This is a genomic window from Sporolactobacillus sp. KGMB 08714 (assembly GCF_036598985.1).
In the GTDB taxonomy this organism is placed as follows: domain Bacteria; phylum Bacillota; class Bacilli; order Bacillales; family Sporolactobacillaceae; genus Sporolactobacillus.
Genome location: NZ_JAUUBW010000027.1, coordinates 1 through 54,041, shown reverse-complemented (window position 1 = coordinate 54,041; position 54,041 = coordinate 1). Strand labels below are relative to the sequence as shown.

General features: G+C 50.2%; 53 protein-coding genes. All 53 read right to left on the bottom strand.

Annotation, left to right across the window (positions count from 1 at the left end; genetic code table 11):
• Positions 1–604: 604 nt before the first annotated feature.
• The 53 genes from lysS to Q6A92_RS12670 all read right to left on the bottom strand — a co-directional run bounded on the left by lysS (position 605) and on the right by Q6A92_RS12670 (position 53,461).
• Positions 605–2,101, bottom strand: a complete 1,497-nt coding sequence (gene lysS, locus Q6A92_RS12930; RefSeq protein ID WP_332238364.1) for a lysine--tRNA ligase — start codon at positions 2,099–2,101, stop codon at positions 605–607.
• A 143-nt stretch (positions 2,102–2,244) separates the two neighbouring features.
• Positions 2,245–3,243 (bottom strand): tRNA dihydrouridine synthase DusB, encoded by a 999-nt coding sequence (dusB, locus tag Q6A92_RS12925; protein ID WP_332238363.1) that lies wholly within the window; start codon positions 3,241–3,243, stop codon positions 2,245–2,247.
• Positions 3,244–3,271: 28 nt separating this feature from the next.
• Entirely contained in the window at positions 3,272–3,475 is a 204-nt protein-coding gene (locus tag Q6A92_RS12920) for a helix-turn-helix domain-containing protein (protein WP_274402038.1), read from the bottom strand.
• On the bottom strand, positions 3,427–4,308 hold the full coding sequence (gene folK / locus Q6A92_RS12915) for a 2-amino-4-hydroxy-6-hydroxymethyldihydropteridine diphosphokinase (RefSeq protein ID WP_332238362.1): 882 nt from the start codon (positions 4,306–4,308) through the stop codon (positions 3,427–3,429). The genes Q6A92_RS12920 and folK overlap by 49 nt, the downstream gene beginning before the upstream one ends.
• Complete coding sequence (gene folP, locus Q6A92_RS12910) at positions 4,301–5,071, bottom strand: dihydropteroate synthase (protein ID WP_332238365.1); 771 nt, start codon at positions 5,069–5,071, stop codon at positions 4,301–4,303. The genes folK and folP overlap by 8 nt, the downstream gene beginning before the upstream one ends.
• A gap of 332 nt (positions 5,072–5,403) precedes the next feature.
• A complete protein-coding gene (gene cysK, locus Q6A92_RS12905; protein WP_332238361.1) occupies positions 5,404–6,324 on the bottom strand; it encodes a cysteine synthase A in 921 nt (306 codons plus the stop codon).
• 159 nt (positions 6,325–6,483) lie between these two features.
• On the bottom strand, positions 6,484–7,359 hold the full coding sequence (gene hslO / locus Q6A92_RS12900; protein ID WP_332238360.1) for an Hsp33 family molecular chaperone HslO: 876 nt from the start codon (positions 7,357–7,359) through the stop codon (positions 6,484–6,486).
• A gap of 18 nt (positions 7,360–7,377) precedes the next feature.
• Positions 7,378–8,148 carry a type III pantothenate kinase gene (locus Q6A92_RS12895; RefSeq protein ID WP_274402044.1) on the bottom strand — a complete coding sequence of 257 codons (771 nt, stop codon included), beginning with the start codon at positions 8,146–8,148 and terminating at the stop codon, positions 7,378–7,380.
• Between the two features lie 99 nt (positions 8,149–8,247).
• Positions 8,248–10,287 (bottom strand): ATP-dependent zinc metalloprotease FtsH, encoded by a 2,040-nt coding sequence (gene ftsH / locus Q6A92_RS12890; protein ID WP_274402034.1) that lies wholly within the window; start codon positions 10,285–10,287, stop codon positions 8,248–8,250.
• A 174-nt stretch (positions 10,288–10,461) separates the two neighbouring features.
• Positions 10,462–11,001: a hypoxanthine phosphoribosyltransferase gene (hpt, locus tag Q6A92_RS12885; protein ID WP_274402033.1), complete on the bottom strand. Its 540-nt coding sequence runs from the start codon at positions 10,999–11,001 to the stop codon at positions 10,462–10,464.
• Entirely contained in the window at positions 10,998–12,437 is a 1,440-nt protein-coding gene (tilS, locus tag Q6A92_RS12880) for a tRNA lysidine(34) synthetase TilS (RefSeq protein ID WP_332238359.1), read from the bottom strand. The genes hpt and tilS overlap by 4 nt, the downstream gene beginning before the upstream one ends.
• A 76-nt stretch (positions 12,438–12,513) precedes the next feature.
• Positions 12,514–13,452: a serine/threonine protein kinase gene (locus Q6A92_RS12875; protein ID WP_332238358.1), complete on the bottom strand. Its 939-nt coding sequence runs from the start codon at positions 13,450–13,452 to the stop codon at positions 12,514–12,516.
• A complete protein-coding gene (locus Q6A92_RS12870; protein WP_274402030.1) occupies positions 13,433–14,167 on the bottom strand; it encodes a vWA domain-containing protein in 735 nt (244 codons plus the stop codon). The genes Q6A92_RS12875 and Q6A92_RS12870 overlap by 20 nt, the downstream gene beginning before the upstream one ends.
• Before the next feature lie 96 nt (positions 14,168–14,263).
• Positions 14,264–16,747 carry a stage II sporulation protein E gene (gene spoIIE / locus Q6A92_RS12865; RefSeq protein WP_332238357.1) on the bottom strand — a complete coding sequence of 828 codons (2,484 nt, stop codon included), beginning with the start codon at positions 16,745–16,747 and terminating at the stop codon, positions 14,264–14,266.
• 270 nt (positions 16,748–17,017) lie between these two features.
• Complete coding sequence (locus Q6A92_RS12860; protein WP_274402028.1) at positions 17,018–17,422, bottom strand: S1 domain-containing RNA-binding protein; 405 nt, start codon at positions 17,420–17,422, stop codon at positions 17,018–17,020.
• A 67-nt stretch (positions 17,423–17,489) separates the two neighbouring features.
• Positions 17,490–17,870, bottom strand: coding sequence for an FtsB family cell division protein (locus tag Q6A92_RS12855; RefSeq protein ID WP_274402027.1), 381 nt, complete (start codon positions 17,868–17,870; stop codon positions 17,490–17,492).
• Between the two features lie 10 nt (positions 17,871–17,880).
• Positions 17,881–18,459 carry a spore cortex biosynthesis protein YabQ gene (gene yabQ, locus Q6A92_RS12850; protein WP_274402026.1) on the bottom strand — a complete coding sequence of 193 codons (579 nt, stop codon included), beginning with the start codon at positions 18,457–18,459 and terminating at the stop codon, positions 17,881–17,883.
• The gene (yabP, locus tag Q6A92_RS12845) at positions 18,456–18,761 is read right to left on the bottom strand and encodes a sporulation protein YabP (protein WP_274402025.1); all 306 of its coding nucleotides are present in this window, start codon (positions 18,759–18,761) and stop codon (positions 18,456–18,458) included. Before yabP ends, yabQ begins: the two co-directional genes overlap by 4 nt.
• Before the next feature lie 79 nt (positions 18,762–18,840).
• Positions 18,841–19,095: an RNA-binding S4 domain-containing protein gene (locus Q6A92_RS12840; RefSeq protein ID WP_332238356.1), complete on the bottom strand. Its 255-nt coding sequence runs from the start codon at positions 19,093–19,095 to the stop codon at positions 18,841–18,843.
• Positions 19,092–19,367, bottom strand: a complete 276-nt coding sequence (locus Q6A92_RS12835; protein WP_274402023.1) for an HU family DNA-binding protein — start codon at positions 19,365–19,367, stop codon at positions 19,092–19,094. Before Q6A92_RS12835 ends, Q6A92_RS12840 begins: the two co-directional genes overlap by 4 nt.
• Positions 19,368–19,504: 137 nt before the next feature.
• A complete protein-coding gene (locus tag Q6A92_RS12830) occupies positions 19,505–21,127 on the bottom strand; it encodes a putative polysaccharide biosynthesis protein (RefSeq protein WP_274402022.1) in 1,623 nt (540 codons plus the stop codon).
• 157 nt (positions 21,128–21,284) lie between these two features.
• Positions 21,285–21,821: a stage V sporulation protein T gene (spoVT, locus tag Q6A92_RS12825; RefSeq protein ID WP_274402021.1), complete on the bottom strand. Its 537-nt coding sequence runs from the start codon at positions 21,819–21,821 to the stop codon at positions 21,285–21,287.
• Positions 21,822–21,912: 91 nt separating this feature from the next.
• Complete coding sequence (gene mfd, locus Q6A92_RS12820; protein ID WP_332238355.1) at positions 21,913–25,458, bottom strand: transcription-repair coupling factor; 3,546 nt, start codon at positions 25,456–25,458, stop codon at positions 21,913–21,915.
• A 121-nt stretch (positions 25,459–25,579) separates the two neighbouring features.
• Positions 25,580–26,149, bottom strand: coding sequence for an aminoacyl-tRNA hydrolase (pth, locus tag Q6A92_RS12815; protein ID WP_332238354.1), 570 nt, complete (start codon positions 26,147–26,149; stop codon positions 25,580–25,582).
• A 170-nt stretch (positions 26,150–26,319) separates the two neighbouring features.
• Positions 26,320–26,943, bottom strand: a complete 624-nt coding sequence (locus tag Q6A92_RS12810; RefSeq protein WP_332238353.1) for a 50S ribosomal protein L25 — start codon at positions 26,941–26,943, stop codon at positions 26,320–26,322.
• A 95-nt stretch (positions 26,944–27,038) separates the two neighbouring features.
• Positions 27,039–27,989, bottom strand: coding sequence for a ribose-phosphate diphosphokinase (locus Q6A92_RS12805; protein ID WP_274402017.1), 951 nt, complete (start codon positions 27,987–27,989; stop codon positions 27,039–27,041).
• A gap of 18 nt (positions 27,990–28,007) precedes the next feature.
• Positions 28,008–29,387 (bottom strand): bifunctional UDP-N-acetylglucosamine diphosphorylase/glucosamine-1-phosphate N-acetyltransferase GlmU, encoded by a 1,380-nt coding sequence (glmU, locus tag Q6A92_RS12800; protein WP_332238352.1) that lies wholly within the window; start codon positions 29,385–29,387, stop codon positions 28,008–28,010.
• Positions 29,388–29,567: 180 nt separating this feature from the next.
• Positions 29,568–29,858, bottom strand: a complete 291-nt coding sequence (gene spoVG / locus Q6A92_RS12795) for a septation regulator SpoVG (protein WP_274402015.1) — start codon at positions 29,856–29,858, stop codon at positions 29,568–29,570.
• A gap of 258 nt (positions 29,859–30,116) precedes the next feature.
• Positions 30,117–30,950 (bottom strand): pur operon repressor, encoded by an 834-nt coding sequence (gene purR / locus Q6A92_RS12790; protein WP_274402014.1) that lies wholly within the window; start codon positions 30,948–30,950, stop codon positions 30,117–30,119.
• Between the two features lie 53 nt (positions 30,951–31,003).
• Positions 31,004–31,876 carry a 4-(cytidine 5'-diphospho)-2-C-methyl-D-erythritol kinase gene (ispE, locus tag Q6A92_RS12785; protein ID WP_332238351.1) on the bottom strand — a complete coding sequence of 291 codons (873 nt, stop codon included), beginning with the start codon at positions 31,874–31,876 and terminating at the stop codon, positions 31,004–31,006.
• Between the two features lie 115 nt (positions 31,877–31,991).
• Positions 31,992–32,171 carry a small, acid-soluble spore protein, alpha/beta type gene (locus tag Q6A92_RS12780; RefSeq protein WP_274402012.1) on the bottom strand — a complete coding sequence of 60 codons (180 nt, stop codon included), beginning with the start codon at positions 32,169–32,171 and terminating at the stop codon, positions 31,992–31,994.
• A gap of 204 nt (positions 32,172–32,375) precedes the next feature.
• A complete protein-coding gene (locus tag Q6A92_RS12775; protein ID WP_274402011.1) occupies positions 32,376–32,630 on the bottom strand; it encodes a Veg family protein in 255 nt (84 codons plus the stop codon).
• Between the two features lie 220 nt (positions 32,631–32,850).
• Positions 32,851–33,714 (bottom strand): sporulation peptidase YabG, encoded by an 864-nt coding sequence (gene yabG / locus Q6A92_RS12770; protein WP_274402010.1) that lies wholly within the window; start codon positions 33,712–33,714, stop codon positions 32,851–32,853.
• A 222-nt stretch (positions 33,715–33,936) separates the two neighbouring features.
• Entirely contained in the window at positions 33,937–34,812 is an 876-nt protein-coding gene (gene rsmA, locus Q6A92_RS12765) for a 16S rRNA (adenine(1518)-N(6)/adenine(1519)-N(6))-dimethyltransferase RsmA (protein WP_274402009.1), read from the bottom strand.
• Positions 34,805–35,368 carry a ribonuclease M5 gene (rnmV, locus tag Q6A92_RS12760; protein ID WP_274402008.1) on the bottom strand — a complete coding sequence of 188 codons (564 nt, stop codon included), beginning with the start codon at positions 35,366–35,368 and terminating at the stop codon, positions 34,805–34,807. Before rnmV ends, rsmA begins: the two co-directional genes overlap by 8 nt.
• Before the next feature lie 30 nt (positions 35,369–35,398).
• On the bottom strand, positions 35,399–36,184 hold the full coding sequence (locus Q6A92_RS12755; RefSeq protein ID WP_274402007.1) for a TatD family hydrolase: 786 nt from the start codon (positions 36,182–36,184) through the stop codon (positions 35,399–35,401).
• A 132-nt stretch (positions 36,185–36,316) separates the two neighbouring features.
• The gene (gene metG / locus Q6A92_RS12750) at positions 36,317–38,308 is read right to left on the bottom strand and encodes a methionine--tRNA ligase (RefSeq protein ID WP_332238350.1); all 1,992 of its coding nucleotides are present in this window, start codon (positions 38,306–38,308) and stop codon (positions 36,317–36,319) included.
• A gap of 144 nt (positions 38,309–38,452) precedes the next feature.
• A complete protein-coding gene (gene rsmI, locus Q6A92_RS12745; protein WP_274402005.1) occupies positions 38,453–39,340 on the bottom strand; it encodes a 16S rRNA (cytidine(1402)-2'-O)-methyltransferase in 888 nt (295 codons plus the stop codon).
• Positions 39,306–39,593 (bottom strand): GIY-YIG nuclease family protein, encoded by a 288-nt coding sequence (locus tag Q6A92_RS12740; RefSeq protein ID WP_274402004.1) that lies wholly within the window; start codon positions 39,591–39,593, stop codon positions 39,306–39,308. Before Q6A92_RS12740 ends, rsmI begins: the two co-directional genes overlap by 35 nt.
• A complete protein-coding gene (locus tag Q6A92_RS12735) occupies positions 39,590–40,321 on the bottom strand; it encodes a tRNA1(Val) (adenine(37)-N6)-methyltransferase (protein ID WP_332238349.1) in 732 nt (243 codons plus the stop codon). Before Q6A92_RS12735 ends, Q6A92_RS12740 begins: the two co-directional genes overlap by 4 nt.
• 100 nt (positions 40,322–40,421) lie before the next feature.
• The gene (gene yabA / locus Q6A92_RS12730) at positions 40,422–40,775 is read right to left on the bottom strand and encodes a DNA replication initiation control protein YabA (RefSeq protein ID WP_274402003.1); all 354 of its coding nucleotides are present in this window, start codon (positions 40,773–40,775) and stop codon (positions 40,422–40,424) included.
• A gap of 13 nt (positions 40,776–40,788) precedes the next feature.
• On the bottom strand, positions 40,789–41,619 hold the full coding sequence (locus Q6A92_RS12725; RefSeq protein ID WP_274402002.1) for a PSP1 domain-containing protein: 831 nt from the start codon (positions 41,617–41,619) through the stop codon (positions 40,789–40,791).
• A gap of 2 nt (positions 41,620–41,621) precedes the next feature.
• Positions 41,622–42,626 carry a DNA polymerase III subunit delta' gene (gene holB / locus Q6A92_RS12720; RefSeq protein ID WP_274402001.1) on the bottom strand — a complete coding sequence of 335 codons (1,005 nt, stop codon included), beginning with the start codon at positions 42,624–42,626 and terminating at the stop codon, positions 41,622–41,624.
• Positions 42,627–42,674: 48 nt separating this feature from the next.
• Positions 42,675–43,112: a YaaR family protein gene (locus Q6A92_RS12715; RefSeq protein ID WP_274402000.1), complete on the bottom strand. Its 438-nt coding sequence runs from the start codon at positions 43,110–43,112 to the stop codon at positions 42,675–42,677.
• A 30-nt stretch (positions 43,113–43,142) separates the two neighbouring features.
• A complete protein-coding gene (locus Q6A92_RS12710) occupies positions 43,143–43,472 on the bottom strand; it encodes a cyclic-di-AMP receptor (RefSeq protein ID WP_274401999.1) in 330 nt (109 codons plus the stop codon).
• 14 nt (positions 43,473–43,486) lie between these two features.
• The gene (gene tmk, locus Q6A92_RS12705; RefSeq protein WP_274401998.1) at positions 43,487–44,167 is read right to left on the bottom strand and encodes a dTMP kinase; all 681 of its coding nucleotides are present in this window, start codon (positions 44,165–44,167) and stop codon (positions 43,487–43,489) included.
• 4 nt (positions 44,168–44,171) lie between these two features.
• Positions 44,172–45,611 (bottom strand): aminotransferase class I/II-fold pyridoxal phosphate-dependent enzyme, encoded by a 1,440-nt coding sequence (locus tag Q6A92_RS12700; protein WP_332238348.1) that lies wholly within the window; start codon positions 45,609–45,611, stop codon positions 44,172–44,174.
• A 356-nt stretch (positions 45,612–45,967) separates the two neighbouring features.
• Positions 45,968–46,183, bottom strand: coding sequence for a sigma factor G inhibitor Gin (locus tag Q6A92_RS12695; protein ID WP_274401996.1), 216 nt, complete (start codon positions 46,181–46,183; stop codon positions 45,968–45,970).
• 474 nt (positions 46,184–46,657) lie between these two features.
• On the bottom strand, positions 46,658–47,719 hold the full coding sequence (locus Q6A92_RS12690; protein ID WP_332238347.1) for an undecaprenyldiphospho-muramoylpentapeptide beta-N-acetylglucosaminyltransferase: 1,062 nt from the start codon (positions 47,717–47,719) through the stop codon (positions 46,658–46,660).
• 182 nt (positions 47,720–47,901) lie between these two features.
• A complete protein-coding gene (locus tag Q6A92_RS12685; RefSeq protein WP_332238346.1) occupies positions 47,902–49,773 on the bottom strand; it encodes an ABC transporter ATP-binding protein in 1,872 nt (623 codons plus the stop codon).
• A complete protein-coding gene (locus tag Q6A92_RS12680; protein WP_332238345.1) occupies positions 49,770–51,497 on the bottom strand; it encodes an ABC transporter ATP-binding protein in 1,728 nt (575 codons plus the stop codon). Before Q6A92_RS12680 ends, Q6A92_RS12685 begins: the two co-directional genes overlap by 4 nt.
• A 766-nt stretch (positions 51,498–52,263) precedes the next feature.
• Positions 52,264–52,824, bottom strand: coding sequence for a MarR family winged helix-turn-helix transcriptional regulator (locus Q6A92_RS12675; protein ID WP_274401992.1), 561 nt, complete (start codon positions 52,822–52,824; stop codon positions 52,264–52,266).
• Positions 52,825–53,275: 451 nt separating this feature from the next.
• Positions 53,276–53,461, bottom strand: coding sequence for a hypothetical protein (locus Q6A92_RS12670; RefSeq protein ID WP_332238344.1), 186 nt, complete (start codon positions 53,459–53,461; stop codon positions 53,276–53,278).
• Positions 53,462–54,041 lie beyond the last annotated feature (580 nt).

The following is a 54,041-nucleotide window of genomic DNA, read 5'->3' as shown; positions in this document are numbered from 1 at the left end:
ATTGATTGAAGGGTGGGCCCCTTCTCAATTGCGCTTGGCTTTTGTTCAGTTTTCAAGGAACATTCGCTTCGTCGCTTCTATGGGCGACTTATCTATTTTATCAACAAAAATCATTGATGTCAATAAAAATTTTACTGAAACATCTCGATTGATAACGATAAAAAAGATATAACTAACTGCCGCATCAAAACGACCTTTTCAATTATAAATAGATTGTCGAAAAAAGTCAACGGCCTTTTTTATTTGAAAAGCGATTTCTCAACAATATAAAAATACTACCAACATTCCCCTTCTTTGTCAATGAAACATGAAATAACGACACTGTTAATTTAACAGACGCCGAATTCTTTGTCATAGTATGGAAAATCTGCCCCTGTTCTTTATGTTCACCAGAGCCGGCCTGCCTAAAGGGACTTCTCCCTTTCGTCCGGCCGGCTCGACCTTTGTTAAGGCAGATCGGCGCATCGATCCGGCCCAATACATTCGTCGCTTTTTCATTGCTTTCCCGGGGAGCTGCTTGAAATAAAAAATCCACCTTTCTCCAAAAACTGCAGTTTGGGGATAGGTGAACTGCCGGTCATTCAAAAGAGGCCGGTATCGCCGGTTAATTGTCCTCTCTTGTCCGCATCTGTGGAAAAAGGAGAACATCGCGAATAGAAGCTGAATCGGTCAGAAGCATAATCAGACGATCAACGCCGATGCCCAGTCCTCCGGTCGGCGGCATGCCGTACTCCATGGCTTCCAGAAAATCTTCGTCAATCACCTGAGCCTCATCGTTTCCTGCTTCTCTTTCTTTCATTTGTTCCACAAAGCGTTCGCGCTGATCGATCGGATCATTGAGTTCACTGAATGCGTTGGCGTATTCTCTGCCGACAATGAACAGCTCGAAACGGTCGCTGAAGCGCGGATCTTTGGGATCCTTTTTTGCAAGCGGAGAGATAACAATCGGATGTCCATATACAAAAACCGGCCCAATCAGCGTCTCTTCAACCTTTTGTTCAAAAAATTCATTGACCACATGTCCATAAGTCATATCGCCCTTTACTTCTACCCCGTTTTCGGCGGCCAGCTTTCGTGCGTCTTCATCGGACATTTGCGGCCAGAAATCGACTCCCGTGGCTTCTTTAATGGCGTCAACCATGTGCACGCGTTTCCACTGCGGTTTCAGATCCACCTGAACATCGCCGTACGTGATTTTTGTCGTTCCCAGCACATGTTCGGCAACGCCGGAAATCAGATTTTCGGTCAGCTGCATGATATCGCGCAGATCATCATACGCCGCGTAGAGTTCGAGCATCGTAAATTCGGGATTATGTTTCGTGTCAATGCCCTCATTCCGGTAGACACGGCCGATTTCATAGACCTTATCGAAACCCCCGATAATCAGCCGTTTCAGGTGCAGTTCAATGGCTATTCGCATATAAAGATCCATATTCAACGCATTGTGGTGGGTAATAAACGGCCGTGCGGCCGCGCCCCCGGGAATGGAATGCATCGTCGGCGTCTCCACTTCAAGGTAATCCAGATGATCCAGATAATCGCGAATCGCCTTGATAATCCTGCTGCGCAAAACAAATGTTTTTTTGACTTCAGGGTTCATGATCAAGTCAAGATAGCGTTGCCGATAGCGCTGTTCAACATCCTTCAGCCCGTGAAACTTATCAGGAAGAGGCCGCATCGCTTTCGATAAAACAGCGAATTTCGTAACTTTTATAGAAAGTTCGCCGACATGTGTCTTAAATACCGTACCTTCCACGCCGACGAAATCACCGATATCGATGTGTTTGAAGATTTCATACTGATCATCTCCGACGCTGTCCTTGCGCACATAAAGCTGGATTCTTCCGCTGAAATCCTGCATATCGGCAAAACCTGCTTTGCCTTTTCGCCGTTTGGCCATCAGACGGCCGGCCATCGTAACGGAAACAGCCTTCGCTTCCAGTTCTTCCGCCGCCATTGAACCGTACAAGGTACGTATCTTTTTCGTATCATGCGAGCGATCAAAATGACCGCCAAACGGATTTATGCCCTTTTCAATCAAAATTCTCAGCTTCTCATGCCTTGCCTGAAGCTGATCGGTCAGATCTACTTCCTGACTCATTTTCTTCCAACCTCCAGTCATTATCGTGTCACGCCAATGCTTGTCCGCATGCGGAAGATCATCTGTAAATACAAAGAAAACTGCCAGCAATACCACCGGCAGTCTGATATCTATCCGAATTATAGAGAATTTAAGAAATACTGTCAACCATACACGACTGCATCAGCCGCTTCCTCCGCTTTGCGGGCAAACGCGTGCAGCAGCAAACGAAGTTCATCCGCAGTTTCGCAGAGATTGATTTTCTTTCTGACGTCATTCCCGCCGCGCAGCCCTTTAACGTACCAGGCCGCATGTTTTCTCATTTCCAGAACCGCAATATGTTCCCCTTTCAACTTGATCAGCTGGTCCAGATGAAGCAGGCAGACGTCGATCTTCTCTTTTGCCGTCGGCTCGTCAGGCAATTCGCCGTCTTCCAGATATTTCACCGTTCGGTACAGCATCCACGGATTCCCGAGCGCCCCGCGGCCGATCATGACCCCGTCCGCCCCCGTCGTCTCCAGCATGCGCCGCGCATCCTGGGGCGTCCGCACATCACCGTTGCCGATAACCGGGATACTGACAGATTCTTTGACCTGCCGAATGATCTCCCAATCGGCGCTGCCCTCGTACATCTGGACCCGCGTTCGGCCGTGCAGCGCTACAGCCTGTCCGCCGGCACGTTCAACGGCCTGCGCATTCCGGACTGCATAGATGTGATCGTCGTCCCATCCTTTGCGCATCTTCACGGTCACCGGTTTATTGACCGCATCGACAACGGCGGATACCATTTCATATATTTTATCCGGATCCAGCAGCCACTTGGAACCGGCATCGCATTTAGTAACTTTGGGCACAGGGCAGCCCATGTTAATGTCGATGATGTCCGCATTTGTCTGCTGATCCACATACTTTGCCGCCTGAACAAGCGTTTCTTTCGATCCTCCGAAAATCTGCAGACTAAGCGGCCTCTCCCGGTCGTCAACATAGAGCATATCCAGCGTTTTTTTATTGTGATGGATAATCCCGCGGTCGGCGACCATTTCCGCACAGACCAGTCCCGCACCGAAACGCTTGGCAATCAGCCGGAAAGCCGAATTGCAGACCCCGGCCATCGGTGCCAGAACAACCTGGTTTTTCAACGTGATCGGTCCTATTTTCAGCATCCCGTCACCTCTCCTTTTCTTGAATCTTTTATAATCTTTTCATTTCATCAACAGATATATCCAGCTGGCCGCAGACCCGCTCAATAAACTCCGCCGTCGGTTTACGGCTGTCTCTCTCAACCTCTCCCAACAGGGATAAAGATATTCCCAGTTCCTTAGCCAGTTGAACCTGTGTGTACCCCTTTAATTTACGAAAAGCCCGAATTCTCCTTCCCCATTGTTCGCTTTCCATAACCGCACGCCCCCTTTTTGATCGAGATTCTGCCACAGGTCGGTCACTGAGCGGTTGACTCCCGGCACAACCAGATGCGGAGCAATCTCAAACAGCGGTCGGAGGACAAAGGCGCGGCGCGCAATTTCCGGGTGAGGCACGGACAGCTTTTCCATGTCAATCGCGTCCTGATTATAAAGCAGAATATCAAGGTCGATCGTTCTCGGTCCCCAGTGGATCTCCCGCTTCCTCTGAAGTTCCGCTTCAATCTGCTGAATCTCCATAAGCAGCGCCATGGGAGGCAACAATGTTTCAACCAGGACCGCCATATTTAAAAAATCGTCCTGCTGTACGGGGCCGTACGGATCCGTTTCATAAATGGATGAACAGCGGACCACGGTTATGTTTGCTGCTGCATCCATTTTTTCCAGCGCCCGCTTTAGAAAAAGCGCCCGGTCGCCGACATTTGATCCGAGCCCGATATAAACGGAGGATCGGCGTCTTTCGATCTCGACGGACACCGAATCATAGTGCCCGGCAATCGGCGGATCCGGCTTGACAACCCTTACATGGCAAACCTCCGCTCGCGGGAAAGCGTTCAGCAAAACCTTTGCGACCTTTTCCGCCACGGCCTCAATAAGCTTAAAACTGGGCCCCTCCACAACGTCCCTGACGAGTCCGTAGATTTTCGCATAATTAATCGTCTGGCTCAGACTGTCGCTTGTTCCGGCACCGTAAAGATCAACAGACAGCCAGACGTCTACAAAAAAACGCTGGCCGATTTTCTTTTCTTCCGGCAATGCGCCGTGATAACCATAAAAGCGCATCCCGGTCACGGCGATTTTATCAACCACGATGACCCCCCCGCAGCATGGTGTCCATCATTTTCGCCATGCGCACCATGGGCAGCACGTCGTGGATACGCATAATCTGGCAGCCTTTGGCAATGCCAAGGCAAACCGTCGCTCCCGTTCCTTCCACGCGATGGTCAACCGTGACATTCAGGGTTTTGCCGATAAAGCCCTTTCTCGAAGTACCCAGTAAAATCGGATAGCCGAGTTCATGAAAATCCTCCAAGTGGTTCATAACAATCAGATTCTGTTCATAATCTTTGGCGAATCCGATTCCCGGATCGAGAATGATCTTTTCCGGTGCAACTCCCGCATCGAGCGCCAGGCGAATACTGACGTGCAGATCTTCTTTCATATCTTCTATAATATTGTCATACTGAGTATTGTGACGATTGTGCATGAGAACAATCGGAGCCCCGTATTCGGCCGCCACCCTTGCCATATCCGGATCGGCCTTGGCACCCCAGACATCATTGATAATATCCGCACCCGCGTCAAGCGCCCGGCGTGCGGTCTCCGCCTTGTAAGTATCGATTGATATCGGAATATCCGTGCGCATTCGAATGGCCCGAATCATCGGAACCACGCGTCCGGCTTCTTCTTCAACAGATATCGGCGTATAACCGGGCCGCGTTGACTCGCCGCCGACATCGACAATATCTGCTCCGTCGCGTTCCATTTCCGCGACATGCTCCACGGCTCTGCCGATCCGATTAAACCTGCCTCCGTCTGAAAATGAGTCCGGTGTAACATTTAAAATTCCCATAATGACTGTTTTTTCACGATAATCCAGAACTTTGTCTCTTACTTTAAGCAGATGGTAGGGTGAAACACGCAACGTATCAACAGACAACCCGATACCCCCCTGAAAAGATCGACTTTTGAATCTATTATTTAACATAAACATAAATAAGTATAGCACAGATGCCCCTTACCTTCTGAAACGGGCAGTCAAGACCCGGCTTAATGGCCGATCCGGATACGTTTCACAGAACGTTCAGCTCCGGCCGCATCTAAAAAAAGAGGACCCGGTTGCCCGTGATCCTCCCGCTTTTTTAATTGTGTCCTGACACCGTACGGAAAACCTTCCGTCTCCGCTCAGTCTTCGGTCTGATAAAGAGATGTGCTGAGATATCTTTCCCCGTTATCCGGAACGATGACAACGACTTTCTTTCCCTTGCCCAGCTCCTTGGCCACCTGAACGCCGGCGTAAATTGCCGCACCGCCGGATATACCGGCGAGAACGCCTTCTTTTTTGCCGACAAGGCGGGCATATTCAAAAGCCTGTTCATTGGTGACGTCGATCACTTCATCGTAAATCTCAGTATCCAGAGTGTCGGGGATAAATCCGGTCCCGATACCCTGAATCTTATGCGGACCGCCCTTGCCGCCGTTAAGTACCGGAGAGTCCTTCGGCTCGACAGCCACAACTTTGATATTTTCGAACCGTTCTTTCAGCGCTTTTCCGCTGCCGCTCAGCGTTCCGCCTGTACCGACCCCGGCAACGAAGGCATCAAGCGAGTCAAAAGCATCAGCGATTTCCTTGCCCGTCGTCAAATAGTGAATCTGCGGATTGGCAGGATTCTTAAATTGCTGAGGAAGAAAATAGCCCTTCTCTTTGGCCAGTTCCTGGGCTTTCGCAATGGAACCCTTGATAGCCTGAGAGCCCGGAGTCAGGATCACTTCCGCACCGTAGGCTTTGAATAATTTGCGCCGTTCAATACTCATCGTTTCCGGCATGACGAGAATGGCTTTATAGCCCTTGACGGCCGCAACAAGCGCCAGCCCGATACCCGTATTTCCGCTTGTCGGTTCAATAATCGTGTCATTCGGCTTCAGCTTGCCTTCCTTTTCAGCTGTTTCGATCATCGCCAGAGCGATTCGGTCCTTCACACTGCTTCCCGGATTAAAGTATTCCAGTTTGGCGTAAAGTTCCGCATCGTCCTCCCCCGTCAGATGATTCAGCCGGACAACCGGCGTTTTTCCAATCAATTCGGTCACTGAGTTTGCAACTGTCATGACTTGTCTCCCCTTTGTTTGTAAAATCGGAGTCAGCATCTCTGTTTTTGATTCCATAGTAACAACGTTCTATTCCTACGTCAATTTTTCCGGCCGGCCGCCGACCCGCGGCGTTCTGTTTCATCTAGTGATGATTAGTAAAACGGAGGTTGTCGGCATTTATTTATCGATAAGCATCGCTTTCAATTCATCCTCAGTGAAATGGTACACCGTCTCGCAAAAGTGACAGACAGCATCCGCTCCGTGATCCTCTTCAATCATCGATCGGACCTGCGCACGGCCGAGGCCGGCAAGCGTACGGCCGAATTTCTCCTTTGAACAGGTGCAGTGAAAATGTACCGGTACTTTCTCAAGCACCCGATAATCAGCGTCCGGGAACAGATCGGCAAGCAGATCGGCCGGCGTGCGGCCGGCATCAATTAATCGCGAGATCGGCGGAATCTCCTTGATCCGCTGCTCGATTTTTTCGATGACGGCGTTTTCCGTATCCGGAAGCACCTGAATCAGGAAACCGCCCGACGCTTTGACCGTATGATCGGGATTGACCAGCACGCCGACGCCGACGGCAGAAGGAATCTGTTCGGAGCGGGCAAAGTAATACGTGAAATCATCACCGATTTCACCGGAGACCAGCGGAACACGGCCCGTAAAATTGTCTCTCAGTCCCAGATCCCTGACCACGCTCAGAAAGCCGTCCGAGCCGACGGCGCGCGCAACATCCAGTTTTCCGTATTCATTCAGGTCGAAGTGCACCTCGGGATTGGTCACATAGCCGCGAACGTTACCCTTTGTGTCCGCATCGGCGACGATCGCGCCGATCGGGCCGCCGCCCTGAATCGTGACCGTGATTTTTTCATCCTCCTTCATCTGTGCGCCCATCATCATCGTCGCCGTCATTGTCCGGCCCAGTGCCGCCGAAGCGGTCGGCCACGTCTGATGGCGGCGCTGAGCCTCACGGATTGTTTCGGTGGTCACCGTCGTCATCACTCTGAGACGATCACGGCAGGCCAGCGCTTTGATTAAATAATCGCTCACCGTTATGCCCCTCCTCCTTTATTCCCGCACATTGCGACGATAAATCAGATAGAGTCCCTTCAACGTTAAAAGGGGATCGACGTGATCGATCACATCTGTTTCATTTGAAATCAGAGAACAGAGCCCTCCGGTCGCGACAACAATGGGCGTCAATGCAGACCGTTTTTTCATGCGTGTTACGATCCCTTCCACCTGACCGACATACCCGAAAAGGACGCCGGACTGCATCGCGTGAATCGTGTTGCGGCCGACGATATGGGGCGGCTTGGCAATTTCGATTCTCGGCAGTTTGGAGGCCTTTTCGTAAAGCGCTTCCGTCGAGATGTTGATGCCCGGGGCAATGGCACCGCCGATATAATCGGCTTTCTCATCAATATAAGAGTAGGTCGTCGCCGTCCCGAAATCGATAACAATGATCGGCACCTGATAATCGTGAACAGCGGCAACCGCATTGACAATGAGATCGGCCCCGATTTCTTTGGGATTATCGTACTTCAGGTTCAGTCCGGTCCGGATGCCCGGGCCGACAATCAGGGGCTTCACATGAAAATACTTCTCGCACATTCTTTCAAGTGCGAACATGATCGACGGGACAACCGACGAGATCGCCACACCGTTGAAATCCGCAAAAGACAGCCCGCTGTACTGAAATAGGTTGTTTATGAGCATGGCGAACTCATCTTCCGTCTTTTCCCGGTCCGTTGAAATCCGCCAGTGATGAACAAGCCGGCCATCGTCAAAAGCGCCTGTTACAATGTTCGTATTCCCGACATCGCATACAAAAATCATGTTTATCATCACCAAACCATCATTTTCTAATCATTTAAAAAAAAGAGGCACCTCCCGTTGCGGAAACGCCTCCTCTATTGTGCCATGGTCACGGACCGGTCAGATTTTCCTGTCATCCGGATGATCCGCGTCGGAAATCTGCGGATTGGCTTTGTCCGCTTTAATATCCGGATGAATATCGTCCTTGGGATGTATATTCACCTTAAGATTCACCGAATCATCGCCGGAACGTCCGTCTGTCGTTTCTCCGGACGGCTGCCCATGGTTCGCATCCCTGTCATCTTCCTGATAGCCATAGCGGTTCTTGCTCGGTTCAATGTATTTGCCTGTTTCATAGAGCGATTTAATCTGTTCTTTATCCAGAGTCTCGACTTTCAGCAGGGTCCGTGCAAGCAGTTCAAGTTTATCGCGCTGTTCCAGCAGAATCTGCTTGCATCGTGCGTACTGTTCTTTTACAATCCGCTGGACTTCGGAATCAATTTCAAAGGCAATTGTATCGCTGTAATTTTGATCATTCTGCAAATCGCGGCCAAGAAAAACCTGCCCGTTGTCGTTGTTGCCAAACTGCATCGGACCCAGTTTCTCGCTCATGCCGAACTCGGTGACCATGCGGCGGGCCAGATTCGTCACCCGCTGCAGATCATTGCTGGCGCCCGTCGATATCTCGCCGAATATAACTTCCTCGGCAACACGTCCGCCAAGCAGCCCGACGATTTTCTCAAGCAATTCCGGTTTTGTCATGAAATAGCGGTCTTCCTTCGGCAGAGAAACCGTATATCCCCCGGCCTGCCCGCGCGGAATGACCGTTACTTTATGCACCTCATCCGCCCCTTCAAGCGCCAGGCCGATGATCGTATGACCGGATTCATGGTAAGCAACAATTTCCTGCTCCTTTTTGGAAATCACCCGTGACTTTTTGGCTACACCGGCAATGACCCGTTCAACCGCTTCATCAATATCTTCCATGTTGATCACTTTTTTATTGGCGCGGGCGGCAACCAGAGCCGCCTCATTAAGCAGATTCTCCAAATCGGCGCCTGAAAAACCCGGCGTCAGCTTAGCGACCGTCTTCAGATCAATATCTTTTGCCAGCGGTTTATTGCGTGCGTGGACGCGCAGAACGGCTTCACGCCCCCGGAGATCAGGACGGCCGACAGGAATCTGGCGGTCGAACCGGCCGGGACGCAGAAGCGCCGGGTCCAGAATATCCGGACGGTTTGTCGCCGCAATGATGATAATCCCTTCATTTGCACCAAACCCGTCCATCTCGACAAGCAGCTGATTCAGCGTCTGTTCACGCTCATCATGGCCGCCGCCCAGTCCGGCCCCTCTCTGACGGCCGACGGCATCAATTTCATCAATAAAAATAATACATGGTGAATTTTTTTTAGCCTGATCAAACAGGTCACGAACACGAGAAGCACCGACACCGACGAACATTTCCACAAAATCCGAGCCGCTGATAGAGAAGAAGGGAACGCCCGCCTCTCCCGCAACAGCACGGGCCAGCAATGTTTTACCGGTACCGGGAGGGCCCTCCAGCAAAACGCCTTTTGGAATACGGGCACCCAGTGCGACAAATTTTCTCGGGTCTTTTAGAAAATCAACAATCTCGATCAATTCCTGCTTTTCTTCATCCGCACCGGCGACATCCTTGAACGTCACTTTCTTTTTATCCTCGGAATAAAGCCTTGCCTTGCTTTTCCCAAAGTTCATGACGCGGCCGCCGCCGCCCTGTGCCTGATTCAGCAAGAAAAAAATCAGAAAAAATATAATCGCAAACGGAATCAGCGTCGTTGCAAAATTAACCCACCCGTTTGTCGACTGAGCCGGTTTAACATCCACATTATATTTATTTGCCAAATCGGTAATCTGTCCGACCGCTTTTTCACTGGCGGGGATATAGGCCTTAAACGTCGTGTTTGCGTCATAATTTTTCAAACGCCCCGTTACGGAATAAACGCTGCCTTCGGGTTGGAGGGTCATGTCTTTAACGTTGCCGCTCACCAGATTTTGCTGAAAAGCGCTGTATGTCATCGGCCGCACACTTCGGTTCGTGTCCGTCAGCCAGCTGACGATGCCGATAATAACAAGAAAAATAAATAAATATATGATGATATTCTTAAAAAGTCGATTCATCCCTTACCTCCTCCCGCTCTAAACGAAACCTTACTTAATAGTATCATACACAGGTGAAAAGCCTCAAGCAATTTGTTACAGGGGGCAGTGAAACCAGCCGTCTCACAGACCGGCAGCGGCTTCCCGCGTCTGTACTGCCGCGCAATCCTTGTCCCCGTTATATATGTAACTCCTCTATCCATTGTATATTTCCGGCTTCAGAATCCCGATAAAGGGAAGATTGCGGTATTTTTCCGCGTAATCCAGCCCGTAGCCGACAAGAAAAGCATCCGGTACTGTGAATCCGCATAAATCCGGTTTGATCGCCGTTTTTCTTCCCGACGGCTTGTTCAGCAGCGTCACAATTTTGATTGATTTCGCTTTTCGGGTTTTGAACAAATCCACTAAATAGCTCAACGTCAAACCGCTGTCAATGATATCTTCAACAATCAGGATCTCGCGGTTCTCAACGGAAGTATCCAGATCCTTGAGAATCTTCACTTCCCCTGAAGAAACCGTCGAATTTCCATAGCTGGAAACATCCATGAAATCAATTTCAACGGGAACGGTGATCTGCTTAATCAGATCGGCCATAAACGGAAGGGCTCCCTTCAGCACGCCGATGACGAGCGGAAAGCGTCCGCGATACTCTTCAGAAAGTATTTTCCCGAATTCACGGACCTTTCCCTGAATGGCCGCCTCCGTTATTAATATTTCCCTGAGGTCTTCCTTCATGCCTTTATCCTCCCAAAATCAGCAATCGGTGTAAATGTCAGTTTCAGATAGCTTGCTTCCTTTTTCTGTACGTCCGGTGAAGACCTCCATCCTTTCCTAAGAAGCGGCAGCCAGAGAACGGAATTTTCTCCGTCAACAACAAGCGGCCAGACGATACGTTTCTCCCGATCAATCTTCTCATTAATAAAAATACGCTGTATCTTTTGCGTACCTGTCATACCTTTCGGCATCATCCGGTCCCCCCGGCGCCATGTTCTCACTCTGAGGGGCCCGATTACTTGACGGTAATCAGTAATCAGGCAATCCGGACCTGAAACCGCTGTTCCGAGGCAAAATCCGTTCGGCAAAAATTCCGCATCGATGGTACCGGCAGAGAAGGAAGTCCTGCCCGGCACTTGAAGGACAAGATCATAACTCTTGTCCTCCACCCGGGATGGGAAGCCAATCAGACAGGCCCTGTATGATTTTCTCGCCAAAAGCCCCTCCGGGAAAACAACACGACCGGAAGGCCGGTTTGAACGCAGCAGCTGCAGTAAATTTTCGATATGTATAGATTGATGCATTGGCTGTATCTTTCGGTTAGTGTAAAGATAATTTAATATTAGATGAATTATTCTCCTTTGTAAAGAATATGGAATGACTAATAAGTCCGGAATCGATATCTTTATCCAATCCGCGTTTTTCTCCAAAATAACGGTCTCCAGCCGCTGCCTGGCCAGCTCGATCAGAAACGTTTCATCTTCGGCAATCGTCTCGCTTTCATATTGAAATTTTAAATGAACGGACGGATTCTCCTTTTTCAGAAACGGGAGCACTTGTTTTCTGAACCGGTTGCGGGTATGCCTGTCCGATTCATTGCTTGCGTCGTGCCGCGGCGTAATGCCCTGCGCTGCGCAGTATGCCGCGAGTGCGGCTTTCGTCTGAGAAAGAAAAGGACGAATCAGTTCTTTGCCGGCAAAGGGGCGCTTTACAGGGATCCCCGCCCTCGCAATCCCGATGCGCCCTCTGACCTCGCGCATCAGCATCGTTTCGATCTGGTCATCTCCGTGATGCGCAAGAACCAGTGCATCGGCTCTGAACGCATGAAGCGCCTCCTCATACGCCTGATAGCGCAATGCGCGGGCCGCAGCCTCAATACCCAGATTTTGTTCCTTACAGTAAGCCTGTACATCGACAGTTTTTCCTAGAAAAGCAACATGCTCTTTTCGACAAAAAGAAGCTACAAAAGCCAGGTCTTCTTCTCCTGCCGTGTCTCTCAGCCCGTGATCGACGGAGCACACGGCCAGTTCCAGCTCCCACCTTTTCCTTTTGGTCAGAAGATACAGCAGCAGTGCCATCGAATCGGCCCCGCCGCTCACGCCTGCAACGAGCCGCATGCGCGGCTGAATCAGCCCGTGCTTCCTGATAAATTGTGTCACACTTTCCTCAAAAGTCATTCTATCTTTCTCCCGCCCGGCTGTTTCGTTATTTTACTCAGTTCCTGCACCATTTATGTCTACCATACAACAAAGATTACATGACGTAAACGATAACAAAGAGAACATAGGCAGTCAAGATAAAAGAAGCCGCAAGCCAGGCCCTGTACCATCCTCCTCCGGATCCGGCACCCGCACGCCTTTTATTCCGCCGTTTTCCGGCAGCAGGAGCCTTTTGTTTCTCCATCATTCGATACAAAAGATCGCGGCGCATCTGATCGGCTGAATCATACTGTCCCTTCAGCGCTCTGGCAAGAACCGGCCGATAGGGAACAAGGAGGGGCTCTGTACGAATAATCTGAAATAGCCGTCCTTCTCCCTGCTCCTTTTTTTCAAGGCGGTGTCCGAGGGCCGCATAGATCAGGATCATCCCGCATGCAAATAAATCGTACCCCGGTTCTGCTTTACGGGTGCCGAGCCCCCAATAACCGCGATCAAAAAACGCCGTGTACTCCCTGATCGACCGCCCGATCTTCGTCGCTCCGCCAAAGTCAAGAAAACGGACAGAATACCCCGGATTCATAAGCATTAAATTTTCAGGCTTCAGGTCCCCGAATACGCAGCCGGCCTCGTGCAGTCTCTGAAGATGTTTCAGAAGCTGCACGAGATACACGGTCGCCCAGTCAAAAGATTTTTGCTTCAGCGCCTCTTGCAGCGGCATGCCTTTCAAATATTCCATGGCACAAAAGCTGATCGGGCGGCCGTTGACGATCCAGTCATCGCTGTCAAATAAAGAAGGCCCCAAAGGTTCCCCCCGGAGCGTTTCAAGTTTTTTAAGAACATTCACTTCCGAAATAAGCGAAGCACGGTCTTTCGCCATTTTAACGGCTATTTCCCGGCCGCCCGAGTATGCCAGATAGACTACTCCCTGGGCCCCGCTGCCGAGCCGCCTGACAATTTGATAGCGATGTCCGTGCCATTTCCCGGTCAGCACGGTTCCCGGGGCTAACCTTAAATCACCGCGGTCTGTCATCATAGGCTTCGTCATGGGAAAGCAGGTTTCTTTTAGCCAGCTGGGAAAAACTCTTCACTGCTTCCTTTAACGCGGGCCCCGTCGGCGTGACACCATGAGTGCCGATTTTATCAAACGCCCGTTCGATGTTTTCCATGTCGGCCGTCCAGGCAGTAATCTTCTGGATTGCTTTTCTTTTCCCGGGAAATAATAAAAGGCAGAACTGATTGCTCCCCATTCGCGCCGTCAGACTCATCGACAGATCCTGCAAAGCTTCCCGTACGGTCGGCAGCTTGGATTTCATGCTGGCACTTGTATCAACAAGGATGCAGACATCCAGATTCATCGTTTCGCCCAGCTCGTCGACAACTTCCATAATTTTTCCCTGTTTTTCGGGAGAAAGATTCTCAACCGTTTCCGATTCTCCGAGAATGTCCTGAAGTTCCCGATTGATCACACCTTTAATCGTTTGTGTCATCGCCTGCTTGGTTACCATCTGGACCGTCTGCGAAAGCTGCCGGGTCTCGACGATCTGACTGATACCGCCTCCCGCAGCGGCAATCCCTTCCACCTCCTGAAGCCCGCGGCCGTCTTCGGAGTCAAATCGATCCAAAACGCCGATAACATTCACCGTGATGCCCTGTTCTCTAGCAAGTGCCGCCACCGCAACCGGATCTTCGCCCTGATTGGAGCAGCCGTCAGTGATTAATAGAATTTGTTTCAAAGTGCCTTCATGCATTGCTCCTCACACCTTCCTGAATCTAGTATCATCTTAGACAGGAAAGATTTTTTTTATACGAAGAATATAAAATCTATGAGGAGCTGCTCCGGACGGTTACTCTGCCCGGCGAAGTTCTTTTTCTTTTATACCCGCCGATATGGATGACCATTTCGGCATATGATGCTGGATGCGCGCGGCAATCACCGTCATGTCGTCTTCAATGCGTCCGTCGCCCATCCGGATCACTTCCTCAAGTATCAGATCGGCAATGGCCTGCGGATCATCCGTTTGCATTTCCCTGATTTTTCTTCTGACCCACGCCTCCTTGTTTTCAATCTGTCTGGGGGCGTCAAAGATACCGTCACTCATCATAATCAGCAGGTCGCCGGATTTCAGCTGTTCCGTCTTCACCTCCACTTCAAAATTTTCGATCATCCCCATCGGCAGATTGGCTGCATCGAGCATGATAACCCCGTTTCCCCGCTTGATAAAACTTGGATTGGAACCGATTTTCAAAAATGTCGACTTCGCATCCTGCAAATCAATCAGCGCCAGATCCAGCGTTGCAAAGATTTCTTCCGTGGAACGCAGCGACAAAATGGAATTGATCGATTTTATAGCCAGTTTTTCATGAATGCCTGAATTCAGTACTTTGGTAAGCAGCTGCAGCGTATCTCTGCTTTCCATGCCCGCCCGTTCTCCATTTCCCATTCCGTCGCTGATCGCCAGTGCGTACTTCCCAGAAGCGATTTCAAACAGCGAATAATTATCGCCCGAAACAAATCCCCCTCCGCGTGCGGCCGTGGCGACACCGGCCTCAATTTCATATGCACGCGCCGAGGCGAAGACAGCGCGGCTCGGCCCGCCCGGCAAATCGGCCGTCTGCTTTTTCTCAACACAAATATTTTCTCTCAAAATATCGGAAAGCAGAGGCGCAATCACTTTTTCGCATGCTTCATAGTGATCGCTCGGCAGAATCACCTCAATGTCGACCGCTCCGGCTTCAAGACTGTAGATTTCCACGCTTTCCACATGAATGCCGGCCCCGTTCAGATTCATCAGGATCATTTCTTCCTGCCATTCATGCAGGCCCCGCTCACGTTTCATCTCGATAGCAAAATCGCCCATGACCTGTGACACCCCGCTCAGCTGATCGGCCACAAGCCGGCGGCTTTCTTTGACAGTCCGTTTCATTCTGGCCTGCTCTTCTGCAAAAATCTGCTCGATCGAAATGGCCTCAATGGTTTTTTCAGATTTGACGCAGTGTTCCCGCCAGGCACGGCGGAGCTTGGGATTATTCGGTTTCCTTCCTCCGCGCGAAGCTTCTCTGAACTGAAGCATGAGCCTTCGGGTTTCATCATAATTTTTTACCCAGCAATGCTCTTTTTTAAAACAGTTCTGGCATGTTCTTGCGGCTACTTTGCTGAGAAAGAGATCCTCCTCCCGGCTTTCCTGTTCGGCCGGAGGATAGAAGCTCCTGGCCAGTGTCTGGAACAGGCTGGAGAACTGCTCCACTCTGCTCACCGTGGCATCCCTCAGTTTTCGAATATACTGCTGCTGTTCTTTCTGGTATTCCCGTGTACCCGGTATAAATGAAGCCAGCCGCTCCGTCACAAAGCCCGGCGTGAGGAAAAAAAGAGCAATGGCCGCAAGCGAATCAAGAACGGCGCCGCTCAGCCCCGCATACCCGTCCCCGTAAAGCCCGATCAGCAGCGTGGCAATCAGCAGCCCGGCCGATACGCCGGCCCGGCCGGCCTCCTTCAGCAATCCGCCCAGCACTCCGGAAAAGGCGAGCAGACTCATTTGATAGAGACTGGAAACGTTGCCCATACCGAGAATCAGACCGATAACCACTCCGACCGTTGATCCGATCGCCGCTCCGCCCGCATAAGAAAAAAGCAGCACAGCATACCTGGCAAAAACATAGTTGACGGAGATGCCCATTACCGTCCAGCCGATCATTCCGGAAAGAATGGAAGACAAAAGGATCACAAAGCAGATAATCTCCTCATTTTTTAATAATTTTCGGTTTATTTTTGTTGATAAAAACGGGACGCTCTGCATAAAGATAAGGGTAACCAGAAAGGCAAGAAACGCTTCGGCGGCGGCTGTCATCACATCCGTCCAGACAAGATTGAGCGAAAAAGCAGCTTTACAAATCAAACGGACGGAAAATCCGGAAGTGAGGACAAGGACGGGCAGCCATTTTTCTTCCGCTTTCCTGCTTAACGATAGAATCATCCGCCTGAGCCCGAGAAAAACGAGCAGCGCCATCAGCGCATAAAAAGCCTGTCCCACTGAAACAGTCAGTGAACCCGCCAAAGCGGCAAAAGAAACGAGCCACCTTTTTTCCCGCTTCAGCCAGAATACCATAGCAAAGAACGGGAGAACAAACGGGGTCAGGCTGGAAAGAATGACGGCCCGTCCAAGCAGAAAACCCGTCACCAGGTAAACAAAATCGATCCGAGACAGCGCTTTTACGATAAATGCACGCACCGCTTTTATCACGCCGCCCCCTTTTTGCCTGCGGGACGGCCGTCCTTCCCTTCCATAAGCGCCAATTGTTCCTGCGGCAGAACTGCCGATTCTTTGAGCCATACGCTTCGCCACCTTCAACAAAGTATTGTATGGTTCATTTAATCATAGTCTGCCTTCATAATTTGTCAGAATTGCGAAGCATGTATTAAAAAAACTTCGACGCCGTTCATTCTTGTCGGTCAATTTAAGCGCCCGACGCCGCTTATGTCGATTCCGAATGTCTTTGCTCCGCCGCCGCTCTCTTCATTTGTTTAATAAAAAAATCAGGCAGCCTGTGCCTGATTTTTCCGTCAATCATCTATCATTAACCGCAGGAGTCCGGACTTCCTGTCATCCCCGCCGGGCGCCGCGTCCGCCGCGTTTGGATTCCGTCTGACGCCTGATCGTCGAAAGCCTGTCTTCGCTTTCCTTTAAATAGTGAGAGATTTTGTCTTCAAAACTCGTTTCCTTCGTAAAACGCTTTCCTCCGCCGCGAGAATTTCTCGGTGCGTTCCTCGGTTTATCGACAGCTTTGCGGATCGAGAGCCCGATTTTTCCGTCAGGCGCGACCTGAAGCACTTTTACTGTGACTTCATCACCGATCGACAGGACATCATGAATATCCTTTACGTAACGATCCGCCACCTCACTGATGTGAACCAGCCCGGTTTTCCCGTCAGGCAAATCAACGAAGGCTCCGAAGTTTGTGATACCCGAAACTTTACCCTTCAGCTTGCTGCCAGCTTCAATTGACATAAAAAAATGCTTCCTCCTAAAATAATATCTCTAATCATTTTATTATACATAGCTAAAAAAGAGCCTGTCAATGCCCGTCAATACTGGATTTTGAAAAAATAACCTCGCCGTTTTTCGATAAAAGGTAATCCCGCCTTGCCACTTCACCGATATAATTTTTATCATTCAGCAAACGAATCCGCTGCTTCAGCTGGCTGTCATACACATTCTGAGCGTTCAGGCTCTTCTCCAGCTTTGCTTTCTGAGCCAGTGCGCCGTTCAGTCTGTGCGTCTGCGCGACAAGCGAGGATACCATGAAAATGCAGACAGCAACGAAAACCACGGCAAAAGCGATCAGGCGCCGAATCAGACCCTTGCGGCGCTTCTTCTGCCTTTTTTCAATGATTTCCAAAGACTGCGCATAATCCGTGTGAAGGTGCGCCACTCGCTGAGTGCCTGCATTTTCCATTGTGATCCTCCTATCTTCGTCCCGTCAAAAAAGACACCCATTTCATCAGTTGCCGCTGTATTTGAACTGTCCGTTTCTTTACGCCGATCCGCCACTTTTCCGGCAGAAGCAGCCGAAGTACTCCGCGCAGAACCTTCATCGGAAAGATCAGCAAAAAAAACAAGATCTTGAGAACTATTCTTACTGTCATTTTACACAATAAATAGGCGAGCTTCAATAGGAAATAAAGAGGATACAGGAACAAATGATAGACCGTTTTGGCAACAAATCGCCATATTCGGACAATTGCCGAGATAATCCCTTCAAGAATATACAGGAAAAACTTTTCCAGAAAGGATTTATAAAAGGAAAAGCCGAGCGCAACCCCCAGGATGAGATACAGGCGCAGCCGTCCCTGGTTTACCGGGAGAAGCAGTGAAAAAAGCAGCACGGCCTGAATCGTCCAAAAGAGGGGATCTGTAATCAACAGGATCCAGTGCCGTTTTTTTCGCGGACGGACAAAACGCTGGTAAACCGAAAATGAAGCGCCAAGCCAGACGCCCATCAGCATCATTAGAATCAGCGATGCAAACTGTTCGTTCAGCGTCATTTAAACAGTTTGCTGAAGAACCCTTTGGACGGTTCTCCATCCTGATCGTCCAGATAACTGATCTCGAAAATTTTGCCCTCAATGGCGACCGAACCTTGCTCTACATTCAGGTTCTGCATCTTCAGCTGAGCGCCCTTAATGGCAAGATAACCCATCACGGTTTCCAGCAAAAATTCTTCATGATCGAAACTTTCGACATGCTTGACCCCGGTTATCTCTATTGTCCGGCGATTCTTAATCACAATGTCATGGTTTTGTGCGGGCTTGTCTTTGTTCGGCACCGACGTGTAGTATTGACTCATTGGACTCCCTCCTCTTTTTCTTACACTATGAGGAAGCTGTCCAATTTAGAACATCGTGCGCTGCCGGGATTCCGTGCCGTCAGTCTTCGGATTCTCCGATGATTTCGTAGAGAGAAGACGCTTCTTCTTTCTTCACCGTTTCTTTTAAAAGAGTCACGCGCACATTCATCGGCTTCTGGCCGAAGTGCAGCGTCAGCACATCGCCCGTGTTTACGGCCGAACTGGCTTTGGCAGGCTGCCCGTTGATGTCGACGCGGCCCTGATCGGCAAGTTCTTTCGCCACGGTGCGTCTCTTAATAAGGCGTGAAATCTTCAAAAATTTATCAAGCCTCATTTTTTTACGGCATCCTTCAATTTATTGCCTGCCCGGAACCCGGGTACTTTGGTAGCCGGGATTGTAATCGCTTCTCCGGTCTGCGGATTGCGTCCCGTTCGGCTTGCCCTTTCCCGGACTTCGAACGTCCCGAACCCGACAAACTGTACCTTTTCATTTTTATTCAAAGCGGAGATGATTTCACCCAGTGTTTCATTGACTACCGCTTCTGTGTCCTTCTTGGCAATTCCTGTCTTCTCGGCTACTTTCTGAATCAACTCGTTTTTGTTCATTTTACTCAAACCTCCGAATTTAAATTATCATTTCTATAAAATAGCCACAGAGATGCGTTCCGGTTTTTCTTCATTCTATCATATCTTTATTCGTGATCCTAGCTAAATTGCCCGTCTTAAGCGGCAGGGAGGACTCTTCACTCCGAAATCTTGCTTTTCTCGCTCAAATCCTTTTTATGCAGCCGGCGGCCGATCAGGGGAAGCCGTTCAAAATCACCCGAATCAAAATAACGTAAAATCAAAATCAAGATCAGAAAAACGCAGGCCCCGACCAAAGCTCCGGACAATGCGACTCCTGTTGCAAACAAGCGCGAATCGGCCAGCCTGCTTTCCCAGATGGCAATCAGCCGTTTCCAGAACAGCACGGCGACAACCATTCCGGAGGCGGCGGCGCACAGCTTAAGAATGAGACGGAACCGCAGAGCCTCAGCCAGAGACCTGCGGCGCAGACATCGGATATTCAGCCAGGCAGTCAGTGCCGTCGCGAGACAGGTAGCGGCTGCTGCTCCATTGATTGAAAAGAGCGGAATCAGCAGATAGTTGCCCGCAAGCTTGGCCGCCCCTCCGGCCGCCAGATAGAGAAACGGAAGCCACGGCCTGCCGGTTGCTTCCAGAATTCCCGAAGAAGCGAGGATCAGCGACAGGGTAAGCATGGTAAAAGCCCCCAGAGAAAAGGAAACCGTCCCGGCCGCGTTCTTGAAAAGCATGATGTTTACCTCTCTGCCGATTACGGCCAGACCGGCGGCCGCAGCCAGACCGAAAGCCAGGCTGATCTTAAGAGCAAGCGATGCCTGACGCTGAACTTCCCGTTTCTGTCTCAGGGCAGAAAGTTTGGCCAGGCCGGGGACAATCGTCGCCGTCAATGAGGCCGCGGCAATGATTCCGAACTGTGTCAGCGCATAGGCACGATCATAGATGCCGTTTTCCGTTCTCGGATCCGGAACATGCGCATGGTTTAACAACGGGATGACCGTCAACGAATCAATCAGCTGGAAAGAAACAAGCGGAAGCGCCAGCAAGGAAAAAAGGCAGCCGCTGATCAGCAGATCCTTAACCAAATGCCAGTCGATCCGCCCGGGTGCTCCCTTCGCCGTGCGGACAAACGGCGATTTTTCTTTCCGGAAGTAAAAGGAGAGAATGATCAGCGATGCTGCCGGTGCTGCCACGGAACCGATTGTAGCGGCCCGGCCGAATTGATAGGGATTCCCGTGGTGCAGAAACAAATACCACGAGGAACCGATAATCAACAGCACTCGGAGCGCCTGTTCACCGATTTGCGAAAGCGCGGTCGGCATCATGTTTTCATTTTCTCCCTGAAAATTGCCGCGTAAAACCGCAATCAGCGGAACAAATAAATAGATAAAAGCCGCAATCCTGACTAAGGAAGACAAGCGGACATCGCCCATCACTTTTGTCAGCGGAACCGCAAACAGAAACAGCAAACAGAAAAACAGGCCGCACAGAATAAACAGGGCAATGAGCGCATGTCTGCGGATCTGCGCCTCCTGCCTGTAGCCGCCGCCGTTTTTTGCTTCCGCGATAAACTTCGAGATGACAATCGGAAACCCTGTTCCGCCCAACGTGACAGCAATGGCGTAAAATGGATAGACCTGCTGATACGCATAAAAGCCGACATCCCCGGCAAGGTTCTGATAAGGAAGCCGGTAGGCCGCGCTCATGATTTTAACAAGAAATGCCGACACGGTTAAAATCAACGCTCCCCGCCAGATCGCGTGGCCCTCTTTATTTGTATCCCGCACGGCCCATTCCACCTTTATTCAAATTCTAAAGTGGATTATAACACAAGTTCTCCGTTTCGACGGCAAAATGTATTGTTTTAGATAGAATCGGTTCTGAAGACACAGTAAAAGAGAGACAGACGCCCGCCTCTCTTTCTGCATGTTTTCAGCCTGTTCCTTAATGTTCCATCTGGCGCCCGAGAAAACCGGCAGCCGTTTCAGCGAGTTTCACTTCTACATTGCCTAAAGACGTTTTTTCTTTGGCAATCAGCATCACCGTGCCGATGGGATCGCCGCCAGCGATAATCGGCGCAACAACGTAAGGGCCCGTCGGATCCTCACGCCCTTCCATCAGCGGCTCCCCTTTGTTCTGTTCCAGAATTGTCTGGCGAAGTTCCATAGCTCTCTCAGGCACGGACAGGATTCTTTTATCAAGATAATCCCTCTTTGCACCGCCTGCAACTGCAATCACGGCATCACGATCGCTGATTATCGTCAGCTTGCCCGAGTTTTCGGCAAGAGATTCTGCATACTCCTTGGCAAAATCACCCAGTTCACTCATCGGCGAATATTTCTTTAGGATCACTTCGCCGTCATGATCCACAAAAATTTCTAAAGGATCCCCTTCTCGAATGCGCAGCGTGCGGCGGATTTCTTTGGGAATAACCACTCGCCCCAGGTCATCGATTCGGCGGACAATGCCGGTTGCTTTCATACAAGGATGTCCTCACTTTCCGTTAAAAATCATCTATTCCTTGTGTGTTATTATCTGCGCCCTCGCCTAAACTATGCATATTCCGTCCAATTTAACCTGCTTTTTCCGATGCCGCCCGCAGTTGATAAACGCCCTTCAGTAAATCGGTGGCTTCGCCGATCATCGGTCCGGCCGTTCTTCGGTCACGTTTGACTGTGACTTTCATTTTCTTGCCCGCAGATCCCAGACCGACGCCCGGGCCCATGCGGCTGATTGCTTTAAAAAGTGCTTCACGGTTCAGCGTCTTCCAGCCTCTTTCTGAAAAAATAATGGTCAGATCGGCATCTTTCTGCTTAATTTCCTCAACCATCAATTTATCCGCCATCACGCGCAGTTCGGCTATTCTGAACAGATCGGCCACTTCACGCGGATATTGTCCGAAGCGATCGATCATTTCTTCTTCGAGTTCTTCAATGTCCCGCATGGTTTCCGCCGTCTTAAATCGTTTATACATATCGATTTTCTGTAGCGAATCCTGAATATAAGTATCGGGAATATAGGCGTCGATGTCCATTTCAATCGACACTCTGGGCGGCGCCTCCGGTTCCCTTGCTTCGCTCCTGCGCTCGGCAACGGCATCCTGCAGCATCCGCGAATAAAGATCGAACCCGACCGAGTCGATGAAACCGTGCTGCTGAGCGCCCAGCAGATTCCCGGCGCCCCGGATCGACAGATCGCGCATGGCAATCTTGAATCCCGATCCGAGCTCTGTGAATTCTTTAATGGCCTGAAGCCGTTTCTCTGCGACCTCATTCATAATTTTGTCGCGCTGGTAAGTAAAATAAGCATAGGCGACCCGGTTGGAACGGCCGACACGCCCGCGCAGCTGGTAAAGCTGGGCAAGGCCCATTTTATCGGCGTCATAAACGATCAGGGTGTTGACATTCGGAATATCCACCCCCGTCTCAATGATCGTTGTACTGACCAGTACGTCGTCGGTCCCTTCGAGAAAATCAATCATGGAAGACTCCAGCTCGGATTCCTTCATCTGTCCGTGGGCATAGGTCACCGCCGCATCCGGAACAAGACGAGAAATCATTTCGGCCATCCTCTGAATTGTATCGACACGGTTATAAAGAAAATAGACCTGTCCGCCGCGCGCCATCTCGCGTTCAATCGCCTCGCGGATCAGGGTGTAGTTGTACTCCGTCACATAGGTCTGTACAGGGAAGCGATTTTCCGGCGGTGTTTCTATAATCGACAGATCGCGTACGCCGAGCATCGACATGTGCAGCGTCCGCGGAATCGGCGTCGCTGTCAGGGTCAGCACGTCGATATTCGCCTTCAGACGTTTGATCTTCTCCTTATGCGAAACCCCGAAGCGCTGCTCCTCATCGACAATCAGAAGGCCGAGATCTTTAAATTGCACGTCTTTCGATAATAATCGATGTGTGCCGATGACAAAATCAACCGTCCCGGCTTTCAGCCCTTTCAGCGTCTCCGACTGCTCCTTGTGCGAACGGAAGCGGCTGAGCAGCCCGATCGTAACGGGAAATTCTTCAAACCGCTCCCGTGTGGTTTCAAAATGCTGCTGAGCCAGAATCGTGGTGGGTACAAGAAACGCAACCTGCTTCCCGTCCGCGATCGCTTTAAAAGCCGCACGCAGCGCAACCTCGGTCTTCCCGTAACCGACATCGCCGCAAAGCAGCCGGTCCATCGGTTTTTCACTTTCCATGTCCTTTTTGATTTCCTCAATCGCCTGAAGCTGATCGGCCGTTTCCTGATACGGGAAGGCCGACTCAAATTCCCGCTGTGCAGCCCCGTCTTTGGCAAAGGCATGACCTTTGCTGGCCTCCCGCTGTGCATACAGTTTAATCAAATCATCGGCGATATCCTGAATCGAAGATCGGGCTTTGCTTTTAACTTTTTTCCACTCGCTGCCTCCCAGCGAATAAATCTTCGGTTCTTTGCCTTCCGAACCGACGTACTTCTGTACTTGATCGATGTGCTCAACCGGTACATAAAGTTTGTCGTTTCCTTTATAGATAATTTGTAAATAGTCTTTATGAATACCGTTGACATCAAGTGTTTCGATGCCGGCATAGCGGCCGATGCCGTGATCGACGTGGACGACATAATCGCCGATTTTCAATTCATTATAATTTTTCAGACGCTCCGCATTGGACAGCTTCCGGCCCTTTCTGGGCGTTTTGGCCGTTTTTTTCGTGAATACCTCTTTCTCCGTGATGACGGCCAGTTTCTTTAGCGGCATCTCAAATCCGTTATCCATCCGGCCCACCGTGATCTGGATCGTCCGGGCCGCCGGCATCGTTTTCTGATCCACCGTTTCCGCATGAATGCCGTAATCCGAAAGCACCTGATCAAGGCGCCCCGCCCTTTCTTTATCCGACGCTAGAAAAACAATGGCATAATCGCTCTTCCTCCACCGATCGATTTCCGATTTCAGCAAATGGATCTGGCCGTGGAAATTCTGCATCGACCGGCACGTCATATTGATCACATTCTGCGGTTGAAACTGGCCGTGATAACGCAAAAACAGCGAAAGGAGAAGAATCGGCTGGCGAATGTGCTCCACAAGTTCCGGCCACTCCACCGTCAGCGGCACATCCCTGACCATTTCGCCTCTTTGCAGCATAGACACCTGCCATTCGGCCTCTTCCCTGTCCAGCTGCTCCGTCATTTCCTGAACCCTGCTGATTTCATCCAGCACGATTAACGCTTTCTGCGGAAGATAGTCGACGATTGTCGTCCGCTGCTCATAAAAAAGAGCCGTATACTTCGCTATATCCTGAAAGATGCCGTGCTGCTGCAGGGCTTCAATGTCCGATTCGATCCGGTCGCCGAGCAGGTCTTTAACCTGTTCATTTTTCGTTTTTTCCAGCGTCGTCCTCAGTGCTTTTTCCAGTTTTTCCGCGGCGCGGTCAAACGCCTCGTCATAAAGCAGCAGTTCGCGTGCAGGTCCGATCACCAGGCCGTTCGTTACTTTGTCCAGAGATCGCTGCGTTTCACTGTCGAAAAAGCGGATGGAATCCACTTCATCGTCAAAGAGCTCAACCCGAAGCGGATGCTCTTCTGTCAGCGGAAAAATATCGATAATACCGCCGCGCAGACTGAACTGCCCGGGGCCGTTCACCATCGATTCGCGTTCATAGCCGATCGCCGTCAGTTTCTTAACAAACGCCTCAAGATCAAGCCGTCTTCCGTTTTCAAGATGAATGAGGCTCGCCTTCCACAGGTAAAGAGGCGGGAGCAGACGCTTCAGTCCGGCAACAGGGACGATGATCAGGCATTTTTTATCCCGCGCCAAACGGTTGAGAGCATCGATACGCTGACTAAGCAGTTCGGGGCTCGCAACGGCAAGATCCGAGGCGATCAGATCATTGGTCGGATAAAGATAGAGCTCCTCGGAATCTATCAATTCTTCCAAATCATTGAAAAGCTTCTGTCCCTGATACAGATTATGAGTCACGACAACCGCCGTTTCCGATCTTTCCCGATAAAGCGCGGCGATCCAAAGAGATTTGGCGCCGCCAGAAAGACCGGAAACAAGCTGCTGGGTCATGCCGCTTTCATATCCGGTCAGAACGGTCCGAAGCTCATCAATTCTTTGCTTATAAAACGTACTTAAGCCATACATTGGCAACCCCCACTTTCATCAACCCGAAAAACGCTTTGGCAGTCTGCCAAAGCTCTTATCGATTCTTTCAGCTGAACGCTTTCATGAAAACAGCTCAAAAACATCATTCCCGCCCATACCGTCACTTATTCGCATTATACTTATTCATGACCTGCGGAAAGGGTACCGTGACCCACTCGGCGGCTGCTCTGGAAGCCTGGTCGATCGCGGTGCCGATCAACACGGCTTCTTCGCCCGAAAAGCCGTTCAAAACATAATGAATGACCGCCTGATGCGATCCCTGGGGATGGCCGATGCCCACTTTTATCCTGTCGAATTCCTGAGTATTGAGATGGTGGATCAGCGACTTCAGACCGTTATGTCCTCCCGCGCTTCCTTTCTGCCTCAGGCGGATTTTACCGACCGGAAGATCCAGATCATCATGAATCACAAGCAGATCGCCGGTCGACAGCTTATAATAACGGAGCAGCGGTCCGACCGCCTCTCCGGATGCATTCATAAACGTAAGCGGCTTCATAAGCAGAACTTCTTCACCGCCGATGACTCCTTTGCCGAATAAAGCTTTGAACCGGTTTCTTGATAAAACAATATGGTAGCGCTCCGCAAGGACATCGATGACTTCAAAACCTATGTTATGCCTTGTATGCGCATATTCAGAACCGGGATTGCCCAGTCCGACGATGATCTTCACAAATGCTTCCTCACTTTCCCGTCCCCGCAGACGGCTTGTGCCTGTACCGCTGGACGGTATTAAAGAAAAACCCGAACGCCGTTTTCTATACGATAACGCTTTTTCCTCATGATAGAAAAAAAGGCGTAACGCAGTCGTTACGCCCGGCTTGATGCTGCACCAAAACTGACTTATTCTCCCGGTTGCTCCGGGGTCTGAGCGCCTTCAGCTGCAGGCGGTTCTTCCGTTTCTTCTGCCTCTTCATTCTTTCCGCCGTAAGAAACCGAAACAATCACTTCTTCAGGATCGCCGAGAATCGTATAGCCGTTCTCTGTCTTAATATCGCTGATCCGGATACTTTCTCCGACGGCAAGTTCAGAAACATCGATTTCAATCGAACTTGGCAAATCTTTCGGCAGGGCACGCACCGTCAGTTCACTCAGCTGATGGTTAACGACCGCCCTGAGCTCCTCAACCTTTTCGGTCCCTTGGAGAACAACAGGAACAACAGCATCCAGTTCCTCGTTCACATTGATTTCAAGAAAATCAATGTGCTGGATTGTACCCTTCAGATTATTAAACTGCAGTTCATGAGCCATCACCGTGTATTTTTTCTTGTTGTCGATGTTCAGTGTAATAATCGCATTTCTGCCTTCATTGTGGAAAAGTTTATCTACTTCTCCGGCGTTCACTGTTATCGATTCATTGCCTACCGTTTGTCCATAAACAACAGACGGTATCTTTCCTTCTTTTCTGAGCGTTTTAGCAATCGATTTTTTCGAATCATCGCGGACTACCGCATTGAGTGTTGCCATGTTCAGCACTTCCTTCTAAAAATGATCTTTTTCTTTTTTCATCCTGCTATTTTTATTCGAACAAATTTATCGGCTCTGACAGCCTGTCCGCCGTTTTAATTAAACAGGCTGCTTACGGACAGCTTTTCATGAATGCGAATGATCGCTTCGCCCACAAGCGGAGCGACGGACAGCTGGACAACTTTATCGATTTTTTTGTGTTCAGGCAGCGGAATGGTATTGGTGACGACAAGCTCGCTGATTGCCGAAGCCTGGATCCGGTCTATGGCCGGTCCCGATAAAACAGGATGCGTACAGCAAGCATACACCTTTTTTGCGCCGCGCTCAACCAGTGCGTTGGCCGCCAGCGTAATCGTCCCCGCCGTGTCAATAATGTCATCAATAATGATGGCCGTTTTCCCTTCGATATCGCCGATGATGTTCATGACTTCCGAAACATTCGGACGCGGCCGCCGCTTATCAATGATCGCGATCGGCGCCTTCAGGCGATCGGCCATTTTCCTGGCCCGTGTCACACCTCCGTGATCCGGAGAAACAACAACGACATCCTTCAGTTTCTTACTTAAAAAATACTCGGAGAGAATCGGCACACTCAGCAGCTGGTCTACAGGGATATCAAAAAATCCCTGAATCTGAGGCGCGTGAAGATCCATCGTCAGAATTCTCGACGCACCGGCAGTTTCAAGCAGATTGGCGACCAGTTTAGCCGTAATCGGTTCTCTTGACCGCGCCTTTCTGTCCTGCCGCGCATAACCGTAATAAGGAATGACAACATTGATCGTCTTGGCTGAAGCCCTTTTCAGGGCGTCGATCATAATCAGCAGTTCCATCAAATGCTTGTTGACCGGATAGCTTGTCGACTGGATAACATAGACTTCGCTGCCGCGGATGCTTTCTTCAATGCTGATCTGAATCTCGCCGTCGCTGAATGATGAGACCAGGCATTTACCAAGCTGGATACCGATATGTTCGGCGATCTGTTTCGACAGCTCGGGGTTGGAATTGAGGCTGAATACTTTTAGATTCGGATCAAGATAGCTGACCATTCTAATGGTTCCCTCCAGTTATTTATTCGCCCTGTAATTTAACTTTAAGGCATAATTTTCTTTGTTTATCTGCCGCGATCGCGCGATAGCGAGTGCGTTCCCATTTACCGATTCGGTAATTGTCGATCCGGCAGCCACAAAGGCCCCATCGCCGATCGTCACCGGCGCCACCAGATTGGCGTTGCATCCGATAAAAGCTCCGTCCCCGATATGTGTCGTAAATTTATTTTTCCCATCGTAATTCACTGTGATTGTCCCGCAGCCCATATTGACATCCTTACCAAGGACAGCGTCCCCAACGTAGGTTAGATGGGAGGCTTTGCTGCCCTCCCCGATCTCCGATTTTTTTACCTCGACAAAATTGCCGACTTTCACCTGATTATGGATCTTCGAGAGCGGCCGGATATGGGCAAACGGCCCGATCTGTACATGGCTGCCGACCCAGCTGTCTTCAAGGACCGACTGTTCGACAACCGTCTCCTCTCCAATCTCGCAGTTACTGATCCGGGTATGGGGACCGATCACGCAGCCGCCGCCAATATGTGTCTCTCCTGAAATGACGGTCCCGGGATAAATGATCGTGTCGGCACCGATCGTGCAGTCCGCCGACAAATACGTATTCTCCGGATCGACCAGCGTCACGCCTTCTTTCATATGATGGCGGTTAATGCGCTCACGCATGTATTTTTCGGCAGAGGCCAGCTGCAGCCGGTCGTTGACGCCGACCGTTTCTTCAAAGTGTTCCGTCTGATAGGCGAGCACCTTCTCAGATGCCTGAACGAGAAGCCCGATCACGTCGGGAAGATAATACTCGCCTTGTGCATTATGGTTTTCGACCTTATCAAGCAAAGAAAACAATTTACGATTATCAAAACTATAAATTCCGGTATTAATTTCCAGTATCTTCTTTTCTTCGGGGGTCGCATCCTTATCCTCGACAATCCGGGCAAGGTTCCCTGAGCCGTTCCGGATAATTCGCCCGTACCCGGACGGATCCCCGGTTCTGGCCGTTAAAACAGCTGCCGCCGCCTGATTCTGTTCCTGAAAATCGATCAGTTTTTTAATGGTTTCATGGGTAATCAGCGGTGTATCTCCATAAAGCACTACCGTCGTTCCGTCAAGCCCGGCAAGCCGGTCCGCAGCCTGGCGGACCGCATGCGCCGTCCCCAGCTGCCGCTGTTGAAGAAGGCATTCGGCATCCGTTCCGATACAGGTCCGGACGGCGTCGGCTCCGTGGCCGACAATCACGTATATTTTCGAAAACTGCGCCTGGCCGGCTTCATCGACAACATGCCTGATCATCGGTTTTCCGCATACCTGATGTAAAACCTTGTAAAGTTTCGATTTCATTCTCGTACCCTGGCCGGCAGCTAAAATGATCGCATAGCGATTTGACATGATAAACCCCCATACCTCTCCATTGAACCTTTTCATCCCGTTTAGACTATAGCTTAAAAACAGCCCTTTTTCAAGAGTGCCCGGCCGAAACTTAAGGCGCGCCGCCGCACGGTTCCCCTGTCGGCGGAAATAAAAAAGGAACCGCTTGCCGAAGGTTCCTTTGAATCTCTGTTCTTACTTTCATGAAGCGCCGGCTTGCTCAAAAGAAGGATCCTCCGCACAGGCATGCTGATATTCGTTCAGAACGGCGGTCTGGATTTTTTCACGTGTGCCTGATGTAATCGGGTGAGCAATATCGCGAAACTCTCCGTCCGGTGTTCTTTTGCTCGGCATGGCGACGAACATGCCGTTGTTTCCGTCAATCACACGAATGTCATGTACGACAAATTCTTTGTCTAACGTGATTGAAGCAATGGCTTTCATACGCCCGTCCGTATTGACAAGCCGCAATCTGACATCTGTAATTTCCATTGTTCAGACACCACCCTTTTTCCATGAATGCGAAACTCTTAATACATGTTTCAACACAAAAGAGTGAAATCCTGCAAAAGTCAGAAAAGAATCAAGCATTTTAAACTTTTGTCGGACAAATTACGAAAATTAAAGGAGCCGGCTTTTTCGAAATATGCTTTGCCTATGCGGTCAGTCCTGTTTTTCAGTTCCGTCTGCTTTTCCGTTCAGAAGGTTTTTGAGACAGCCCCCGACGTTTTTTCAAAGAGATGCAACTTTTCAATCGGAACAGGATGCAAGCTGCTCCATGACATTGCCGTCTTCGATTTTCAGATTGTTCTCTGTTTCGGTAATGGAGAGCTTTAATAACGATGTATAATGGCTCACCAATTTATGCCGCTCATCTTTCCTCTCGACAAACACAGCCATTCCAACGACGACTGCACCAAATTCCCGGGAAAGGTTCATCATCCCCTTCATCGTTCCGCCCGCTTTCATAAAATCATCGACAATCAGCACGCGCGCGTTTTCTTTTAAACTGCGCCGCGGCAGCACCATTGTCTGAATTCTTTTAGACGAACCCGAAATGTAATTGATGCTGACCGTCGACCCCTCGGTGACCTTGCTCGTCCGGCGTACGACGACAACCGGAACGCTGCGCTGGGAGGCGACGGCATAGGCCAGCGGAATGCCTTTTGTCTCCATCGTCATGATCGCATCGATTTTTTCGTCTATGTAAACAGAAGCAATCAACCGTCCGATCGCATTGACATATTCCGGTCTGCCGAGAATATCCGTCATATACAGATAGCCGCCCGGGAGCAGGCGATCCGTCTGTGCCATTTGTCCTTTCAGCCTTTCGAGCAATTGTTCCGCTTCCGGGCGGCCCATACAGGGCATATAACTGACGCCGCCCGTCGCACCGGCAAGCGTCTGCAGCCGGCCGGCCCCTAAAGATTCAAAATTATCTTTTATAATGGCCAGATCTTCACTGATTGAGGATTTCGCAGATTCATACCGATCTGAAAAATACGACAGCGGAATAATCTGGTGGGGATGCTGCAGCAGAAACGCCGTGATATCCACCAGCCTGCTGCTTCGCTTCAGTTTCATAACAGTCCTCCAAATACGAATAATTCAAAGCAATTTTACACCATTATTCGTATTTAGACAAGTTCGGCCGACCGGCACAGCCGCACGGCATAAACCTGCGGACAATAACCCTTCATTCCGTTCAACAGCCGCTGCATTTTCGACTCACGCTGCGTCAGGCCGAACACGGTCGGACCGCTCCCGCTCATCAGGATGCCCTCCGCACCGATCCGATTCATATGGGCTTTGATTCGGGCGATTTCGGCGACTTTGTTCATCGTTACGGCTTCGAGAGTGTTTCCCAGCAGACGGCAGATCGCCAGAAAGTCTCCGCGCGCAATGGCGGCAATCATGGCATCGACATCCGGATGCAGTGCAGGTGCAGGCTGATCGTCCCATTCACGATAAATCTGGGCGGTCGATACGGAAACATCCGGCTTTACAAGAATAATCCAGCACGGCGGCAGCGGCGGCAGCGGACTGATCTTCTCGCCTCTTCCGGTAGCCAGTGCGGTTCCGCCCTTGATACAGAAGGCAACATCCGATCCGACTTTCCCGGCAATATCAAGCATCGACTCATAAGTCATGCCGATCTTCCAGAGCCTGTTCAAGGCGCGAATCGTTGCCGCCGCATCGCTGCTCCCGCCCGCAAGCCCGGCAGCGACGGGGATCCGCTTATCTATGGAGACCCTTACTCCGGCGCGGATGGAATATTTCTCTTTAATCAGTTTAGCGGCCTGATACGCAAAGTTTCGATCGTCCTCGGGTACATACGGAGCGGACGCCCGGATAATGATTTCATCTTCCGCCAGGCTTTCGCATTCAACCCGATCGGCCAGGTCAATGGTTGCCATCACCATTCTGACTTCGTGATATCCGTCCTCGCGCCTGCCGAGCACATCCAGGGACAAATTGATTTTTGCCGGCGCTTTTTCAAGTACTCTCAATCGTTTCCCTCGTTTCTTATTATATCTTTCATCATATCGGAAACCGGCCGTAAGAAAAAGGGGTTCTGCCTTTTATTCGGCAAAAACCCCTTTTTTCATGCTCAATCATCGTGCCTTAATCAGCATGATCCGTCATTTGCTGTTCGGCTTTCTCAATGGCGCGCCGTACCATATTTCCCGCATCGCGGGCACGGATGCCGCCCCATCCTTCTTTTTTCACCGTATCATAAAACCCCAGCTCTTTGGCAAGTTCTATTTTAAACGCTTCAGACATGATGCCCTTTCGTCTGGCCATGACCGGTACAGCTCCTTTCCAATGGTCGAGCAGGAATAGGATGTGCCGGCCGTCCTTTTTCTATGCGCCCAGGCAGCCTGGATGAAAAAGGGACGCGTCTGTTTGAAATACGTACGCCCGTTTGCCTCCATCAACCGGGAAACAAAAAAAGCGGGTGCACGCATCCGTTGATCATCGATTGCTTTTCGAAGACAAAGAAGGGCTTTACTGCCCGCTTGCCATTTCCTCTAAAAAAGTGAGCTCTACCGAGTCCGTCAGCACGTCCGTATAACTGTAGGATACACGGTCGTAGTTGTTCGAATCTTTATCCAGGCGTACGATAAAGACAGACGGATAAGTCCCTTCCAAAACGCCGATGCGTTGAATGGTTTTACGCCTGCCTCCGCTTGCCTTAAGCGTTAAGCGCTTGCCCACGCGTTCATCCAAAGCGCCTTTGATATCATTAATGGTTTTTCCCATCTCGACAATCCACCTCGCTCAATTATAAGTGTACCACAATGGATGCCAAAAAGTCAAAATATTTTTGATTATATCAAGAAATCGTTATGACTGTCAATGTTTTTGATGATTTCTTTAATACCCTTTTTGTTTCCTTTACTAATATGCGCTTTAATGAGCAATAAAATTCAACTGTCGCTTTTTTTAGAAAAAATCGGCAACGGCGAGGCAGCAGGATCGGCTATTCCGGCGGATAAGGCAGGCCCGTCCGCAGCATGCCGCGGCTTTCCACCCCGCCGAGTCCGCCCGGTCCGGTCAGCGTATTCCGAAGCACTTCCCACACATTGACGCTGTCCATGAATGAGGTAAAACTGATCTTGGCAGCAAGATAAACCGGGTCGAGCGCATGAATGTTGACACGGTCCGGAGAACTTGCAAAATTGGCGCCCGAACGGATCAGCGATTCAAAATGCGACTGGCAGGCACCGGCAAAAATAATCAACTGATCAAGGCCCGGAGAGTGATAGCGGACCTCCTTCACCGTCCGGACAAAATGCCCGGAATGGCGATAAGCCTTGATCTCTTCCGGGTTTCCCTTATTTTTCATAAAAGCGTCATGACCCGTCAGAACGAGAATATCCGGGCGAATCTGAGCAACCAGTTTGGGAACGCGTTCAGGCATTTCCTCCTCAAGCATGTATTTCCCGATGACGGGCACATTCAGCTTTTCGTAAACATTCAGACACTTTCGTAAATAATACGGATCACCGTCAAGATGCAGGACCCGTCCGGGCATTTCGAAGTAGGAATTCCCCGACCGGTAGCCGCTGGTTGCCGTATACTCTCTTTTTAATTTCATCTGCTGATAATCCTGGCGGAACAGCCGGTAAGATTCCGCTTCCTTGGAACGGGTCTTTTGTTCATACCTCTCCTGATCGCGGTCGGTGACCACCTTCAAATCATCCAGCGGCGCATCTGCATAGAGCCGCAAGTCATGTCCCGTCAGTTCGGCCGTTTCTGTCTCAGAGTGAATCATCACCACACGAAAGGGCAGATCAAACTGATAGGACGCCCTGGCCACGATATCCCCCACCTGAATCGCCATGTTCGTCTCCCTTCTCCCCATCCACAGACCGTGCGTCCGAAATCAAGGTCATCCCTATCATCTTATGTTATGAAAACAGCCGATATGCGCCTTCAAAAAAGCGGCCGTACAGCCCCCCCGCCGGAATTCCGGAAACGCGGAATGTGCGGCGGCAATGATTCAATAAAAAAACAGGAAGCGATTCCGTTTCCTGCAAAAAATATTTTGATGAAAAAAACCACTTTAAGTTATATCCCTTTGCAAAGCATCGCTGAGCCGGGCAAATTCGGCAATCGACAACGTTTCTCCGCGGCGTTCCGGATCAATGCCGAGGGCATGAAGAAGGGAAAGAAGCTCCGCCTTTCTGTCTTTGGAATAGAGATTGTTTATCAGATTATTGATCAGGGTCTTCCGGCGCTGTGCAAAACTGGCGCGGACAAGTCTGAAGAAAAAGGCCTCGTCCTGCACGTTTACTTTTTTTGCGGAACGTACGTCAAGCCTGATGACGGCCGAATCGACATTGGGCTGCGGAACAAATACAGTTTTCGGCACCGTCATGACGATCTTCGGATCGGCTGTATACTGCACGGCAATCGACAGGGATCCGTAGCTTTTCTGGCCGGGTCCGGCTTCCAGCCGGCTGGCGACCTCTTTTTGAATCATGACGACAATTGTCCGGACAGGCAGTCCGCCGGTCAGCAGTTTCATCAGAATCGGCGTTGTCACATAATAAGGCAGATTCGCAACAACGGTCAGCGGAGCCCCTTCAGGACACTCCTCAGCGATTATTCCTCCGAGATCGATTTTCAGCACATCGCCGAAATGTACGGAGACATTTTCATAGCCCTGCAAAGTTTCCCTCAGTATCGGCTCCAGCCGGCGATCGATTTCGATTGCGATCACTTTTTTTGCTTTTTCGGCCAGGAACCGGGTCAGCGACCCCGCACCCGGTCCGATTTCCAGTACATAGCTGTTTTCTGTCAGCTCTGCCGCTTCGACAATATGTCTCAAAATGTTCTCGTCGACAAGAAAATTCTGGCCCAGGCTTTTTTTCAAGGCGAATTGATGCCGGCGAATGGCATCCAGTATGACTCTCGGCGAAGAGATGCGTTTATTCACCGGCGGATCCTCCTCTATTGACGGCAGCCATGGCCCGATCCAGTTCCTCCGGAGTGATCCGGAACATGCGCAGCCTTTTATATAACTGTTTACCGTTTGTATAGCCGATTTTAAGCAGATCGCCCAGCTGCTCGCGGAGCCGGCGGGATTCGGCGCCGCCAAGCAGCCCGTAATCTCTCAGCATCTGCATCGAAATCTGTTCATCCGGACTTTCAAACTGCGTGTAGACTTTGGAAAGAGCTTCGCGGATAACCGCAGGCGACGCATGTTCAATGCCCAGGCTTTCATTTAACGCTCCCCTGCCCTGACTGCGGGTAATAAACGCATGCTTGCATCCGGGTACCTGCCGGCTGATGATTTTGCGGATCCGCTCCCCGGGGAAGTCCGGATCGGTAAAGACAATCACCCCGCGCCGCTCGCACGCCCGGCGAATGGCCTCAATAGTCTGCCGGCTGACCCGTGACCCGTTGGTTTCAATCGTATCGGCCTCGAGCGCCCGGCGGATGGCTTCTGTATCGCTTTTCCCTTCCACCACAATAATTTCTTTGACAATCATATCCTGACTCCCCCGCTTTATACCTTACCCTCAGTTTATTTGAGAAAACCGGCCGATATGAAAACAGCGCTCGGCATTTTCCGAGGTAATTTCCGCGATCTCAGCCAGCGATACGCCTTTAATCCCGGCCAATTTTTCCGCCACCAGGCGGACTCTTGCCGGCTCATTGCGCTTCCCGCGAAACGGCTGCGGGCTGAGATAGGGGCAGTCCGTTTCAATCAGCAGGCGGTCGAGCGGCACCCTGGCCGCTGTTTCCCGCTGAAGGCCGGCATTTTTGAAGGTCAGCGGGCCGCCGAAACTGATATAAAAGTTCAGTTCGATAAATTTTCGGGCCCACGGCCAGTCATCACTGTAACAATGCATGACGCCGCCGACCGTATCGGCACGCTCCTCACGCAGTATCTGCTCTGTATCTTCCGTCGCCTCTCGGTTGTGGATGATCAGCGGCAGCCCCTTTTGAACCGCCAGACGGATCTGTCGCCGAAAGACGGCGTGCTGCACCGTTTTCGGCGACTTGTCCCAATGATAATCGAGTCCTATCTCGCCCAGCGCTACAATCTTCGGATGGTCTAAATTTCTCGTAATCAGGCTGAAGTCTTCCTCGGTCATATCGACGGCGTCTTCCGGATTCCATCCGATTGCTCCATACAGGCCGTCATAGTGATCGAGAATCGGAAAGACTTTCCCGATCAGCGGCCGGTCGCAGCCGACAACGACCATCCTGTCGACTCCCGCTTCCCGCGCCCGCTGCAGAACGTCCGAAAAATCCCCGTCAAAAACATCGTCGTTGATGTGCGTGTGCGTATCAAATAACATGAGGCACCTCTCCTGTTCTATGAAAAAGTCATGCCGAACAGCACCGGAAACGTGTCCGTACAAAAAGCGGGAAGCCATGCATGTAGACATCTGCACATTTCTTCCCGCCGGCTTTCTTTGTGTATTTCAGGATTAACGGATCTTTGTCCCGTTCGGCAGCTGCCCGGCAACGGTCGCTACTTTCAGCCGGCCGTTTGCTTCTCCGGCCAGCAGCATTCCCTGCGATATTTCACCGCGCAATTTTACCGATTTCAGATTGGCAATCACAATGATTTTCTGCCCGATCAGTTCTTCGAGTTTATAATAAGCAGCGATTCCTGAAACGACCTGACGCTTTTCGTAGCCAAGATCAAGCTGCAGTTTCAGCAATTTGTCGGATCCTTTGACCTTCTCGACTTCGAGCACTTCGGCGACCCGCAAATCGATTTTTTCAAAAGTGTCCAATCCGATTTCTTCCGCAGCCTTTGATTTTTTTTCTTTATTCCCGTTCAGCTTCGTTTCCGCCGCTCCGCGCATCCGCGATTTAATGTAGTCGACTTCTTTCTCAATGTCAAGGCGGGGGAAAAGCGGATCTTCCTTGTGAACCGTCCAGCCGCCATTATTGACAGTATAATCATACAGTGAATCCCAGGTTCGGTCGGCCGGATCTGTCACGCCGAGCTGACGGAAAATTTTTTCCGGCGTCGATGTGAAAAACGGCTGGATCAGAATGGAAACCGAGCGGATCGCATTGACCAGATGCGCCAGGACAGACGCCAGTTCTTTCTTTTTCCCTTCATCCTTTACCAGGACCCACGGCTGTGTATCGTCAACATACTTATTCGCCTGTCCGATCAGTTTCCAGATGGCGGACAGCGCAACAGAAAACTGGAGATTCTCCATCTGTGCCTCGACGACGGAAACAGTTTTCGTGAGCGCCTCTTCAAACGGCCGGTCAAAAGCCGTTATCCGGCCGGGATAAGCGGGAACGCGGCCGTCGCAGTATTGCTCAACCATGGCGACGGTGCGGTTCAGCAGGTTGCCCAGATCATTGGCCAGATCGAAATTGATCCGCTCAATGAACGATTCCGGTGTCCACACGCCGTCGGCGCCGAACGGCACTTCGCGCAGCAAGTAGTAGCGCAGCGCGTCCAGTCCGTAGCGGTCGATCAGCGGTTCGGGATCGACAACGTTGCCCTTCGACTTGGACATTTTGCCGTCTTTCATCAGCAGCCAGCCGTGTCCGAACACTTTTTTCGGCAGCGGCAAACCGAGTGCCATTAAGATGATCGGCCAGTAAATCGTATGGAAACGAACGATTTCCTTACCGACCAGATGAACGTCGGCCGGCCAATATTTTTTAAATTTACTGTCATCTTCCGATCCGTAGCCGAGCGCCGTGATGTAGTTGGTCAGCGCATCCAGCCAGACATAGACGACGTGTTTCGGATTGCTCGGCACCTTGATGCCCCAGGAAAACGAAGTCCGCGAAACAGCCAGGTCTTCCAGACCGGGCTTGATAAAGTTATTAATCATCTCGTTCTTGCGCGATTCCGGCTGAATAAAATCGGGGTGCTCGTCATAATATTTCAGCAGCCGGTCGACGTATTTGCTCATCTTAAAGAAATAGCATTCTTCTTTGACCTTCTCGACCTTGTGTCCGCTGTCCGGACTTTTGCCGCTGATCACCTCGCCTTTGTCGTTACGCTCGATGTCGACGAGCTGCGACTCGGTATAGTAGGTTTCATCAGGTATGCTGTACCAGCCTTCGTATTCGCCGAGATAAATATCTCCCTGGTCGAGCAGCTTCTGAAAGATTTTCTGCACGACCTTGGTATGACGTTCCTGTGTCGTGCGGATAAAATCGTCATAGGAAATATCGAGTTTCTTCCACAGTTGTTTGATTTGGGCAACGACTTCATCGACATAGGCGATCGGCGTTGTCCCTTTTTCTTCCGCCTTTTGTTCAATTTTCTGACCGTGTTCGTCGGTACCGGCCAGAAACATGACGTCATAGCCGCGCAGTCTCTTGTAGCGACACATGGCGTCTCCGGCCACCGTTGTATACGCGTGGCCGATATGTAATCTTCCGCTCGGATAGTAAATTGGCGTCGTTAAATAAAATGATTTCTTTTCTCCAGCCATAAAGTCCCTGCAACCTCCTTAAATAGCGATTCCAAATGATTCCTTTCTTAAATGAACTATACTTTTCACCCAGATGAATGTCAAGAAAGCGGCAGATTTATCAGACAGATTTCTCTGCAGCGGAAAAGGCCGGCCCTTCAAGCATTATTCTTCAATATGATGATAAATTCGATAAACCTCGCGCTTCGGCAGCGAACGATCGACGGCCGTCTGCTTGATTGCCTCTTTGACCGTCAAGTGCCGCGTGTTCACGTAATAGTCGACATGAGCGTTCAGATCCATTGCCGCCCACCAAAGGGCTTCCGAAGCTTCCTGTTTCGCGGAGCTTCCCTCTACAACGAGGCAGACCTCGCCTTTCAGTGTTTCGCCCCGGTCGAGAAAATCGGCCGCCTCCCCGATGTCCCCCCTGACAAACGTTTCATAGCGCTTCGTCAGCTCGCGGGAAAGCGAAATACGGCGCTTGCCGAAGGCCGCATTTAAATCCTTGATTGTCTCACGGACACGAAACGGCGATTCATAAAAAATCAATGTGAACGGCAGAACGCTCAGGTCCTCCAGCGCCTGCTCTCTCTCCTTCTTAGTCCGGGGCAGAAAACCGTAAAACAAAAAATGATCTGTCGGCAGGCCGGAAGCGATCAGGCCGGTAACTGCCGCATTGGCGCCCGGGAGCGGGACAACCGGGACACGGCGCCCGATGCACTCGGCGGCGAGATCGCTGCCCGGATCCGAAATGCCCGGCGTTCCGGCGTCGGTCACAAGGGCCACATTTTTGCCGGCCTCAAGCTCGCCAATGAGTTTTTTCCCGCTCGTTTTTTTGTTGTGCTCGTGATAGCTGACAAGCGGCACATGGATATCGAAATGCGTACACAGCTTCATGGTCTGGCGCGTATCCTCAGCCGCCAGTATATCCGCTTTTTTTAAAACATCCAGTGCCCGGAAAGTCATATCGTTCAGGTTGCCGATCGGCGTCGGAACAAGATAAAGCGTGCCCGTGCCGTTATTTTCCGTCTGGAAACTCTTTTGCTCCCACATCAGCGCCGCTCCTTTGTATCAATGTTTCTTTTTCCCGTTTTGTCAGATGCTTGATTGTCCATTCCCGCCGCAGCGCCGATGACTTATCCGGCAACTGCTCTTCATAAACAATACGGAGCGGTTTATGGCTGCGCGTATATTTCGCGCCCTTTCCGCTGCAATGAAGAGCAAACCGCTTCCGGACATCCGCCGCATAGCCTGTATAAAGGCTTCCGTCCGTACATTCCAGTATATAGACACTGTAACTTTTCATGTATTCGGCCACACATCCTCCGTGTAGCGCCCCTTCGAATCGTACACGGTAATCGGCGGCAGAACGGCAAGCCCGGATTTCCCGCCCTTTGTTGCTTCGACAAGGACCATATTAGCCGCTTTTTCTTTTCTCGGATGAACAAAGCGCAGGCGTTTCGGTTCCATCCCCGCGAGGCGCATTCCGGCCAGAATATCGGCCAGCCGCTCCGGCCGGTGCACCAGCGCGAACTTCCCGCCGTATTTCAGCAGTCTGCCCGCCGTCACAATGACATCTTTAAGTGTAATCAGTATCTCATGGCGGGCAATGGCCAGATGAGGGTTTAGCTTGCGATCGCGTGCCGCCTCTTTGCTGAAATAAGGAGGATTGCACGTCACCACGTCGCAGTTTCCGTTTCCAAGATAATCGGGAAGCCTTTTCGCATCGCCGGAAATAAAATCAATCCGATCCTGCAGATGATTGAGTGCCGCTCCGCGCACCGCAAGCTCACAGACTTCCGGTTGAATCTCAATGCCGGTAATCCGCCCTTTTGTCCGGCGGGACAGGAGAAAGGGAATCACTCCGTTTCCCGTGCACAGATCGGCGAGCCTGCCGTGCTGAATCGGTACATAGACAAAACGCGCCAGCAGTATGGAGTCCAGTGAAAAAGCAAACCGTTCACTCGACTGAATAATCTGCAGATCCGTATTAAAAAGATAATCGATTCGTTCACTCCGGCCGTCTATTGTCATCTGCGTGCCCATTCCCTTGCAACTGAATTTTGATTTTTACATAAAAACCCGCCGAATAAGGCGAGCCCTGGGAATAACCATGAATAACGGTGCCGCTCCGTCATTTTTTGTTCAGAAAGGACAGGCAAAACAGACAGTCCCCGTCTTTACGTACGCTTCCGTAATGCAGGTTGCAGATATGAAAGCCTTCTTTGTACAGCCGGGCCAGATTATCATATCCTTCGCCGATATCCGGTTCTGAAATTTTATCGCCCGTCTGCCCCTTATTCTCGGTGGCCCGCTCACTATCGGCGTTTTCAATCCGTCTTCTCAGGTTGTGATTTTCAAGGGTGAGATTTTGATTTTCTTCAAGCACTTCGGCCAGCCGGGATTTCAAATGACCGAACTCTACGTAAACTTGTCCCAGCTGCTCTTCCAAATGACTGACTTGCGAGAAAATGTCCTTTTTCTCCAAGTTCATCCACCTCTTATTTAGTGGCTTGCGAAGAAATAGCCCCTTCTTCAATAAGCTCATCCAATGTATATTCTATCACTTTATTTTCATCCTTCAGTTCGATCTGAACAAGACGTTCCAAAATATTAAGTCCGACCACCCGGCCTTTTCCGTGGTGCACATTAATTGTCTCACCCAGATCGGGGAGTGCCCGTTTTGCCGATTCGTACTGATCATTCTCATACTTCAGACAGCACATCAGCCGGCCGCAGACACCGGAAATCTTGGCCGGATTTAAAGAAAGGTTCTGATCTTTCGCCATCTTGATCGATACGGGTTCAAAATCGCCGAGAAAAGTGGAGCAGCAGAGCATCCGGCCGCACGGGCCGATGCCTCCGAGCATTTTGGCCTCATCGCGGACGCCGATCTGCCGCAATTCAATCCGCGTCTTGAAAACCGATGCCAGGTCTTTGACCAGTTCCCGAAAATCGACACGGCCGTCGGCAGTAAAATAGAAAATAATCTTATTGCGATCAAATGTATATTCAACATCCACCAGTTTCATTTCCAAATGGTGGTCGTCTATTTTATGGAGGCAAATATCCATTGCGGCTTCCGCATCCTCTTGATTCTTGCGGACCTGAAGGCCGTCCGCGTCCGTAGCAAGCCGGACGACTCTTTTCAGCGGAAGCACGACATCTTCCTCATCCACCGTTTTTTTGCCGATGACTACTGTCCCGCATTCGATCCCCCTTGTGGTTTCGACAACAACACGGGAATCCTCCGGAATCGCTAACTGATCCGGGTCAAAATAATATATCTTTCCGGCTTTCTTGAAACGAACGCCGACAATATCGTATTTCATAATTAAAGAATACCTCCTAGCCTGATAACGAGCCACTCCATGACACTTAAACTGTTTACATGGGCATCCAGCTGCCTGCGGGCCTCAAGAATCAGGGACATGGCACCTACGGCCTGTTTTTCGGAAAGGCGAAGCAGCTGTTCTTTCAGCCCTTCAGCCTGATCTTCAAAAATCACCGTTTCCGACCGGTTCAAATGCAGCGATAAAATATCCCTGTACCAAAACAGCAACAAATCCAAACCCATGACCATTCGCTGAGCACTATCGAAGGTGGGGGAAAATTTTTCGTAAATGAAAGAAAGGGCAGCTTCGGAAGACAATTGCAGCCTTTGCGCTAATTGTATCACTTGGGTGCGCGCTTCCGCAAACCATTCATCCTTGCATAGAGCGGCGGCGCCCTCATAGTCGTGAGTCAGAGCAGCAGCGGATTTTGCAAGAGCACGCGGCTGATGTTCCTGAAACAGCCGTTCCTCGATCGCTTGATCGGACAACGGAATAAAAGTCAGCACCTGGCATCTTGAAATGATCGTATCCAGCAGCTGATGCATATGAGCCGTAATCAGAAGAGCCAGTGTTCCAGAATGGGGCTCCTCTATAAATTTAAGCAGACTGTTCTCAGCCTGAACCGTCATTTTTTCCGCATCTTCAAGAATGAATATTTTTTTTGAAGACTCCACACTTCGGTAGGAAAATTCTTTCAGCAAAAAGGCAATCTGTTCCTTTTTGATCGTTGCTGCGTCCTGCTCCAGCCGGATGCGTATCACATCGGGATGATTGCCCGAGGCAATTCTCCGGCAATTGCGGCAGTTCCGGCACGGCTCCCCATCCTGCGGTGACTCGCAGAACAGCGTCTGCGCAAGCAACAGGGCAGCCTCCTTCTTTCCCGTTCCTTCGGGGCCTTCCAGTAAATATGCATGCGCCAGTTCATGCCTCTGCACGGCATGCCGCAGCACTCTCACTACTGTTTTCTGCTGACTGTCCAATGTTTTCCAGCTGATCATAGCCATACGCCCACTCACTTACAAAGGATTCGGACTTCATCGTTCCGGCACGCTTCAGACATAAAGATTAATCAGCAGCCCGCGAATTTCGCCGAGACGATCCAGCAGATCGATTCCTTCTTTATTTTTATCCAAAAGATCATTGGTCAGCGCGATCAGTTTCTTATCCACGATCCCAACGAGCTGCTGCTTTGTCCCTCCCTGTTGCCAGGATCGCGACTGCTGCGTCCCGAGTCCCGTCCGCACGGCTTCCTGCATGAATGAACGGACGTATTGTTTATACAGCTGCACATCGTGAATCGTTCGCGATGACGACACCCTTTGCGCCTGTCCGTCGATTTTATCAAGCAGTGCTTTAAGCGCATCCGCATCCAGCGATTGTTTCTTTTCAGAGAGTGTGCTCTCAAACGATGCGGACGATTTTAAAGCAGCCGTACCGCGGCCGGTCTGCGACTCATTGATTTTCGTTTCTCCGCTTATCTTGATTGGCATCTCTTCAGCCCCTTCGAAACAGTAAATGCTTCAAAATTGTTTGAACTGATCGACTTCAAGCACGAAGACGGTTGCTCCCCCGACCTCGACTTCAACAGGATGCATCATATAGCCGTCCGCATTGCTGTCGATCGAAGAGATCGGCGACATCACTTGTTTTCTGCTTTCACAATGTTCTTTAATCAGCCGAAGCAGCTCGTCGACTCTCGTGTCTTTTGTTCCGATCATAAACGTTGTATTGCCCGAACGCAGAAATCCGCCCGTTGTCGCCAGTTTTGTCGCATGAAAGTCCGCACCGATCAAAGCCTCCTGCAGGCGGGGAGCGTCTTTATCCTGGACTACCGTCAAGATCAGCTTCAATAGAAATCATCCTCTCACCTTTTTTGCATATAGCCGGCCAAAAAATGATGAAAATCTTTCAGAATATGATCAAACACCGTATCTGCGCTGTCCTCGCCGTTAATCAGGCAAATACGCTGTTTATTTTCTCTGCAAAGTGTTAAAAACCCTTCCCTGACACGCCGGTGATAGTCCAGTTCCCGCTGCTCGATCCGATCCAAATCACCCGCCGCTTCCGTTACCCCTTTTTCCGGGCTCCCGCTTCGTTCTCTTAAACGGCTGCGTCCTGCTTCCGGCGCAATGTCGATCATATACGTGCGGTCCGGAGTCAGACCTTCCGACACAAAACGGTTAATCGACCGAATCATTTCGATCGGCTGCCCGAGGCCGTATCCTTGATAAGCAATCGACGCATCAATGAAACGGTCGCACAGAACAATCTTGCCCTGAACCAGTGCCGGCCTGATTTTTTCTTCGACATGCTGGCTTCGCGATGCCGCGTAAAGCAAAATCTCAGCCTTCTGAGTAAGCCGATAATATTCGGGATTAAGGATGATTTTGCGTATTTGATCACCGATATCGGTTCCTCCGGGCTCGTGAGTCAGGATATACGGTATATGCCGATTTTCAAGTTCGGCCGCCAGCCTGCCGATTTGAGTGGTCTTCCCTGCACCGTCAGGGCCTTCGAATGTAATAAAAAGTCCTTTGCGATCCATCTTTTCATCGTGCTCCCGTCCGGTAGATAATGATTTTCCCGTGATTGGTACTGTCATTTTGAAACACCGCTCCCGACCGCCGCCAGCCGTTAATGGCGGCAATCTGCTGCTCCGTGATCCGCTCGCCCTCAATAACCGCCGGAATCCCGGGCGGATAAGGGATCACAGGCTCCGCCGCAATCCGGCCGGCTGCGTCCGTCAGATCCGCTTCCTCCGTACCCATCTCCGACCGCGTCCGCCAGGCAAGAGCGGGCGTTGAACAGCGCGGAAAAGGAAATGGCGGCACGCGGCAGGCGGGCGGCTTTTTTTCTAAACCGCCGAGACTGCCGGCGATCCGTTTCAGCGCCGGACCGTAATCGATACGGTCCGTCAGGCCGAGCACAAATAACACGTGGCGCGGATCGGCAAGCTCCGGAAAAATGCCGGCAGCTATCAGCCGTTTCTGCCAGCCAAACCCGGATTCTCCGGTTTCCGTTTCTACCGTTATTTTGAACGGATCGAACCGAAAACGGCCCGCCCCTGCCTCCAGTACTTTAACTTTATCGATAGTCTTCAAAGCCGCAACAAAAGCATCGCGTTCCGAAAATATGTGCTCACGTCTGCTCTGACTGAGATTGGCAAGATAATAGCGTGCCAGATCAAGCGATGCCATAATCGCGTAAGACGGACTGGAAGTCTGCAGCATCGCCCGCGCCTTTTCCACCTTCTCGGCGGGCACGCGCGGGCTGTTAACATGCAGAAACGCACCCATCGTCATGGCCGGCAGCATTTTGTGCGCCGAGTGTACGACAATGTCCGCCCCCATCTCAAGCGTACTCGGAGGAACAGGCGGCCCCATCCTGAAATGCGGTCCGTGCGCTTCGTCTACCAACACGCTTAATCCGTGATCGTGGGCTTCGCGGACCAGGGCGCCGATATCCGCCGCCATTCCGTAGTAATTCGGATAGGTCAGAATGAGTGCCTTCGCCTGCGGGAAGCGATCGACCGCCGTCTTCCAGGCCTCCGGATCGATACCCGCCGCAAGGCCGGATCCGGGATCGACGGAGGGGGCAAGAAAAACCGGGCGGACATCCGCCAGTTTCAACGCGTTGAAAATCGATTTATGACAGTCCCGCTGGACAAAGACGACATCCCCCGGTGAGCAGGCGGCCATGACCATCGCCATATTGCCGCCCGTTGAACCGTTCACAAGAAAATAACTGGAGCGTGTACCGTAGTAATCGCTGAGCAGTGCCTCCCCTTCGCGAAGGATGCCTGTCGGATGGTACAGATCGTCCAGATCGGCAACTTCCGTAGCGTCAAGTGCCAACAAACGCTTATAGAAAGAAGCCGCTTTTTCCGGAAAGATAAGCCCGTCTTTATGGCCTGGAACATGAAACGAGTAGGCCTGCTTTTTTCTGTATTTGAGCAATCCGTCAAAAACCGGTGTCCGGTTCTGATCCATGATGCAAATCCCTTACTTCAACTGATATGCTTATATTTTAACATAATCGAAGAACGATCAGCCAACCCGACTTTTATCCCCCGCCGATTTCCGACAGCCGCGTATCGCGCCCTATTTCAGCCTGCATATTCCTATTTTATTTTTATGCTAAAAAATTCTTATATAAAGAGACTTTTAGACAACGGCAATCTGCATCGTCCCGAAAGCAAAGGTGCATTAAGCCGAAAAACCTTCATCCTGTTTCCTCATTTTGCAGGCATCCGCGTTTTATCTGCCGCGGCTTTTTTTATCACCCGCTGTTCTGAAAAAAATTGAGAAGCCGCTCTTTCTGAGGACTTCTCCTTCCCGATAAACGATTATTTTGTCTGTTCAGTCTGCTTCATTGTTTTCAGCCGGAGCTGAGAAAGTTTATTCACATAATGTTTGTATTTCCAATCGGTCACATCTGTCTTTACGATTTTTTCCTGACAAGAATCACAGATTAATTGATTGCAAATATGAATGCCCGTCTGTTTTACCTGTCCGCAAATCAGGCACGTTTCACCCGTTTGCGAATGCATCTGCATGGCCATTTTCACCACCCCCGTCACAGGATAGCCATTGCCCGATGAATCTATTCATCTGACTTCTTTCAAATATCTTAACCTCTTTTTCATGGCTACAAACATGTATACGAAAAAGTCGTTTGTCCCGTGCTTTTCATATTTTCCAAATGTAGGGACATATTTTTCGGAAAAAGGGAAACGGCTACAGGCAAATAACCAAAAAGAAGTGTCCCGGCTTGCCGCATCAAACGGCTTGTTTTACATGAACAGCCGTGAACGGTTGCGGAAGACATGCCGTCCGGACAAAGTCTCAGCCGATGCGCACGACCGATTAATCGGCAATTTGAAGATCGGGCGCCGTCCGGCTGTTTCCTCCGGACGGATGTCTGGCCCTGCGCACCGTTTCTTCCCCGGATGATAATCCCGGAAAACATATGCATCCGCCCTCCGCCGGTGCAGGCAATCTCAAAAGCATCCGGAAATCGGCGCGGGTCCTTTTCATCAATACTTTGTCAGCCAGTTCAGGATGTTGTTGATTCCGTCGGTCGCGTTCCGTGCCGCAGCCATTCGATCGATATAATCGTAACGGTTGCGGCGGACCCGCTCAACTGTGTCCAGCAGCTTATCGGCCGTCAGTGTATCGTCATCAAGTACCTCACAGAATCCCTTCTCGCGGAAAGACTTGGCATTCAATATCTGGTCCCCCCTGCTTGATCGAAGCGGAAGCGGGATTAAAATCATCGGTTTTTTCAAGGCAAGAAATTCAAATATCGCATTGGAACCGGCACGGGAAACAATCAATGACGACGCGGCCAGAATATCGGGCAGTTCCTGATCGACATATTCAAACTGACGGTATCCGCTTCTTTTCTCTAAATCGGCGTCAATATTCCCTTTCCCGCACAGGTGGACGATCCGATAAGTTTTAAGTAAATTCGGAAGTGCTGCCCGGATCGCTTCGTTTATTTTTCTGGCGCCAAGGCTTCCTCCCATGACTAAAAGCACTGGTTTGTCGTCCCGAAAGCCGAGAAATTGCAGTCCCTTCTGTTTATTTCCCTGCAGCAGAACGTCCCGGATCGGTGCTCCGCTATACACGACTTTCTCCTTCGGAAAATTAGCCGCGGCTTCTTCGAAAGTGACAAACAGCTTGGTCGCAAAATTGACCGCAATCCGGTTGGCAAGACCCGGAGTAATATCGGATTCGTGAATATAGACGGGAATTCGGTTTAACCAGGCGCCGATCACAACAGGAACGGAGACAAAGCCGCCCTTTGAAAAAATAACAGCGGGCTTAATTTTTCTTAAGATAAAAAAAGACTGCATCACTCCGGCGAGCACTTTAAAAGGATCTTTAAAATTTTTCATATCAAAATAACGGCGCAGTTTTCCGCTTGAAATGGCATAATAGTCTATTCCGTGGTTCTGAACCAAGGTTTTTTCAATCCCATTTTTTGAACCGATATAGGCTATTTCCCAGTCATCCTTTAATTTATCGATAAGCGCCAGATTCGGCGTCACATGACCTGCCGATCCTCCGCCGGTGAATACAATTTTTTTTACCATTGATTTTCCTCATTTCATATCTTTCGTCTGCTGACAACACTATAAAGTTTAATACTGCTTCGGCAGAGAGTAAATACGTTTAGCGGGCAGCGGCTTAAATAAGGTCTTCATTATAAACCGCTATAAGTAAAAATCGGGCGATCGGCCCGACTTTTTTTCTCTTTAATAGACTTGTACACGGTTCAGACGGCTCCTTTTTCTTCGGCCTCCGTCGCAAACTGACTGTTATAGAGCTCCGAATAGAACCCTCCCGCCTGCAGCAAGGATTGATGTGTGCCCTGTTCGATCACCTGACCGTGATTCATTACAAGAATCAGATCCGCATCCTGAATCGTCGAAAGACGGTGAGCGATAACAAAACTCGTCCGATTCTGCATCAGCTTCTGCATGGCTTTCTGAATATGCACTTCTGTACGCGTATCGACACTGCTTGTTGCTTCATCAAGAATCAGAATGACCGGATCGGCCAGCAGAGCCCGTGCAATTGTCAGGAGCTGTTTCTGACCCTGGGAAATATTGGTTCCCTCTTCATTCAGCACCGTGTCGTATCCGTCCGGAAGCGTGCGGATAAAATGATCCGCATGAGCGGCTCTGGCCGCCCGGATCACCTCTTCTTTCGTCGCATCCTGACGCCCGTAGGCAATATTCTCGCGAATGGTACCCTTGAACAGCCATGTATCCTGCAGAACCATGCCGAAGAGGTGGTGGAGCTGTTCCCTTTTCAGTTTTGTAATATCAACGCCGTCAACGGATATTTTCCCTGAGCGGCACTCATAAAAACGCATCAGCAGATTGACGAGCGTCGTTTTTCCGGCACCGGTCGGCCCGACAATCGCGACGGACCGCCCGGCCTTGACATCAATATTCATATGTTCAATCAAAGGACTGTCTTCTTTATAGCGAAAACCGACATCTTCGAAGCGGACATGTCCTTGCGGATGTTCAAGCACCGTCACATGCGGAAGATCGGCGACGTCCTCTTTTTCATCCAGAATCTCAAAAATCCGCTCGGCCGATGCGACCGTCGACTGAATAATATTGGAGATATTGGCAATCTGGTTCAGGGGCTGGCTGAACTGGCGGGCATATTGAATGAATGCCTGAATATCGCCGATTTCGATCGAACGCTTGATAACCAGAATACCGCCGACAACCGAAATCAGGACAAATCCTATATTGCCGACAAACATCATTAACGGCATCATAATTCCGGACAGGAATTGGGCCTTCCACGCGGAATCATAGAGCCGTCCGTTTATTTTTTTAAAATTTTGAATGGACTGCCGTTCCCGGCTGTAGGATTTAATAATCTGATGGCCGGTAAACATTTCCTCTACATGGCCGTTCAAATGGCCGATCTGTTCCTGCTGCTGTTTAAAATAACCTTGCGACCGGCGCGTAATGAAGGTAATACCGACAAAACTGAGCGGAAGAGTCAGCAGCAGAACGAGTGTCAGAAGAGGGCTGATCGTCAGCATCATCACCACGACGCCGAGCAGCGTGACAATTGAAGTAATGGATGCCGTCAGACTCTGCTGGAGCGTATTGCTGATATTCTCGGAATCATTCACCGCCCGGCTGAGCACTTCCCCATAAGTACGCGAATCAAAGTAGCTGATCGGAAGCCTGGCCAGTTTTTCGTTCACTTGCTTTCGCAGCACATAGACCATTTTCTGCGAAACACCGCTCATCAAATACTGCATCACGTAAGTGAACAGCGAACTGAGCACATATAAAACAAATAAAACGACAACGATGTTCCAGATATAGCCGAAATCAATCCGGGCATCGGGAACGCCCTTCAACTCCAACATCATTCCCTGAAAAAGTTTTGTCGTCGCGTCCCCCATCAGCTTAGGCGCAATGATCGAAAAAATTGTACTGAGAATCGCCGCCGCAAACACGACGATCAGGGTCCATACATGAGGTTTCAGATAGGTCATCAGCCTTTTGAACGTTCCCTTGAAATTTTTGGCTTTTTGCGCCGGCACACGCATGTGCGCGCGGCCCCAGCCGCCGCTTCTGCCGCGCCGGCTGTCCTCTTCTTTGCTCATGCAAGCTCCTCCTTTTCCAGCTGTGATGCGACAATTTCCTGATAAACCCGGCATGAAGCCATTAATTCTTCATGCGTGCCGATACCCGCGATTTTCCCTTCATCAAGAACAATAATCTTGTCGGCGTGAATGACAGTGCTGACCCGCTGGGCGACAATGATCAGAGTCGACGATCCGATCGTTCTTCTCAATCCGGCACGGAGCCTGGCGTCAGTCCGATAGTCGAGTGCCGAAGAACAGTCATCCAGTAAATAAATGGCGGGTTTTCTGACCATGGCCCGGGCAATGGCCAGCCGCTGTTTCTGTCCGCCTGACACATTCTTCCCGCCTTGCGCGATCACTGAGGCGTACCCGTTTTCCATTTCGCGGATGAATTCGTCCGCCTGCGCAATACGGGCGGCTTCCCTGATTTCCTCTTCCGTCGCCGTGTCGTTGCCGTAGCGGATGTTATCCGCAACCGTTCCGGTGAACAGCACCGCCTTCTGCGGAACATAGCCGATCATCCCCCGCAGTTCTTCAAGAGGCATCTCCCGAATGTCCGTCCCGTTCACAAGAACGCGGCCGCCCGCGGTATCATAAAACCTTGGAATCAGATTCAGCAGCGTCGATTTTCCGGAACCTGTCCCTCCGATAATCGCCGTCATCTCACCGGGACGGGCGCTAAAGGAAATGTGGGAAAGAGCCGGTGTCTCGGCACCGGGAAAGCTGTACGTGACATCGTCGAATGTGACGCCGGCACCGTTTCCCGGGTGGTGCTCTTTCTCTTCCGGATCAATGATATCGGGACGGATATCCAGAACTTCGTTAATTCTGCCGGCGGAAACCTGAGCACGCGGGATCATGATAAACATCATCGCACCCATCAGGATCGAGAACATAATCTGCATCGCATACTGGATAAATGCCATCAGATCACCGACCTGCATATTTCCGCTGCTGATCCGCAGTCCGCCGAACCATACGATGGCAACCGTCGAAAGATTCATGATCAGCATCATCAGCGGCATGGCAGCAGCCATGATCTGATTCACTCGAACGGCTGTCTGCGTCATATCCCGATTGGCCGCGTCAAACCGGCCGATTTCATAATGCGTCCGGTTGAAAGAACGAATGACGCGGATGCCCGTTAGTCCCTCACGAAGCACAAGATTCAGCCGATCCATTTTTTTCTGTATCTCTTTGAAGAGCGGAATGCCCTTTTTCGCGAGGAAAAAAACCGAGATCAATATAGCGGGCAATGCAACAACGAGAACAAGCGACAGTTTTGCATCTTTATAGACCGCCATAATGATCCCGCCGATGAACATCAGCGGCGCCATCGTCATCATTTTGAGCATCATTATATAGACCTGTTCGATCTGTGCAATATCGTTCGTCGTTCGTGTAATCAGAGAACTCGTGCCGACCCGGTCAAATTCTTTTAAGGAAAAGGTCTCGACATGGGAAAACATCCCGTTTCGCAGATCCCGCCCAAAACCTGTTGCAGCCTTTGACGCAAGATAATTGGAAACAATCGTGAAGCCCCCGGCTACAAGGGTCACTACAAGCATTAAAATGCCTGTCTTAAAAATATAAGGCATATCTCCTTTGACTATGCCTGTATCGACTATATCCGACATCAGCGTCGGCAAGAACAGATTAGCCAGCGACTGCAGGAAAACAAAAATAATCGAAAAGACTACCGGGGACAGGTAGGGGCGCAGATATCTTGACAGACGAATCAAATGCTTCCATCTCCAATCAAAATAAATCTCATTGAACAAAAAACATATAAAGTCCCGGGCTACATGCATTTTCGACAGCAGCGGACCCGATATTGGATAATAAACCCATGATTTTTCCGGCCTCCACAATATGTTCCGTTCGATTGAACAACCGGAAATTCGTTCATTTAAACATTATGGGACTTTTGTAAACAGAGGATAACCTTTTTATAATATTAAATAACTTTTTCTGCTATTTATGAACATGAAATTATCGTATCGACATTTATCTGCAAAAAAGGTATTTACCGAAAGTACCGATATAAAAAAGGATACGCACGGTGCATAAAGTCGACAGGAATGAAGCAAAGGCCCGCCAAAATATGAAACGGCCGGACTTTTTGTCATGCTGGCTCAACCGGCTCCAATTCAAATTTCGGAGCGGCTTTTGAGTGATCCGTCGCAACTTTTTAAGATTTAGATGCAACTTTTTTGCGTTTCGGCGCACCTGCTCATTTTCGTTTCAACTTTCGCTGACCTGTTTCAGCTTCCTGAATCCGATCTGGACTGTTGCACAGTATCCCCTCGACTGCAGAATAGTCCATTTTTTAACTCCTGAATTTTACAGGGCACCGGAAGACAGCACAAAATGCACCGTCCGCAGCAAAACCGAAATGTGCACATTTAACAACATCACGGTTTTACTTTACAGGTTAGCAGATGGAATCCTTTTACTCGCATTCCCTGCTACCATTTTCATGCCCGGCTCCGCAGGCAGATTAACACCTTACCTTCCTCCGTGGAAACCCGGGAAACCGCCCATTCCGAAATGATGACGGGCATGTTCCATTAAGCGTTTATACATGAAATGCTCCATCATTCGCTTATGTAAATCATCGCCGTCATCTGCAAATTGTTCTTCAAGGGTTTTAGTGATGCGTCTAAGATAATCGCTGAGATTATTCACTTCCTGATCGTTCAGGCAGTCAAACAGTTCCTGCATTTCAGGTACTGTATCATCCATTTTGTCTGCGACCTCAGCACCTTCTTTGGTCAGTTTGACATTGGAGATACGGCGGTCTTTCGTGGACGTTTCACGTACGATATATCCGTTACTCTCCAATTTCCCGAGGAGCTCCGCTAAAGACTGTTTACTCATATCCAATAGGTAGCAGAGATCTTTCTGGCTGATTTCAGGCTTTAACTTCAAGATGGAAAGTATACGTCCCTGTCCCCTGAGCGGGTTGTTAAAAGGGCCGAAGTTCTTGAAATTTCTCATTTGGTAGCGGTGTAACAGCATCTGCAAATGAATGAGTTGTTCTACAGCTTCCTCCCTTGTACTATTCATCCGAATTGCCTCCCTTTATTGGTTCTGAAACATGAAAAGACTATTGTCAAGTACCTGACTATAGTATAGAAACAGCATCTTATATTGTCAAGTACCTGACCAATATTTGACAGCTATTTGACAGCAATTTGCGGATCGCCATTCAGGCAGCGGACAGCAAGGAACTCACCGACCTGCCGCTTTGGTCGCTGTAATAAGCACTGCCTGATATTTTGCGGCTTTGACTGACATCGGATAGAGTTTTTTCGCTCTCGATTCCGACCCTCAGCCCAAAATCGACCGCCACAATGCCTCACTTTCTTAAAAGAGGCGGAAAAAAAGATCGCCGAAACGATCTTCCTTAATTGATATTCTATTTGTTCTTCCCCCGGTTCGTCACCTTGTATTTTTTGCCTTCTCTGTCGTATGTGATCCATTCGCCGACGGGCTGATCCATATCAAAATGTCCCGATCATTTTACCGTCCCATCCATCCGGTACCATTCCCAATAACCGTCGGCTTTTCCGTCAACAATCTTTCCCTTGGACCATATGGCCTTGCCGTTCGCATGGTACTTGATGGTGTACCCGTTCACGACCTCCTGTTTCTTTCCCTTAACACGATTTGCACGAACTTTGTCGCAGTTTTCATTTTTCAATCCGGACGGGTCCCCATCCTATTTCCTGGACATTATTCCTTTATTTTTATCGAGGCAATACGAATTATAAACATCATTATAAAACTATGAACCAGTTATTATTTATAAAAAACGGGACCGGATTAGCCAGCCGCATGTTGATTTTTGCGATTTGCGATGATCTTAGTCCTGTTATTGTTCAGGATCAATTCCGGCGGTCCTGAACATCGCTTTACAGGGAGCATCCGGCAAATGAACGTCCCCCCGTTCTTCGAGAAAACAAAATGTGTGACGTCTTCGGCTTCCGCCGCCGGCTACTCCCCGCCGCCAGGATGGTCATTCAACGCACGCGGTTTGCTGTTCTGCTGAATTCTCTTCGAGTGAAGCAAGCAGTACCGGTGTCAAGACCAGTCAAGCAGACATTATCAAGGAAGCTTTCACGCTCACGCCTCATGCGTTTTTCCTTTCGTTTCCCAGTTACGTTTCTTTCGCGGCCGCAGCTGCGCGCAATGTGCATTCACAGCGCAAAACCGCAGATAGAAAAACGTGCTGCGGAGGACGCCTTCTTTATCGCCGTCCGCAGCACTCAATGCTTTGTACG

Excerpts from the sequence above, each read along its gene's own strand:
- lysS (WP_332238364.1), bottom strand. The coding sequence starts at position 2,101 with ATGAGTCAGGAAGTAGATCTGACCGATCAGCTTCAGGCAAGGCATGAG.
- dusB (WP_332238363.1), bottom strand. The coding sequence starts at position 3,243 with ATGCTGAAAATAGGACCGATCACGTTGAAAAACCAGGTTGTTCTGGCA.
- Q6A92_RS12920 (WP_274402038.1), bottom strand. The coding sequence starts at position 3,475 with ATGGAAAGCGAACAATGGGGAAGGAGAATTCGGGCTTTTCGTAAATTA.
- folP (WP_332238365.1), bottom strand. The coding sequence starts at position 5,071 with ATGGGAATTTTAAATGTTACACCGGACTCATTTTCAGACGGAGGCAGG.
- cysK (WP_332238361.1), bottom strand. The coding sequence starts at position 6,324 with ATGACAGTTGCAAACTCAGTGACCGAATTGATTGGAAAAACGCCGGTT.
- Q6A92_RS12895 (WP_274402044.1), bottom strand. The coding sequence starts at position 8,148 with ATGATTTTTGTATGCGATGTCGGGAATACGAACATTGTAACAGGCGCT.
- ftsH (WP_274402034.1), bottom strand. The coding sequence starts at position 10,287 with ATGAATCGACTTTTTAAGAATATCATCATATATTTATTTATTTTTCTT.
- hpt (WP_274402033.1), bottom strand. The coding sequence starts at position 11,001 with ATGAAGGAAGACCTCAGGGAAATATTAATAACGGAGGCGGCCATTCAG.
- tilS (WP_332238359.1), bottom strand. The coding sequence starts at position 12,437 with ATGACTTTTGAGGAAAGTGTGACACAATTTATCAGGAAGCACGGGCTG.
- Q6A92_RS12875 (WP_332238358.1), bottom strand. The coding sequence starts at position 13,452 with ATGATGACAGACCGCGGTGATTTAAGGTTAGCCCCGGGAACCGTGCTG.
- Q6A92_RS12870 (WP_274402030.1), bottom strand. The coding sequence starts at position 14,167 with ATGCATGAAGGCACTTTGAAACAAATTCTATTAATCACTGACGGCTGC.
- spoIIE (WP_332238357.1), bottom strand. The coding sequence starts at position 16,747 with ATGGCTCAAAGAATCGGCAGTTCTGCCGCAGGAACAATTGGCGCTTAT.
- Q6A92_RS12860 (WP_274402028.1), bottom strand. The coding sequence starts at position 17,422 with ATGTCAATTGAAGCTGGCAGCAAGCTGAAGGGTAAAGTTTCGGGTATC.
- Q6A92_RS12855 (WP_274402027.1), bottom strand. The coding sequence starts at position 17,870 with ATGGAAAATGCAGGCACTCAGCGAGTGGCGCACCTTCACACGGATTAT.
- yabQ (WP_274402026.1), bottom strand. The coding sequence starts at position 18,459 with ATGACGCTGAACGAACAGTTTGCATCGCTGATTCTAATGATGCTGATG.
- yabP (WP_274402025.1), bottom strand. The coding sequence starts at position 18,761 with ATGAGTCAATACTACACGTCGGTGCCGAACAAAGACAAGCCCGCACAA.
- Q6A92_RS12840 (WP_332238356.1), bottom strand. The coding sequence starts at position 19,095 with ATGAGGCTTGATAAATTTTTGAAGATTTCACGCCTTATTAAGAGACGC.
- Q6A92_RS12835 (WP_274402023.1), bottom strand. The coding sequence starts at position 19,367 with ATGAACAAAAACGAGTTGATTCAGAAAGTAGCCGAGAAGACAGGAATT.
- spoVT (WP_274402021.1), bottom strand. The coding sequence starts at position 21,821 with ATGAAAGCAACCGGCATTGTCCGCCGAATCGATGACCTGGGGCGAGTG.
- mfd (WP_332238355.1), bottom strand. The coding sequence starts at position 25,458 with ATGTATGGCTTAAGTACGTTTTATAAGCAAAGAATTGATGAGCTTCGG.
- Q6A92_RS12810 (WP_332238353.1), bottom strand. The coding sequence starts at position 26,943 with ATGGCAACACTCAATGCGGTAGTCCGCGATGATTCGAAAAAATCGATT.
- Q6A92_RS12805 (WP_274402017.1), bottom strand. The coding sequence starts at position 27,989 with ATGGTCAGCTATCTTGATCCGAATCTAAAAGTATTCAGCCTCAATTCC.
- glmU (WP_332238352.1), bottom strand. The coding sequence starts at position 29,387 with ATGTCAAATCGCTATGCGATCATTTTAGCTGCCGGCCAGGGTACGAGA.
- spoVG (WP_274402015.1), bottom strand. The coding sequence starts at position 29,858 with ATGGAAATTACAGATGTCAGATTGCGGCTTGTCAATACGGACGGGCGT.
- purR (WP_274402014.1), bottom strand. The coding sequence starts at position 30,950 with ATGAAACTGAAGCGAAGCAGCAGGCTGGTGGATATCACGGCGTTTCTG.
- Q6A92_RS12780 (WP_274402012.1), bottom strand. The coding sequence starts at position 32,171 with ATGGCCAGACGAAAGGGCATCATGTCTGAAGCGTTTAAAATAGAACTT.
- Q6A92_RS12775 (WP_274402011.1), bottom strand. The coding sequence starts at position 32,630 with ATGGGAAAAACCATTAATGATATCAAAGGCGCTTTGGATGAACGCGTG.
- yabG (WP_274402010.1), bottom strand. The coding sequence starts at position 33,714 with ATGGCGATTCAGGTGGGGGATATCGTGGCCAGGGCGTCCTATCAGTTT.
- rnmV (WP_274402008.1), bottom strand. The coding sequence starts at position 35,368 with ATGATTGTCAAAGAAATTATTGTGGTGGAAGGGAAAAGCGATACAGAA.
- Q6A92_RS12755 (WP_274402007.1), bottom strand. The coding sequence starts at position 36,184 with ATGTTATTTGATACGCACACGCACATCAACGACGATGTTTTTGACGGG.
- metG (WP_332238350.1), bottom strand. The coding sequence starts at position 38,308 with ATGGCTGGAGAAAAGAAATCATTTTATTTAACGACGCCAATTTACTAT.
- rsmI (WP_274402005.1), bottom strand. The coding sequence starts at position 39,340 with ATGTGGGAGCAAAAGAGTTTCCAGACGGAAAATAACGGCACGGGCACG.
- Q6A92_RS12740 (WP_274402004.1), bottom strand. The coding sequence starts at position 39,593 with ATGAAAAGTTACAGTGTCTATATACTGGAATGTACGGACGGAAGCCTT.
- Q6A92_RS12735 (WP_332238349.1), bottom strand. The coding sequence starts at position 40,321 with ATGACAATAGACGGCCGGAGTGAACGAATCGATTATCTTTTTAATACG.
- Q6A92_RS12725 (WP_274402002.1), bottom strand. The coding sequence starts at position 41,619 with ATGAAATACGATATTGTCGGCGTTCGTTTCAAGAAAGCCGGAAAGATA.
- holB (WP_274402001.1), bottom strand. The coding sequence starts at position 42,626 with ATGGCTATGATCAGCTGGAAAACATTGGACAGTCAGCAGAAAACAGTA.
- Q6A92_RS12715 (WP_274402000.1), bottom strand. The coding sequence starts at position 43,112 with ATGCCAATCAAGATAAGCGGAGAAACGAAAATCAATGAGTCGCAGACC.
- tmk (WP_274401998.1), bottom strand. The coding sequence starts at position 44,167 with ATGGATCGCAAAGGACTTTTTATTACATTCGAAGGCCCTGACGGTGCA.
- Q6A92_RS12700 (WP_332238348.1), bottom strand. The coding sequence starts at position 45,611 with ATGGATCAGAACCGGACACCGGTTTTTGACGGATTGCTCAAATACAGA.
- Q6A92_RS12695 (WP_274401996.1), bottom strand. The coding sequence starts at position 46,183 with ATGGCCATGCAGATGCATTCGCAAACGGGTGAAACGTGCCTGATTTGC.
- Q6A92_RS12690 (WP_332238347.1), bottom strand. The coding sequence starts at position 47,719 with ATGGTAAAAAAAATTGTATTCACCGGCGGAGGATCGGCAGGTCATGTG.
- Q6A92_RS12685 (WP_332238346.1), bottom strand. The coding sequence starts at position 49,773 with ATGAGCAAAGAAGAGGACAGCCGGCGCGGCAGAAGCGGCGGCTGGGGC.
- Q6A92_RS12675 (WP_274401992.1), bottom strand. The coding sequence starts at position 52,824 with ATGAATAGTACAAGGGAGGAAGCTGTAGAACAACTCATTCATTTGCAG.